General features: G+C 38.7%; 43 protein-coding genes (1 of these 43 cut by a window edge). 33 read left to right on the top strand and 10 right to left on the bottom strand.

The annotated features are described in order from the left end of the window. Positions 1–274 precede the first annotated feature (274 nt). The 16 genes from bsdcttw_RS15270 (at position 275) to bsdcttw_RS15195 (ending at position 22,921) form a co-directional block, all read left to right on the top strand. Positions 275–2,608 (top strand): hypothetical protein, encoded by a 2,334-nt coding sequence (locus bsdcttw_RS15270; RefSeq protein WP_185255706.1) that lies wholly within the window; start codon positions 275–277, stop codon positions 2,606–2,608. 23 nt (positions 2,609–2,631) lie between these two features. Next, positions 2,632–3,690, top strand: a complete 1,059-nt coding sequence (locus bsdcttw_RS15265) for an acyltransferase family protein (protein ID WP_185255705.1) — start codon at positions 2,632–2,634, stop codon at positions 3,688–3,690. Positions 3,691–3,720: 30 nt separating this feature from the next. Beyond that, the gene (locus bsdcttw_RS15260; RefSeq protein ID WP_185255704.1) at positions 3,721–4,707 is read left to right on the top strand and encodes a glycosyltransferase family 8 protein; all 987 of its coding nucleotides are present in this window, start codon (positions 3,721–3,723) and stop codon (positions 4,705–4,707) included. A gap of 515 nt (positions 4,708–5,222) precedes the next feature. Then, complete coding sequence (locus bsdcttw_RS15255; protein ID WP_225903673.1) at positions 5,223–6,947, top strand: GspE/PulE family protein; 1,725 nt, start codon at positions 5,223–5,225, stop codon at positions 6,945–6,947. A 69-nt stretch (positions 6,948–7,016) separates the two neighbouring features. Next, positions 7,017–8,072 (top strand): type IV pilus twitching motility protein PilT, encoded by a 1,056-nt coding sequence (locus bsdcttw_RS15250; protein WP_185255703.1) that lies wholly within the window; start codon positions 7,017–7,019, stop codon positions 8,070–8,072. A 20-nt stretch (positions 8,073–8,092) separates the two neighbouring features. Further along, the gene (locus bsdcttw_RS15245) at positions 8,093–9,307 is read left to right on the top strand and encodes a type II secretion system F family protein (RefSeq protein ID WP_185255702.1); all 1,215 of its coding nucleotides are present in this window, start codon (positions 8,093–8,095) and stop codon (positions 9,305–9,307) included. 68 nt (positions 9,308–9,375) lie between these two features. Further along, positions 9,376–9,888 carry a type II secretion system protein gene (locus tag bsdcttw_RS15240; protein ID WP_225903672.1) on the top strand — a complete coding sequence of 171 codons (513 nt, stop codon included), beginning with the start codon at positions 9,376–9,378 and terminating at the stop codon, positions 9,886–9,888. Positions 9,889–9,914: 26 nt separating this feature from the next. Then, positions 9,915–10,670, top strand: a complete 756-nt coding sequence (locus bsdcttw_RS15235; protein WP_185255701.1) for a prepilin peptidase — start codon at positions 9,915–9,917, stop codon at positions 10,668–10,670. 105 nt (positions 10,671–10,775) lie between these two features. After that, positions 10,776–12,422 carry a pilus assembly protein PilM gene (gene pilM, locus bsdcttw_RS15230; RefSeq protein ID WP_185255700.1) on the top strand — a complete coding sequence of 549 codons (1,647 nt, stop codon included), beginning with the start codon at positions 10,776–10,778 and terminating at the stop codon, positions 12,420–12,422. A gap of 9 nt (positions 12,423–12,431) precedes the next feature. Then, a complete protein-coding gene (locus bsdcttw_RS15225) occupies positions 12,432–13,202 on the top strand; it encodes a hypothetical protein (RefSeq protein ID WP_185255699.1) in 771 nt (256 codons plus the stop codon). Positions 13,203–13,230: 28 nt separating this feature from the next. Then, the gene (locus bsdcttw_RS15220; RefSeq protein WP_185255698.1) at positions 13,231–14,508 is read left to right on the top strand and encodes a type IV pilus modification PilV family protein; all 1,278 of its coding nucleotides are present in this window, start codon (positions 13,231–13,233) and stop codon (positions 14,506–14,508) included. Between the two features lie 36 nt (positions 14,509–14,544). Beyond that, positions 14,545–16,905, top strand: coding sequence for a hypothetical protein (locus bsdcttw_RS15215; protein WP_185255697.1), 2,361 nt, complete (start codon positions 14,545–14,547; stop codon positions 16,903–16,905). A gap of 36 nt (positions 16,906–16,941) precedes the next feature. Beyond that, positions 16,942–17,460 (top strand): type II secretion system protein, encoded by a 519-nt coding sequence (locus bsdcttw_RS15210; protein WP_185255696.1) that lies wholly within the window; start codon positions 16,942–16,944, stop codon positions 17,458–17,460. Between the two features lie 13 nt (positions 17,461–17,473). Next, positions 17,474–18,070 (top strand): PilW family protein, encoded by a 597-nt coding sequence (locus bsdcttw_RS15205; protein ID WP_185255695.1) that lies wholly within the window; start codon positions 17,474–17,476, stop codon positions 18,068–18,070. 38 nt (positions 18,071–18,108) lie between these two features. Next, the gene (locus bsdcttw_RS15200; protein WP_185255694.1) at positions 18,109–22,146 is read left to right on the top strand and encodes a DUF5057 domain-containing protein; all 4,038 of its coding nucleotides are present in this window, start codon (positions 18,109–18,111) and stop codon (positions 22,144–22,146) included. A 313-nt stretch (positions 22,147–22,459) separates the two neighbouring features. Next, positions 22,460–22,921 (top strand): GtrA family protein, encoded by a 462-nt coding sequence (locus bsdcttw_RS15195; protein WP_185255693.1) that lies wholly within the window; start codon positions 22,460–22,462, stop codon positions 22,919–22,921. A gap of 279 nt (positions 22,922–23,200) precedes the next feature. Here bsdcttw_RS15195 and bsdcttw_RS15190 read toward each other — a convergent pair whose 3' ends face one another. Then, positions 23,201–24,754 (bottom strand): ABC-F family ATP-binding cassette domain-containing protein, encoded by a 1,554-nt coding sequence (locus tag bsdcttw_RS15190; RefSeq protein WP_185255692.1) that lies wholly within the window; start codon positions 24,752–24,754, stop codon positions 23,201–23,203. 331 nt (positions 24,755–25,085) lie between these two features. Between bsdcttw_RS15190 and bsdcttw_RS15185 the strand changes: the two genes are divergently transcribed. Both bsdcttw_RS15185 and bsdcttw_RS15180 read left to right on the top strand, forming a co-directional pair. Then, positions 25,086–25,745 carry an HD domain-containing protein gene (locus bsdcttw_RS15185; protein ID WP_185255691.1) on the top strand — a complete coding sequence of 220 codons (660 nt, stop codon included), beginning with the start codon at positions 25,086–25,088 and terminating at the stop codon, positions 25,743–25,745. An 84-nt stretch (positions 25,746–25,829) separates the two neighbouring features. Continuing rightward, positions 25,830–26,348, top strand: coding sequence for a CYTH domain-containing protein (locus bsdcttw_RS15180; protein ID WP_185255690.1), 519 nt, complete (start codon positions 25,830–25,832; stop codon positions 26,346–26,348). On the opposite strand, the gene bsdcttw_RS15175 is transcribed toward bsdcttw_RS15180, so the two are convergent. Beyond that, a complete protein-coding gene (locus tag bsdcttw_RS15175; protein ID WP_185255689.1) occupies positions 26,345–28,570 on the bottom strand; it encodes a sensor histidine kinase in 2,226 nt (741 codons plus the stop codon). The two genes, bsdcttw_RS15180 and bsdcttw_RS15175, sit on opposite strands and share 4 nt — an antisense overlap. A 125-nt stretch (positions 28,571–28,695) precedes the next feature. Continuing rightward, the gene (locus bsdcttw_RS15170) at positions 28,696–29,391 is read right to left on the bottom strand and encodes a response regulator transcription factor (protein ID WP_185255688.1); all 696 of its coding nucleotides are present in this window, start codon (positions 29,389–29,391) and stop codon (positions 28,696–28,698) included. A 333-nt stretch (positions 29,392–29,724) separates the two neighbouring features. Between bsdcttw_RS15170 and bsdcttw_RS15165 the strand changes: the two genes are divergently transcribed. The 3 genes from bsdcttw_RS15165 to bsdcttw_RS15155 all read left to right on the top strand — a co-directional run bounded on the left by bsdcttw_RS15165 (position 29,725) and on the right by bsdcttw_RS15155 (position 33,910). Then, a complete protein-coding gene (locus bsdcttw_RS15165; RefSeq protein WP_185255687.1) occupies positions 29,725–30,621 on the top strand; it encodes a sulfide/dihydroorotate dehydrogenase-like FAD/NAD-binding protein in 897 nt (298 codons plus the stop codon). 79 nt (positions 30,622–30,700) lie between these two features. Beyond that, positions 30,701–32,089 carry an NADPH-dependent glutamate synthase gene (gene gltA, locus bsdcttw_RS15160; protein ID WP_185255686.1) on the top strand — a complete coding sequence of 463 codons (1,389 nt, stop codon included), beginning with the start codon at positions 30,701–30,703 and terminating at the stop codon, positions 32,087–32,089. Positions 32,090–32,317: 228 nt separating this feature from the next. Further along, positions 32,318–33,910 carry a putative bifunctional diguanylate cyclase/phosphodiesterase gene (locus bsdcttw_RS15155; RefSeq protein WP_207726417.1) on the top strand — a complete coding sequence of 531 codons (1,593 nt, stop codon included), beginning with the start codon at positions 32,318–32,320 and terminating at the stop codon, positions 33,908–33,910. Positions 33,911–34,144: 234 nt separating this feature from the next. On the opposite strand, the gene bsdcttw_RS15150 is transcribed toward bsdcttw_RS15155, so the two are convergent. Further along, positions 34,145–34,624, bottom strand: coding sequence for a DUF3888 domain-containing protein (locus bsdcttw_RS15150; protein ID WP_185255684.1), 480 nt, complete (start codon positions 34,622–34,624; stop codon positions 34,145–34,147). Between the two features lie 498 nt (positions 34,625–35,122). On the opposite strand from bsdcttw_RS15150, the gene bsdcttw_RS15145 reads away from it, so the two are divergent. Together bsdcttw_RS15145 and bsdcttw_RS15140 are read left to right on the top strand one after the other, a co-directional pair. Then, on the top strand, positions 35,123–36,997 hold the full coding sequence (locus bsdcttw_RS15145; RefSeq protein WP_185255683.1) for a glucosidase family protein: 1,875 nt from the start codon (positions 35,123–35,125) through the stop codon (positions 36,995–36,997). Between the two features lie 61 nt (positions 36,998–37,058). Next, on the top strand, positions 37,059–37,859 hold the full coding sequence (locus bsdcttw_RS15140) for a sugar phosphate isomerase/epimerase family protein (RefSeq protein ID WP_185255682.1): 801 nt from the start codon (positions 37,059–37,061) through the stop codon (positions 37,857–37,859). Positions 37,860–37,897: 38 nt separating this feature from the next. Here bsdcttw_RS15140 and bsdcttw_RS15135 read toward each other — a convergent pair whose 3' ends face one another. From bsdcttw_RS15135 to bsdcttw_RS15125, 3 genes are read right to left on the bottom strand one after another with little or no spacing between them, the layout of a single operon-like run. Further along, a complete protein-coding gene (locus bsdcttw_RS15135) occupies positions 37,898–38,473 on the bottom strand; it encodes a hypothetical protein (protein WP_185255681.1) in 576 nt (191 codons plus the stop codon). A gap of 32 nt (positions 38,474–38,505) precedes the next feature. After that, positions 38,506–40,080 carry a putative ABC exporter domain-containing protein gene (locus bsdcttw_RS15130; RefSeq protein WP_185255680.1) on the bottom strand — a complete coding sequence of 525 codons (1,575 nt, stop codon included), beginning with the start codon at positions 40,078–40,080 and terminating at the stop codon, positions 38,506–38,508. 16 nt (positions 40,081–40,096) lie between these two features. Then, positions 40,097–40,813, bottom strand: coding sequence for an ABC transporter ATP-binding protein (locus tag bsdcttw_RS15125; protein WP_185255679.1), 717 nt, complete (start codon positions 40,811–40,813; stop codon positions 40,097–40,099). Between the two features lie 508 nt (positions 40,814–41,321). Between bsdcttw_RS15125 and bsdcttw_RS15120 the strand changes: the two genes are divergently transcribed. The 7 genes from bsdcttw_RS15120 (at position 41,322) to bsdcttw_RS15090 (ending at position 50,236) form a co-directional block, all read left to right on the top strand. Then, positions 41,322–42,296, top strand: a complete 975-nt coding sequence (locus bsdcttw_RS15120; protein WP_185255678.1) for a glycoside hydrolase family 43 protein — start codon at positions 41,322–41,324, stop codon at positions 42,294–42,296. A gap of 129 nt (positions 42,297–42,425) precedes the next feature. Beyond that, positions 42,426–43,463 (top strand): LacI family DNA-binding transcriptional regulator, encoded by a 1,038-nt coding sequence (locus bsdcttw_RS15115; RefSeq protein WP_185255677.1) that lies wholly within the window; start codon positions 42,426–42,428, stop codon positions 43,461–43,463. Positions 43,464–43,808: 345 nt separating this feature from the next. Then, positions 43,809–44,771: an ABC transporter permease gene (locus tag bsdcttw_RS15110; protein ID WP_225903671.1), complete on the top strand. Its 963-nt coding sequence runs from the start codon at positions 43,809–43,811 to the stop codon at positions 44,769–44,771. 15 nt (positions 44,772–44,786) lie between these two features. Continuing rightward, positions 44,787–45,692 carry a carbohydrate ABC transporter permease gene (locus tag bsdcttw_RS15105; RefSeq protein ID WP_185255676.1) on the top strand — a complete coding sequence of 302 codons (906 nt, stop codon included), beginning with the start codon at positions 44,787–44,789 and terminating at the stop codon, positions 45,690–45,692. A gap of 55 nt (positions 45,693–45,747) precedes the next feature. Continuing rightward, positions 45,748–47,370 carry an extracellular solute-binding protein gene (locus bsdcttw_RS15100; RefSeq protein ID WP_185255675.1) on the top strand — a complete coding sequence of 541 codons (1,623 nt, stop codon included), beginning with the start codon at positions 45,748–45,750 and terminating at the stop codon, positions 47,368–47,370. Positions 47,371–47,514: 144 nt separating this feature from the next. Further along, positions 47,515–49,296 carry a glycoside hydrolase family 35 protein gene (locus tag bsdcttw_RS15095; RefSeq protein WP_330602210.1) on the top strand — a complete coding sequence of 594 codons (1,782 nt, stop codon included), beginning with the start codon at positions 47,515–47,517 and terminating at the stop codon, positions 49,294–49,296. 4 nt (positions 49,297–49,300) lie between these two features. Continuing rightward, on the top strand, positions 49,301–50,236 hold the full coding sequence (locus tag bsdcttw_RS15090; RefSeq protein WP_185255674.1) for an AraC family transcriptional regulator: 936 nt from the start codon (positions 49,301–49,303) through the stop codon (positions 50,234–50,236). Between the two features lie 45 nt (positions 50,237–50,281). Here the strand turns inward: bsdcttw_RS15090 and catA are convergent, their stop codons facing one another. Together catA and bsdcttw_RS15080 are read right to left on the bottom strand one after the other, a co-directional pair. After that, positions 50,282–50,944 carry a type A chloramphenicol O-acetyltransferase gene (gene catA, locus bsdcttw_RS15085; protein WP_185255673.1) on the bottom strand — a complete coding sequence of 221 codons (663 nt, stop codon included), beginning with the start codon at positions 50,942–50,944 and terminating at the stop codon, positions 50,282–50,284. A 189-nt stretch (positions 50,945–51,133) separates the two neighbouring features. Then, positions 51,134–51,400, bottom strand: a complete 267-nt coding sequence (locus tag bsdcttw_RS15080) for a CD3324 family protein (protein ID WP_185255672.1) — start codon at positions 51,398–51,400, stop codon at positions 51,134–51,136. A gap of 438 nt (positions 51,401–51,838) precedes the next feature. On the opposite strand from bsdcttw_RS15080, the gene bsdcttw_RS15075 reads away from it, so the two are divergent. Beyond that, a complete protein-coding gene (locus bsdcttw_RS15075; protein WP_185255671.1) occupies positions 51,839–53,848 on the top strand; it encodes a beta-galactosidase in 2,010 nt (669 codons plus the stop codon). Between the two features lie 43 nt (positions 53,849–53,891). Continuing rightward, positions 53,892–55,262 carry a right-handed parallel beta-helix repeat-containing protein gene (locus tag bsdcttw_RS15070; RefSeq protein WP_185255670.1) on the top strand — a complete coding sequence of 457 codons (1,371 nt, stop codon included), beginning with the start codon at positions 53,892–53,894 and terminating at the stop codon, positions 55,260–55,262. Between the two features lie 114 nt (positions 55,263–55,376). Here bsdcttw_RS15070 and bsdcttw_RS15065 read toward each other — a convergent pair whose 3' ends face one another. Continuing rightward, on the bottom strand, positions 55,377–56,747 hold the full coding sequence (locus bsdcttw_RS15065; RefSeq protein ID WP_185255669.1) for an MATE family efflux transporter: 1,371 nt from the start codon (positions 56,745–56,747) through the stop codon (positions 55,377–55,379). 59 nt (positions 56,748–56,806) lie between these two features. Here bsdcttw_RS15065 and bsdcttw_RS15060 point away from each other — a divergent pair, with 59 nt between their 5' ends. Continuing rightward, positions 56,807–57,671: the 5' portion of an AraC family transcriptional regulator gene (locus bsdcttw_RS15060; RefSeq protein WP_185255668.1), read on the top strand. It continues 47 nt past the right edge of the window; the window shows 865 of its 912 coding nt (coding positions 1–865); it begins with the start codon at positions 56,807–56,809; the stop codon falls past the right edge of the window.

The raw sequence follows: 57,671 nt of genomic DNA, 5'->3' as shown, positions 1-57,671 counted from the left end.
GTGCCTGCGTAATCCTCGGCATAAACATGAGGCGCGTTGGGAAGGCATGATTGTAGTGTGAAAATTAAAAGGCAATTTTCACACACATGTTTGTGCCTGCGTAATCCTCGGCGCAAACATGAGGCGCGTTGGGAAGGTATGATTGTAGTGTGAAAATTAAAAGGCAATTTTCACACACATGTTTGTGCCTGTGTAATCCTCAGCGCAAACATGAGGCCCATAGAGACTGGAATGGTTGTTTGTATAAATGAGAGAAGTGAGGTGAGAAAAGAAGATGATAGTTGATACGAATGCATATATAGTGTCTTTGGTTTTAGTACTATTATGCAGTGTGGTACGGGATTTTCTGATTCCGCTGATTGTTTGGAGAAAATATCTTTTAAATAAAAGCTATAGTTATCGTTTTTGGTTTTGCTTGCTTACCCAGGCAGCACTGGAAATTAACCTGGTATACCTCCTTGGGTTTTTCAATATCTTAAATCGTTTCTCAATCATTGGAAGCAATGTACTTATTTATTCCTTTATAATCTGGAATTTCTCTGATAAACAGTTTTTTTATCGCTGTAAGGTTACCATTCTGGAATTATGGGAGGCAAGTAATGAAGAAAGATTAGTCAAATACTTAACGCGTAAGATTAGAGAAAGGTCAAAGACTTTATGGCGGTCATTACTGCAGTGGAAAATATGGAAGTATATTAGAAAGAACTGGCTGGAAACGATTCTCTTAACAAGTCTGGTTCTATACAATATATATTTTCTCACGCACTTTGTTATGAAGTATCATAGCTATCAGTTTCCGGATATACCGGTGCATCAATCCTGGATTTATGGCATGGAAAAGGGCAAAATGTTTTTCGAGGGAGTCTATCCCTATGGAATGCATATTATGATACTTATCCTTCGTGCGTTCTTTCAACTAAACCTGCGTGAGATACTGCTTTATTCGGGGACATATCAAACAGTGCTCCTTATCATTGGAATATTTTTGTTAGCAAAACAGATTTTTTATGGGAAGTATACACCGATAACGGTTGCAGTAGTGGTTAGCCTTATGCTGAATCAAAGCCGTTACGCAGCTGCCCTGCCGCAAGAGGCAGCCATGTATGCTGTTATCGGACTTGCCTATTTTATGTTCCGCTATCTGAAGCAGGACAGAAAAAAATCTGTGGTTGAAAGTGATTCAAGGCTTCGGTCTTTCTTTCGTATGAATTCCTACATCAACCGGAGATATCTGAATTCCGATGCCCTTTTTGTTATGATATGTGTCTCATTGGTCATTGCATATCATTTTTTTACCGCGATTGCAGCGATTTTTATGGTAATAGCAATTGGACTGGCTTACCTTCCAAAGGTCTTAAAGAAACAGTACTTTGTTCCGCTGATGTTTTGCGGAATAATGGGGGCAGTGATAGCAGTTCTTCCAATGGCAGCTTTTCTTGCCAGAGGAGTCCCTTTCAATGGCTCCATGAACTGGGCAACCAGCGTAATCGAGGGTAAGAAATGGCAGGGAGCGGAAACGAAGTATGAAACTAATCTGAATGAAGCATTAGGGGAAAATGTTGCAGGCGAGGGCAACGAGGATACGTCCGCAGAAGATGAAACAAAGGTAAAAATCGACTACTCAAAGATGTCTGCAAAGGAAATTGTAATCTATGTAGGTAATTCCTTATTCAGCTTTGCCAGTACAACGATATATAACGAGGAAGCAATACTGGTACTGTTTGTGTGTATGTTGTTAGGATTTTTATGTTCAATCCTAATGATTTTACGAAAAAAGACCAGAAGTATTGGGCAGGTGTATTTGGCAATAATCATCAATATGTTTATTCTTTGTATATTTGGAGCCGCTAAAAAATTGGGAATTGTCCAGTTGATTGAGGTGGCTAGAATAGCAACTTTTGCGGAGCCAATCAGCGGGTTTATCTATATAATTCCGCTGGATTTTGCATTTCGTATAGCAGGAGGCTGGAAGAATCGCTACTACCAGGCCTTCCTTAGGACGTTTTCACTCTTTCTTGGCGTCGGTATAGCATCTGCCATTATTCTGCTTGGCTGGGTGCACAGCTTCTTCTATTTTGATCAGGCATATTATAACGAATCCGAGTATGTCCTGCGAAATATTAAGAAGACATATCCCAAAGACACTTATACGATTGTTTCTCCTACCGAGGAATACTATGATGTTTTGGACTATGGCTACCATACACAGCTGGCTCAGTTTATGGATATGGTAAACGGGAATCAAAAACTTTTTACTTTTCCGACCAAGTATGTTTTCTTTTTTATAGAAAAGCATGTGTTAAATGATTACATCTATGGCTATGTGGATGTGAATCTGAAATACGCAGCCAAGAATTTTGCTTATCTGGGGGATGTGCAGGACTATTACTATCAACGTGCAGTCATTGAATCCCAGGCATATTATTGGGCACAAGAATTTAAAAAGAGGTATCCGGACAATTTCAAGGTTTATTTTGAGGATGATATCTACGTGGTTTATATGATGAAGCAGAATGTTTATAGTCCTTATGATCCTCAAATTGATTACTTGTCTGATTATGCGGATGAAATCAAAGCAATCGAAAAGAAAGCGGATGGCACACAATAATTGTAGCAAAGGTATGGTATTTTATGTATCGCATAGATGAAAGGTTATCAGCCAGAATTAATATTTTGAAATTTCTATCCATAATTATGGTGGTTTTTATACACAGCAGTCCGGCGGTAACGGCTTATAACAGCTTATCAGGAGGAAGTTTATCAAAACAATGCCTTGATTTTCTGATTTATATCCTATCACAGTCAATTTCAAGAACAGCTGTCCCGTTATTCTTTCTTATTTCAAGTATTTTGCTTTACTCGAAAGAGTTTAGGTGGGTTACGAATATGAAAAAGAAATGCAGGTCTGTTCTGCTGCCATATCTATTTTGGAATAGTTTTTGGATATTGTTTAGTTATTGTGCCCAGACCATTAAAATAATCGCAGCATATTTTCCCAGAGACAGTTATTATGTTAGAGATTATGGTCTTCTGGATTGGCTTAAAGCTTACACCTATCTCAATGGTAACTATCCATATCTGTATACTTTATGGTTTTTAAGAGACTTATTCTTATTGAATATACTGGCAATTGTCATTAAAAAAATAGTTGATAAGGCACCGGTGCTCCTGCTGGCCTTGCTTGCGGGTCTTTGGTTTAGTAATATCACAATCCCTTTTCTGGACAATCAGACGATAGTGTTTTTTACACTGGGGTATTACGTAGTAAAATATCAACTGGATGTGAAAGTAATAGATCGTATAAACTCATTTCTAGCGATGATACTCTTTGCAGGATTTACTGTTATGGATTATGCCTTTTCTTTTTACCTTCCGGCTATTCATAATCTAAGTGTAATCATTGGAATTTTGTTCTTTATAAAATTGTCAGGTCAGCTTACTTTTTATAAAAAATGCGATAGAATTATTTGGTTATCAAAGTATGCTTTTATTATATATGTATTCCATGAAATGAATTTATCAATGCTAAAAGAATTGTCACTCCTTGTATTTCCTCAAACTATTTTAGTTCAGCTATTGGAATATTTGTTGATACCTGTAATTATTATAATCGGGTGTATCTTCTTTGGAGTAATATTGCAAAAAATAAGCCCTAAATTTTATTCTGTCGTAACCGGAAACAGAAGTTAAGGCCGGGAGTTTATGGAAAAGGAGAAATGGATGGATCAGAATCAAAAGTTGTGCGTTGCTTATGCAGCTGATGATAAGTATGCAAAATATCTTGGTATTTCCATGCTGTCATTGTTTCAGTCGAATATAGACTTCACAGAAATCATAGTATTTGTGATGGATTGCGGAATAGGGAATCCTAACAGAGAAAAACTTGAATGGATTGCGAAGGAATATAACAGAGAGATTAATTTTATATCAATGGAAGCGGCAGTTTCAGGGCTTCAATTAAATATGGGAACCAGAAAGATAGCAATTGCTTCTTATGCGAGGCTGTTTTTAGCATCGATTATTCCTAAGATTTATGACAGAATTTTGTATCTGGATTGTGATACCATTATCCGAGATAATCTGAAGGATTTATGGACAGTGGATTTGAAGGGGTATATGGTCGCAGGAGTTCGGGATACCGTAGACAGCTTTTTCTTAAAGAAGATTGGAATGGAGCCTCAGGAATCTTATGTGAATGCGGGGGCGATACTGATCAATCTGTACAGTTGGCGGGAAGAGGAGATGGAGAAGCAGTTTATGGATTTTATCCGAAAACACAATGGTAATGTGCCTCACCATGACCAGGGAACCATCAATGGTGTCTGCAGGAATAAAAAGCGCATTCTTGCTCCCAGGTACAATGCATTTGCTAATATCTATTCATTTTCTGCAAAGACCATCAAGCGTATATACTTTTTGGACAGCTTTTATACACAGGCAGAGTTAGAAGAGGCAAAAAGAAATCCGGCTATTTTACATTTTACCACAGGTTTGGTAGGCAGACCCTGGGAAGAAAACTGTACACATCCTATGCGAAAGGAATATAGAAGGATTGCAAAAGCATCTCCCTGGAAGGAGGAAACACTTCAACAGGATAGCAGGAAGTTTTCTGTGAAGTTATTTTCGAGTTTTTATAGGCATGCACCACTGTTTGTCTCAGAGCTGGTTTATCGTTTTATTAGTTTGCTTAGCCATGTTAGAGATTAAGAAGACATGAATTTCATATGTCAATAGGCAGCTAAAGTTTAGCCGTTGTTTTGCTTTGGTATGTTATTTATGTCCTGATGCAATTAATAAGATATTATTTTTCATATCATAAAATAACAATATTATCTTAAAATAAATATAATTTTTATATGGAAGGGTATTACAGGAATTTTACAATAAATTCATGTTAATACCCTATTTTTTGTCGCATAATTATTTCAGAAGTTATTTCATATTTGCTCTATAAGCAAATTGGCATTTATAAATATAGTAAAAATATGTAAAAACCCTGAACACGTTGAAATATCTATCTTTGCAAACTTGCTCCAGGATAAAATTAAGGAAAAATGAGTAAAATATTTGGTATTTTATGGATTGGAGTATTGACAAAAATTAGGCTAAATAGGTATAATAAGACAGGACTAAAGTCCTATTGACTTTATTAGAACACATGTTTGGTATAAATTGTAAATTGATTATATTTAATAGATTAGGCTGATGAAGGTGGAAGAAATTTGTTGAACAATTTGACTCAGGGAGTTGTTAGGAAGAAGAAACGTTTGGGTGATCTTCTGGTAGATGCCGGGGTGCTTAGTGAACGAGAATTATCTGAGGCACTAATGAAGCAAAAAGAGAAGCAGCAAAAGCTTGGCATGACGCTTATAGATATGGGGATAACAACAGAGGAGCAGATTGCGAATGCACTCCACCACCAAATGAATATCGATATGGTCACCTTATCCGATATCAGTATCCCGGAAGAGATTATTGCTCTGGTGGATGAATCTGTTTTAAGAAGGTATACCCTTATTCCTTTTGCCTTTAATAAAAACAATCCGGGAATATTAAGGGTCGCCATGTCAGACCCGTTGGATATTATTGCGATCGACGATATTTCCATTGTTACCAATTATCAGATTGAACCGGCGGTATCCACTCATAAAGATATAGCAGCTGCTATAGACAGGTATTATGGCAATGCAGAAGCCATGAAGGTAGCTGAACGGTATACCAGAGAACGTCAGGAACAATACGCTTCCAAGGAAAAGGAAGAGAATGCTCAAAATGAAGATGTAAACAATGCACCTATCGTGCAGTTGGTTACTAAAATAATAGAACAGGCAGCAAGACAGAGAGCCAGCGATATACATATTGAAGCCTTGAGCAGGCAGGTAAGAATTCGCTTTCGAGTGGATGGGGTACTAAAAGAGGCCATGCGCTATGATGTGGAACTTTTACCCGCAATTATAGCAAGAATAAAAATAATCGGCGGAATGGATATTTCTGAGAAAAGAAAACCTCAGGATGGCCGTATTACTCATATTGTAGACCGAAGAGAATATGATATCCGTGTTTCTATCCTTCCCACCGTATTCGGTGAAAAAGTAGTTATGCGTCTCACCACGAAGGAAGGTCTTACAAAGGACAAGCGGGAATTGGGATTTTCAGAGGAAGAATTAAAGCGATTTGACAGGATACTGGAGAATCCGCATGGTATGATACTGGTTACCGGTCCGACCGGAAGCGGTAAATCCACTACCTTATATACCGTATTGAGCGAACTTAACACCGAAGGGGTCAATATTGTTACTGTTGAGGATCCCGTTGAAGCGAATATCAACGGGGTAAATCAGGTGCAGGTGAATTCAAAAGCCGAGCTGACCTTTGCATCGGCACTGCGTTCTATCTTAAGGCAAGACCCGGATATCATCATGATTGGTGAGATACGTGACAGTGAAACCGCAGAAATAGCCGTTAAGGCTTCCATCACAGGGCATCTGGTAGTTAGTACCCTGCACACCAATAGTGCCGCCAGTACCATTACCCGTCTGGTTGATATGGGGGTGGAACCATATCTGATAGCAGATTCCACCGTAGGAGTTATAGCTCAGCGTTTGGTGAGGAGACTATGTCCGAAATGTAAAGTATTAAGGGAGACCACTCTGCTTGAGAGAGAGTTACTCGGAATACCGAAAGAGCGGGAACATCAAATTTATGAAGCCAGTTCTTGCGGTTGTAACCATTGTAATAATACCGGATTCTATGGACGTATCGGTGTATATGAAATAATGCCGGTTTCCCCTCAGCTTAAGGAAGCTATCAGTAAGCGTACCGGTGCGGAGGAAATCAAACAGATTGCTCTAAGAGAAGGAATGGACACCATTCGAATGAGTGCCACCAGATATGTTCTGGATGGAATCACTACCATTGATGAAATGAAGAAGATTTCTTTTGAATAATAAAGTACATGTATAAGATTATTAGTTATTTCAATATCTGATAAACAAACTTAGGATAAGGTACATAAAATGATAACAATAAATGAATTATTGACCATAGCAAAACAATGCGGAGCCTCAGATCTTCATGTGACCGTAGGGATAGCACCGAAAGTTAGAATTAATGGAGAACTGACGGACTTAAATTACAATAAAATGCTTCCGGATGATACCATGGCACTAGTTCTGTCAATTACACCGGAACATTTTAAAAAAGTTCTGGAGGAGAAAGGAGAAGCAGACTTCTCTTATTCCATTCCAGGGCTAGGAAGATACCGTGTAAATATATTTAAACAGAGAGGCTCTGTCGCAATGGTAATGAGACTTGTGGGAACAATTATACCTCAGGCCAGCGACTTAGGGGTGCCGGAGTCCGTAATTGAATTAACGAAGAAGAAAAGAGGTCTGGTTCTGGTAACCGGACCTACTGGCAGTGGTAAATCCACCACCTTGGCTTCACTGATTGATATCATAAACAGTACCTATAACACCCATGTAATTACCCTGGAAGATCCTATCGAATACCTGCATAATCATAAAAAAGCAGTCGTGAATCAGAGAGAAATCGGTTTGGATACCTATTCTTACGCCAATGCCTTAAGAGCTGCTCTAAGAGAGGATCCGGATGTTATTCTGGTAGGGGAGATGAGAGATCTGGATACCATAGCTACGGCAATCACAGCTGCGGAAACCGGACATCTGGTATTATCCACCCTGCATACCATAGGAGCTGCCGCCACCATTGATCGTGTTATAGATGTTTTCCCGCCTCATCAACAGCAGCAGATACGAATACAGCTTGCTTCTGTACTTGAATCGGTCATTTCCCAGCAGTTAATTCCCACCGCTGACAGCAAGGGGAGAGTAGCAGCTTATGAAGTCATGCATGCTACAAATGCAATCAGGAATTTAATCCGCGAGGCTAAGACCCACCAGATTCCATCCATCATACAAACCAGCAAAAAAGCAGGGATGCAGACAATGGATGATGCAATCTATGAGCTTTATTTAAGGGGCAGGATTGCAGCTGATAAGGCAATCAACTTTGCTCAGGATCCCGCTGCATTGGACAGAAAATTATTTTGACATAGGAGGGAGGAAGGTTCTTGGCAAGTTTTAGTTATGTAATTATAGACCCCATGGGAAAAGAAAAACATGGTTCCATGGTAGGAGATAGTGCGGATAAAGTAACCTCCGCCCTTAAGGCAGACGGGATGATACCTCTATCTGTGAAGGAACAGTCCCTTTTAACCAAAGATTTAAACTTTGATATCGGAAATGGTGTAAAAGCCAGAGATTTAAGCATATTTTGCAGACAGTTTGCCAGTATATTGTCTGCCGGTGTTACGATTATCAGCGCTTTACAAATGTTAGGCGACCAGACAGAAAAGAAGCGCATGAAGAATGCAATCCGGGAGATACAGGCTTCCGTAGAAAAAGGTGAGACACTGGCTCAGTCTATGGGTTTACAGCCAAAAGTCTTTCCCCCTATACTCGTGAATATGGTAGAAGCTGGAGAAGCTACAGGAAGTCTTGAGGTTACCTTTGAGCGAATGGCACTGCACTTTGAAAAGGATTCCAAATTAAAAGGGCTGATTAAGCAGGCAATGATTTACCCCATGGTAATCTGTATTGTAGCTGTTGGCGCAATTAGTATTATGATGACTGTTGTGGTTCCAAACTTTATAGCCATGTTTGACAGCATCGGAACCAAATTACCTGCCATCACACAGTTCGTAGTAAATATCAGTAATTTTATGGTAAGTAAATGGTGGCTGCTCTTACTCATAATCGCCATCGTTGTCGGGGGATTTATCGCTTTGAGGAAAAATCCAGCCAGTGCTGAAGTGTTAGGAAGGATTGCTCTTAAGGTCCCTCTGTTTGGTAGCTTGATTATTAAGTCCTCCTCTGCAAGACTTACAAGAACCCTTAGCACCATGATAACGGCAGGAATCCCTTTAATTGAAGCACTTCAGATTACCGCAAGAACCATGGACAATATTATTGTGAAGAAATGTCTTATAAATGCCAGTGAAGAGGTAGCAAGAGGAGTTCCCTTATCAAAACCTTTGGAGTATTCAGGCATCTTTCCTCCCATGGTTTATCACATGATAAACATCGGAGAAGAAACCGGTAACATGGAAAGTATGCTGGATCGTGTGGCAGATTACTATGATGAGGAAGTAGAAGCTGCGACAAAAGCTCTGACCACAGTTTTAGAACCTCTTATTATTGTCATATTAGCATTGGTAGTAGGAACCATCATAATGGCAATTATGTCGCCAATGATGAGTCTGTATAGCAGTATCGAGAAGGCTTAAGTTTAAACATGGCTGCTGCCAGGATAGCCATTTTTAATAAATAAATTACAATGAAGGAGAAGTTTATAATGGAAAAAGTAATTGAGATGATTCCGGTTCAGGGAACAAAAGAGAAGAAGAAAAACAAAGGGTTTTCATTAGTGGAGTTGATTATCGTAATTGCTATTATGGCAATTCTGGTTGGTGTTGTTGGTACACAGGTGTTGCCATATATTGAGAAATCCAGACAGGCAAAAGATTTTCAAGTAATTAGTGGTTTTTGCACTGCAGCAACAACTGCTTATGCATCAAATGCTGCTGATATTTCTGCAACTACAGGAACTATAAGTTTCACATTAAATGCTACAACTGATACAACAGCACCTACAGGCGATGCTCTTATAATATATAATGAGGTAAAGACTTTAACTGGTTATACAAATATTACAACATTTAAAACAAGCTTGAGTTCCAAAGCAGGTAAAGATATAAATGGAATAACAATAACAGTAGATTTGACAAATAAAAAAATTACTGTAACAACATCACAAGCAACATCATCATATGATGATGTATTTAAAGATGTAGTAGGAACTCTCTAATAATCCTGAAAGGACCCAATCATACCATGCTCCTATTCTTATACATAATCATTTTCCTATATGGTCTCCTTATCGGCAGCTTTCTAAATGTCTGCATTTATCGGATACCCCGGAATGAGAATATTGTAACGACCCGCTCTCATTGTATGCACTGCAAAACGCAGATAAAGTGGTATGATTTGGTTCCTTTCTTTAGCTTTATAATATTAGGCGGAAAATGCAGAAAATGTAAAACCCGTCTGTCCCTGCAGTACCCCTTGGTAGAGTTATTCAATGCACTGTTGTATTGTAGCATTTTCCTGGTAAATGGCTTCAATTTCGTCAGTATTATTTATTGTCTGATGACCTCTGCTTTGCTGGTGCTTAGTATCATTGATTTTCGTACTTATGAGATTCCTTTTGGAATTAATGTTTTCATCGGAATATTGGGACTAATCCGTATGGGATTGGATTGGACAGACTGGGTTAATTACGTTTTGGGCTTTTGTACCGTCAGTCTTTTTTTGCTGTTGTTATATTTCCTGACAAAGGGAAGAGGAATCGGCGGAGGAGATATTAAATTAATGGCGGCGGCAGGTCTGGTTTTAGGATGGAAGCTGATCTTGCTAGCTTTTATTTTTGGATGCCTGCTTGGCTCTGTTCTGCATGTTATTCGCATGAAGGTTAGTAAGGCTGATAGGGTATTGGCATTCGGCCCCTATCTGGCAATGGGCATCTTTGTAAATATGCTGTATGGCGAAGTCTTTATAAACTGGTATCTTCATATATGCGGCGTGAGGTAAAGGTTAGAGGTATTTTTTTGTTGCAGTGTATAGAAAGTTAGTTGACTTAGTTCTATGTTCTGCCATGGAAAAATAAGAGAGATGCAACAATAAGGAGACTATTAGATGGCCAAGAGAGTATTAAGTATTGATATTGGAGTTACCAATACAAGGGTCTGTGAGATTGATTACGGCAAAAAGACTCCTCATGTATACAAGTGTATTAGTTTTTCCACCCCGGAGAATGTTATTGAGGATGGATACATCAGAAATAAACAAGTACTGGCTACCATACTGCGTATGAAGCTAGATGAAGCAGATATGAAGCTGACCGATGTGGTATTTACGATTTCCTCCAGTAAAATTGCCAATCGTGAAGTTACCATACCAATGGTCAAGGATAGATTAATTCAGCCTGTTATTGATGCCGGAGCACAGGATTATTTTCCCGTGGATATTTCGGAGTATATTATATCCTACAGCATTCTGGAGAGGATAATTACGAAAGAAACCAGAAAGTTAAAGCTAATGTTACTTGCTGCTCCTAATAATCTAATTAAGAATTATTACAGTTTTGCCGAGATTATGAAATTTACCATACATGCCATCGATTATATTGGCAACAGCAGTTATCAGTTACTTAAAAGACAAGCAAATGAAGGTGTAAGGTTCATTATTCAGCTCAACGAACAGAATACGCTGATACATGTTATCGATCAGGAAGCTTTAATTTTGCAAAGAACCATACCCTATGGAGTAAATCCGGTTATGGAAACCGAATCCGATAATAGACCGGTTATAAGAGAAAAAGAAGAGGAGTTTGATAATTATTCTGATGCTTTTGAAGAGGAAGCAGCAGTTGCTTTGGCAGCAGCGGAAGTTGACAACCTTATTACCGACAATCCATATGGTCATATGGAAGAGCTTGCTGATTCCCTGAAATATCTCATAAATAATGTTATCAGAGTATTGGATTATTACAATTCGAAGTTCGCGGAGAAGAAGATTGACCAGATATATATAACCGGACCAGGTGGCAGGGGAAAAGGTATCACGGAACTGTTTCAAAATGAAATCGGTTATGGTGTAAAGAAGCTGGATCGGTTTTCTTCTGTAATCTTTCAAAAGTATATTAACCGGGATGAAATCGATGAAACGGCTTATATGTCCGTTATTGGTGCTGTGCTTCAGCCTATAGGCTTTTTATCAAAGGATATCATTGAGAAAGAAGCAAAAAAAAGCGGCCGCAGTGTTCTAATGCTGACATTGGCTGCTTCCCTTGTAATATCTGTTGTATTAATCTCCGTATCCGTCTTAAGTCTTCAGGGTGCAAAGGCTGAACAAAAGAAATTGCAGGCACAGATAGCTGACTTATCTTCAGTAGAAAGTGTTTACAATGATTATAACAGTGTTTTAGGTGATTATCAGAGTATAACAAAGCTATATTCTGATACAACATCTCAAAACGAGAAGCTGAACCAATTAATTACCGGACTGGAAGAACGATTACCGTCCACTGCGGTGGTTTCAGCGTTAACGGTAAATGAGACCGGCTTTAGTATGAATATTACCACAAACAGTAAACTTAGTGCTGCTAAACTTTACCTGCAGTTAGGAAATCTAGAGGGGTTGAGTATTGTATCCATTGATTCGATTGCAGAATCTGAAGATGAGAATGGAATCAAGATGGTTACCTTTGCTGTGAACTGCCAATATCGTAATGAGGGGAAGGTGGCAGAAACAACAGTTGAAAATACAGAGAATACGAAGTAGGAGACACATATGAAATTAGAGACAAAACTAACCCAACGAGATAAAAAACTCTTGCTAATAGCAGCAGCAATATGTTTATTAGTAGTATCGTATTTTCTTATTTTTCTAAAGAATATGAATGCAGCGGAGGCAATAAGGACCTCCAATGAAACCTTAAATGCAAAGGTTCAGGAATTAACACAAATGCAGGCCCAGGCTGAGGATAAGAAGACGGAAACTTTAAAGATGAAGCAGGAAATAGAGGATATCAAGGCTGAATTTCCGGTGGATTTAAGCACTGCAGATATAATATTGATACTGGATGGATTAGAGCATGAAGCAGATATGAAGATATCCTCTGCTGGTTTTACGGAACATCAGATTTTTTATCCTAATGGAGGATCGGCTGATGGAAATGCATCGTCTCAAACTACTGATACGACTGAGGAAAGCAATGCAGCAGCTCCACAAGGCTCGGATACAACAGGAGCAGATGATTCGAGCCTATCGGCGGCTATTCAATCCAATAAGTATATCGGCATGAAATCAGCCGTAAATATTTCCTTTAAAACAACCTATGCTGGATTAAAAAAGGCTATCGATTATATTAATAAAAACCATGACAGAATGACCATAGGAGAATTGAATGCTACCTATGATACTGACACCGGCAACCTATCAGGCAGTATGGTAATCAATATGTACATCTTAAGCGGCTTGGGAATACAAAAGGCCTATGAACCTCCGAATCTGGAGGATATTGTGACAGGAAAAGATAATATATTCGGAACTTTAAAGTAAGTAATGAAAGTGTAAAAGGAGGAACATTATGAGAAGGCCCGGCAGGAAGGAGAAAAACAAGGGATTTACCTTGGTAGAGCTTATTGTTAGTATCGTAATGCTGGCTATTATAACCGTGCCTTTGCTTAGTTATTTCCTATCTGCTGCCGCTTACAATGCCAGGGCAAAAACGACTCAGGAAGCAGTGGCTTTATCCCAAAGCATTATAGAGAAATGCAAGGACAAATCCATTGAGGAAATAGCCAGGAGCTTTCACGCAGAGAATATAGAATTCTTAAGTAACTTTAACTTAGTGCCTCTTGCAAGTATTAATAATGACAGAAGCCGTGCTTTCGAGGTGGATTCCGCAGGTACTGCCTTATCAGGCGTTGGGAGCTATGATATCCTTAATGGTGTCTTTCATAATTCTGTAAATGGATTGCTGTACTATGCAATCACAAATATTCAGGGTGATGGCAATGATTATGATGCCTTACTGACCGTTGATACCAACATAACCCACGGTACTACTTATTATGATACGAATGTGAACAATACTTTATATCAGATAAAAGCAATTCAATCACCGCAGAATGTTACCGCTGTGGAAACTACCCAGAATGCACGTGCGGTAATCTCTATGAGTGATTTAAACAGAAACTTTTGTGACCAGCAAAATGCAGCTCATGCAGGTGATAGTACCTGGACTTATAAGGTTCCGGTTAATGAAACAGCGATTCAAGCAGTACTTTACAGGGATATCTATATCAAACTGGAACCAATTGAGACTGCACCGGCGGTCATTAGCACCACTAAGGCAAAGGTTAAGGTATATTATAAGTATTACTGTCCGGGTATCAATGGATGCCCACAGACTAGCAGCAATGGGGTAGAAGTAGACCCCCCATTATATCAGGAAACAGTTTCTTTAACTGACCTGAAGAATATCTATGTTTTTTTTCAACGAAATCATGGAGTGGAGCAGATTAATCTGGATATTGATGCAGGGCTCTCTTCTTATATTGTAAATAAAATTAACTTTTACCTGTTATGCCAGGCGATAGATGCATCAGGTAATACGATTCCTGCTTTTGATGCCAGTATAAACCCGGTAGGAAATTCCTTATTGTATGCAGACAAAGTCTTATCCAATGCTCAAAAGTTTTCTAAAAACAACGACGGCAGCAATATGATGGTGGGAAGCGGTTATATACCAAGGGAAACGAAGCTTCGTATAATGAATATAAGAGTAGATATCTACAGAGCTGGCAAGCTTTTAAATTCGAACTTTTTATATGCTTCAATTACTTCTGCAAAAGGAGAATAAAGAGTATCAACTGGATTCGGAAAGGAGCAGAGAAGAATGCTAAGAAAAAATAATAAAGGGTCTGCATTATTACTTGTAATTATTGCAATCTGTTTTATTGCTATTTTGGGTTCTCTTATTCTGTCTCTGACAATGACAAATATCCAGATGAAACAGATTGATTACCGGTCAAAAGAAAATTTCTATGAGACAGAAGCAGTTCTGGAGGAGCTCCATGCCGGACTGGAGGGAGTTTCTTCTGACAGTATGTATCAGGCATATAATTATATTCTTCTGCATTATTCTGAGATTACCCAGAATACCTCCAGTTCCGTCAAAGGTGAATTCGACAGCATCTATATCAACGGGTTGGTACAGGCCTTGTGCGGATGTGCCTATAACCCTCCGGTAAGCACAGTATATTATTACAAACCAAGAGTTTTAAAGAATTTCTTAAACGCCTCCAGAACTCCGGATGACAATATTTTATATGGAGATACGGACACTTCTACCAACGTCTTACAAATCAATCTGGATACCGTTGATCCGGATAAGGTGAATTCCGTTGTTCTGCAAAAGGTAAAAGTAAGATTTCAGGACAGTAAGGGTTACGATACCCAGATTACAACGGATATTCGGCTGGAAGCGCCGAATCTGAATTTTGATTCGGCTAATATCTATCCGGAGTTTACAAAGTATGCCTTAATTGCGGATAAACAATTAGCGGCGGAAAGCGGAACCGGTATCAGTATTGATGGTAATCTCTACGCTGGTGCTGACGGCTTGCGGGTCAAGGCGACTACGGTAACCCTTCCGAATCAGAATGACCCGACCGGTTATAATCTGAAAATTGCTGGCGATACCCTGATTACCAGAGGAGATATCCTGGTAGAGAATTATGCGAAACTATTTATCGGAGATCAGGCTGCCGGAAGAAAAATGAATGTATGGGCAGAAAACATCAGAACCTCCGGTAACGATAATGGCATCCAGACAGCCTATCTAAATATCTATGGCAATTGCAAGGTGGCGGATGATCTAAGCCTTGACGCTGACAGAAGTTTTGTAACAATAGGCGGCAGTTACTATGGATATAATTATAATAAAACCAATCAGAAGGTAGAAGACAGTGAAGTACATAGTATTGTTAATTCGAATTACAGCAGCTCTATCTTGATTAACGGGCAGAATTCTGCTTTGGACATGTCAGGACTTACAAGCCTGACGGTAGCGGGAAGAGCATTTATATCTAGGAAGAATCAAGCAGGTGCTACAGTGGCGGATGATATTATGACCGGTGAGTCTATCTCCGTTAAGAGTAATCAGCTGGCATATCTGGTACCGGACGAATATATTTACTGGAAGCATAATCCGATAATGAAATCTGAGCTTGATGCACTTCCGACAGGACAAAAGGCAGTTACCATACCCCCTGGAGCATTGGCAAATTTATTGACTGCACAGCAGTTTGAAGCATATCACTATCTTATTGGCGGCACGATTCCCATGACCTATTATTATCTGGATTTTAAGGACCAGACCTGCGCCAACCAATACTTTAAGGATTACTATAATAACTCATCGAATAAAGCAACTTTAAATAAGAATGCCAAAAGTTATCTCTATGGAAACGGTATCCGATTAAGCGGAGCCCTTCTTTTAGCAGCGAATGGACTTATGACTGCCGGTGATGGTAATCTCTCCTTAACCGGCGGAGTTTTAGCGAATCCGGATTCACCGGATAATTCTCTGTTAAGTGATGCTATCAGAACTGCGAGAGAATACAAATCCAGGCAGTTATGTCTGGTAGCTGCCTCTGCCGGGGGCAACAGCGGAGATTTCAGACTGGATAAAACTCAAAGTCCGCTGTTTAAAACAATCATCAGTCAGGATGGAAGCCAGTCGGTTATTGAGAAAGAGACCAGAGATGATAGTACCGCTTTAGCAAATGGATTTGTAAAGTATAATGGGAACTTTTATAAAAGAGTACCCATTGATTTAGACGGAGATGGAACAGCAGAGTATTCGGTTTACATTATCCGCAATGACAGTACAATTACGACAAATGATATCAGGAATGCTACGGGTGGAAATCTAAAGGATGGAATACTGATTACGACCGGCAGTTTGACGGTAGGATGGAATTATTCAGGATTGATAATATCCGGTGCTACAATTCTTATAACGGATAATGGAACCCAAATCAACTCTGACCCGGATATGGTTCAAGCTATTCTTTCCTATGCCTTGAACCAGGAACAGAAAAAAACTTCCGAGGGAGGCTGGCTGGAGAATAAGTCCATGCAGTTTACCCATTATTTTACCGCTTATGCTGGTAAGAGCAATGCAAATGCAGAAAATATCGATCAGATAAAAATATCAAACTATATCAATTATGAAAATTTTAAGAAAAATTAAGACAGATTAATCATTGGCCAAGAAAGGAGAGCGGGAATGAAAAACAACAAGGGTGTTTCTCTGGTTGAAATCATTATAGTAATAGCAATTCTTTCCGTTCTTGGTGTGTCAACCTTTGGCGGTATACATTATCTCAGATATGGAAATGCAAAAAGGTGCGCATATGAAATAGATGCAGCCTTAAATAAGATCCGGCTTGAGAATATGAGCAAAGCCGAAAAGGCCAATCTATATATCTACCAATATGGTGGCCACTATTATATGAGAGTCAGCCCTTCTAGTCCTACAGCTGCTCTTCTGAATGGTAACGGTACCGAATTGGGAAACAATCAATTTGTAATATCCTATGAGGCCAGTACTCACCCAGGTACGAATGTAGCGGTAGGAGATTATGCATCCGGTAATTATATGACTCTTGGCTTTGATAAGAGTACCGGAGAATTAAGCAGCAATGGTACCGGTTATTATGAAAGAATAGTTATTACAGACAGAGACGGTACGCTTCTCTATACAATCCGGTTGATTCAGGCATCCGGTAAACATTTTATAGAATAAGGAACATGGGCTTATGAGACTGGTTAATAATAAATATATGGGAATCAAAAGTAATCAAGGTATAACCTTAATCGAGCTGATAATTGGCATGGCAATCTCCTCTATTGTTATCGGAGCTATCGTTATGTTTATGGCAGCAGGAAGCCGTGGATATCAGACTGCCCAAAGTGAGATATCTTTACAGACGGAAGCCCAGACGATTATGAATCAGATAAGAGAACATGTTCTGGAAGGAAATAACACCCAGTTTGATGTGACTGATAAGGTTCTTACAATTTACCACAGTGATGGGAATCCCGGGACCACAACAGACCCGGTGGAACTTATATGGTTTAACAGTGCTGATCACCATTTGTATCTTTACAACACCACTATGAGCCAGAAAAATACAGTGTTAACGGATATCCGAAACGGTTTGACAGATATTGATAATCTTATGGGAGAGTATGTAAAGGATTTTACTGTGACCCCGGGGAATTTATTCACATATGACAGTACCGGAACTACAGGAACAACCATTACGGTGGAATTGCAATTGAGTTACAATAACAGAGATTTTTCATTAACTGAGGATATGAAACTGCGAAACAGAATTGTTACTATACCATAGAAATGCAAACAGGTTAGAGAATATAAAGGAGGGGCAATTTGAAAGAAAAGTTTGGAAGGAAGAATAAACCAAGATGGATTGCTGTTTTTGTATTCCTGGTAATTGGCTGCCTGTTTGTCGGAATCTATGGATTGGTGTCCGCCGAAACCTCCAATGCCGGTAGAACCATTACTCCGCCTATGAAAGATGGTGTCAGTGAACTTGGTACAGCAGCCAATCCGTTATTTATTTTAGAGATTGTTCCGAATAAAAGTTTTTCAGAAATCGGGTATTTGATTCCGGGCTGCGAGCCGGTAGACATGGAAAAGCTTACCCTTGATGACTTGGCATATACCTATAATTCAAGAGGGTTATCAGTTTGTACATTTCCTACGGAACAGAAGTATGATTTTGAAATTGACAAAGCAGAGTTAGACTCCGGGTCTGGTAAATGGAAAGATCCTAACAATATAAGAGGATACTTTCAAAAGGTAACAGATGGGAGCGGCAATATCAAACAGGTAAGGAATGGGACAGAGTATACTTATACCTATGTAGGAGCAGGGTTAGGACAGTATAAATGGGTACCGGATAATAGTGATTACAATACGATAACAGACGACACAGCTGACAAAGTATGGACTACGCGTAAGCTATATTCCAGAATAAAAATGGTTTATACTCATAAAAATACATTTTTAAAAGAAGCGATTAAGGTTCCAACGAACAGATTAAGTGATTACCATTCGGTAGTAATAACAGTAGATCCCTCTGATCTGGCGAATTCCGCTAATCTGGAACTGATCAATAGAGCAGATATTATTTATATCAACGGTAAATCCCATGATTCCGGCTTGGTCAGTATATGGAATAAGTTCAACAAGGATGGATTGACACTATCAAATCCTCCATCTAATTTTCAGGGAGCGAATGACTTAACCTGGGAGGCGGTTATGGCAATCTTCAACCGTATGGTATCCAAAAACAGGGCAGCTCTTATAATGGACTTAACTTCCGTTTACCTTGGTGGAGATTCTGATAATAATGCCCATAAGCTCTGTATTATGCTGCTTCAGATGGGTCCGGCCAATTTTAACCGCTTATTTGTCTCAACCAATAAGATAAAGACAACTACTTTTAACGGAAGAGTGACAGGTTATTATGTTGGTAAGAGCGGGAATGAAAGCATTGTGTGGGGACAGAAAACTTTTCCAGATAATGGTGAAGGTACTAAGTATGGTGACCTAGTATTTAAGAATCCCCATATTACATCCAGCAATATTACAGCTGGTGAAGGAGTCTATACTTATAACGGAGATATGAGTCTACTGGAGAACTTGGAGCAGCAGAACATCTATGAAACAGATTCAACAAGGACTGTTGTAAAGGATGCCTTTGATTTTTATGAATATTATGACAGATATGAGAAGGCGGGGGCTAACCCAAATGCTCCCAGGAGGACCTCCCTTTCACCGGTAGATGCAATCTATTTTATTCTGCACCAAAAGTTCGACTGGGCGGATAAGACGGTATTAAATATTCTGGAGATAGAACCTTATGACAGCTTTATCTATGGTTCCACCGGCTGGGAGGCTAGATACCGGAAGTTCTTCCCGTATTTTATGGGGACGGCATCTGATATTCATGTCACTACGATGACTACCTATGATTATATCGGAAAGATTGAGGACATCAATGCAAAATATGATATGGTACTCATCGGTCTGAATACCGCTTACAAGGATATAACAAAATATAATGATGATAACCTGAAAGGGAAAATATATCTCTCTATCGGAGACAGAGTAACGACGGATAATTCGGTACGCTATTCCGGCAATGACCTGACGAACCGAAAATTAACACAGCTTAAAAACTTTATGCTCTCAGGCAGACCGGTTGTATTGGCCAGCGGTTTTTATACGGATACAACTAGGGCGAAAGTAGCACCAACGGTGGATAAGGCCACTTATATGTATGATCTTGCAGATGTGATAAAACAACCCAATGTTACGGTGAACACAGAACCGGAACAGGCAGACTATCGTGCCAAGTTCATAGATAAGATCTTTTATGAGGATAATTTTAACAGTTATGTTCTGGAGAGAAAAATATCGGATTCTTCATGCAGTTTAGAATTCGCAGATAAAAGTGATAACAATATGTATCCGGTAACCTATAGTTATACCACGAATTCGAGCGGCTCCATCTCCTCTGTGAAATACAATGGAAGCAGTACCTTAAAATATCGATTTCGAATAAAAGGTACAGCGGATGCTTACGCAGTAAAGCTGTTTATAGATAACAACGGTGATGGACAGTATAATGGTTCCCTGGACACACCAACAAGTGCCAAATCGGAGGTAATCAGCGGGCTGACGGTAAAGGATGATACCAATACCAGTATTAACGTCAATTCCTTAAAACCGAATACCTGGTACACCCTGACCAGACATCTGGATGCTACATATCAGGGGATTATTCCCTGGAAGCTGGAAGTGAATTCCATTGCCAATCCATCAATCAGAACCAGTGAGATTAATTATACGGTTATTAAGCAAATCAGTGAAGCCAGTAAAGTTCAAATCAATGTGTTGCAAGTGGTAATTGATGCAGGAACAGGTTCTCCCAGTTCCAATTTCAACATGCAGACTAATACAACCTTTCAGAAATTCTTAAGCTCGGTTCCAGAATATAAGGTAAGTATTACTTATATGGATAATGCGACGTTCTTGAGTAAGTACAATAAATACAAAGGTCAGAGCGTGGTTTCCGGTAAATATGATGTCCTGGATAATTATGATATGCTGATATTGGGATTTCGGGATACCTGTAGTTATACAAATAACCCATATGCCAATCAGGATATCCTGGATTTCATTAATCAGGGGAAGAGTGTTATATTCAGTCACGATGTTATATGGGATAAAGACGCCGGACAGGAGCGCTTATATAATGATGTACTTCGAAAAGTAATGTCTCAGGATCGTTACCATTTTACCACCGGAGTAAGTGATAATTTGCAGCCTATTTATTATGATGATACAAACAATCAGTTAAAAAAGAATTTAATTAAAATGTATGATAGTGCGAATCTGACCAGCGGAAATGATAAGTACTGGAAGTTTTTTACGGATAATAGCAACAAACTATACTGGAGATATGGTTCCGGTTATAATTATGACAGAAAGGACGATACTTCCAACAAGAAATGGAATGAACTTTCCTTTATGGAAACTACCAGAGTATCCGTTGCCAACAGGGGGCAGATAACTCAATATCCTTTTACCATCGGTGATACGATAAGAATATCCACAACACATACCCAGTATTATCAATTGGATTTGGAACAAAGTGATATGGTTGTGTGGTATAACCTTTCGGATAACAGCAGCCGGTTAAATGGCGGCAGTAATAACGGGTTCTATTCTTCCAGAGAAAATGATTCCAGAAATAGCTACTATATTTATAATAAAGGGAATATCACCTATACCGGTTTGGGACATACGGTCAATCTGACAGATGATGAAATGAAATTATTCATAAATACAATGATAAGCTCATACCGTGCAGGTACGGCAAAAGCTAAGATTATCATCACAAATCAGGATGTCTATACAGGCGATTCCAACCAACAGTATTTATTTATCAATGCGGATTCCGATACCATTACAACAACGGATCCCACACAGGTAAAGACCATAACCTTTAAATTAGAGGATGAAAGTGTTGTCAGTACCAGTGACAGAGACTATTATGCTTCTTACTATGCGGTAGTACCGGATCCGGCGGATAGTTCAAAAACAATCCGGGTTCAACTAAATCCCCAGGGAAATTCAACTTCCACGGAGGTACTTCCTACAAAAAATATAGATACCGGTGGGGCCTGCACTATTGTACCCGGAAAAGGAACCAAATTAAACTCTGACAATGAATTTTCTATTGATGTACCTCTAAAGTATTTTAATGGAGCAGGAAAGCTCCTGATAGAAATGGAACTAACCTCCGTTGGCATTAATGAAGATGGTAATACGATTGAACAGAAGAGTACGACCCAAGTGAATCTGATAACAAAGCCGTTTTTTGATTTAGATTAGTTTAGAGATATAAAGCACCTGCTACCAACCGGCAGGTGTTTTGTATTGCTCAACTTTTAATATAATGTTGCAATTAGAACAAAATCATATATTATGATAAATGAATTTATTATAATTGGAAAATGTGGTATTATAAGAAAGGTACGGATAACAGTATACTTAAGAAACTAGAATAAGAAGTTCTTATGGGAACATATTATAGGAAATTATTATAGGAACTTCTTATGAGAAGTTTAAAAATGTTCTTCCAAGAGCAGCAATCGAGTTAATATGAATTAAAATGTATCATAGGATTTATATAAAGGAGACAGGTATGTCAATGATAATGAAATTAAAGAATCTGATGGACAAGTTCATAAATCGTGAAACCATCGTTTATGTCATAGCCGGTGTTATGACAACAGCTGTGAATATGGTGACTTATTACATCCTATGTTACTGGGTCAGGATGGACCACCTTATTGCAAATATCATAGCGTGGATTCTGGCTGTAACCTTTGCCTATTTTGTAAATGCAGGCTGGGTATTCAGAGATAAGCGGACAACCATCAAGGAAGAACTGTCCAAGATGGTAAAATTCTTCCTGGCAAGGCTTTTTTCTCTTGGAGTGGAAGAGGGAGGACTATTCCTTTTTGTCAATCTGCTGCATTTTAATAACATGGCAGTAAAAGCCGGATTGGCTGTTATTGTAATTGTTATTAATTATATATGGAGTAAGTTTTATGTTTTCAATAACGCCCAAAAAGTATGCAGTGAAGAAGTGAAGGAAAGATAATATAATATAAGATAAAGGAGGGGCTGTTGCAAAATAGCTAAATTACTCTTTTGACAGGACTGGGTGTATAATAATACATTTGGCTGCTTTTCCCTCGCTCGTTCAAAGCGCTCCGCTTCACAAGATGAGCTCGGCCAGTCTACGCGAAATGTATTATTATACACCCAGTCCTGTTTTTGAGTTTATTATGGCTATTTGCAACAGCCCCTTGTTTCTTCTTATTATAATCAAGGTTATAAGAATCAGTCCGAAAATAATTGAATTAAATATATAACCTGCTTAAACTCTGGTTGACCAATTGGAGCAATCCCAAACCTTTGTTGCAAAATCTTCATAAAACTCAGGTTCGTGACAGATAAGGAGAATACTTCCGCCATACTCTTTCAATGCTCTCTTTAATTCATCCTTCGCGTCTACGTCCAAATGGTTTGTAGGCTCGTCTAAGAGCAGTATATTGGTTTCTTTATTAATCAACTTACATAAGCGCACTTTAGCCTGCTCACCACCGCTTAGAACCCTTACCTGACTTTCGATATGCTTAGTGGTAAGGCCGCATTTTGCTAAGGCAGAACGCACTTCATATTGGGAATAGGAAGGAAATTCACACCAAAGCTCCTCAATGCAGGTATTGTTCTTTGCACCGGTCATTTCCTGCTCAAAATACCCCTTATACAAATAATCTCCCAAGGTTACCTTTCCCTCAATAGGAGGAATGAGACCGATAATACTCTTTAGCAGAGTGGTTTTACCAATACCGTTAGCACCTTTTAATACAACTTTATCGCCGCGTTCCATAGAAAGGGTTAATGGCTTAGACAGGGGCTCATCATAGCCGATAACAAGGTGCTCTGTCTGGAAAATATATCTTCCGGCAGCTCTTGCTTCCTTGAAATTAAATTCCGGCTTTGGTTTTTCCTTAGCAAGTTCTATAACGTCCATTTTGTCTAATTTCTTTTGTCTGGACATTGCCATATTTCTGGTGGAAACTCTTGCTTTATTTCTGGCTACAAAATCCTGAAGTTCGTTTATTTCCTGCTGTTGTTTCTTATATGCGCTTTCCAATTGTGCTTTCTTTACTTCATAAACTTCGGTAAATTTATTATAGTCTCCCACGTAGCGTGTCAGTTCACTGTTTTCTACGTGATAAATAATATTAACTACGCTGTTAAGAAAAGGGATATCATGAGAGATTAGGATAAAAGCATTATCGTAATCAAGGAGATATCGTTTCAGCCATTCAATATGAACGGTATCCAGATAGTTCGTGGGCTCATCCAATAACAGAATATCTGGCTTTTCAAGCAGAAGTTTGCCCAAAAGCACCTTGGTACGCTGACCGCCGCTGAGCTCTGTGACATCCATATCTATACCGATGGCGTCAAGACCCAATGCACGGCCGATTTCTTCTACTTTTGAATCTATGATATAGAAATTGTTATTATCAAGGGTTTCCTGTATAGTACCAAACTCCTCCATAATTGTCATAAGGGTATCAGGGTCGGCATCAGCCATCTGATTGCATAGATCATTCATTTTTTTCTCCAGTTCAAAGAGATAGGAGAAAGCAGATTTTAATACCTCTCGGATGGTCATTCCCTTTTCCAGGACGGAATGCTGATCAAGATAGCCCACTCTGACGTTCTTGGCCCATTGTATTGTTCCTTCATCGGGCATCAGCTTACCGGTAACGATGTTCATAAAGGTAGATTTTCCTTCTCCATTGGCACCGATTAGTCCGATATGTTCCCCCTTTAGAAGACGGAAGGATACATTATTAAAAATAGCTCTGTCACCAAAGCCATGAGTGAGATTTTCAACATTTAAAATACTCATAGGTACTCCTTGCAATTTAATTCTTTCTGGTTTCTTAAAAGTCACTTAATAAATTATACATATTTTTTTAATATTTTCAAGAGTAATGTATGTGATTCTATTAGAAAAAATAGGCTGATTTATGCTAATATGAACGATTGTTATCATTTTTAGAAAGCAGCTGAATGTCTAATATTGAATTTCTTTTCATTTTTGTGAATATCTGCTACAATAATACCGTTGTGGAGAAAAAATTACATAGAATTTACATGAAGGTTGCATGCTATTGCTATAATGAGTTTACCTTGTCGTTCATGATGAGTTAATATAAACTATTCCGGGAGGTAATAAGTTGATTACGTATAGCGAGATTAAAAAGATTCCACAGATTAAAACATATATCCAGAAGGCAGATGAGGCCCTTGGTGCCTTGGGTTATACCGAGCACAGTTTTGCTCATGTAGGGCTGGTAGCTGAAAAGGCGAAGTATATTCTTACAACAATGGGATATCCTCAGAGGACCGTTGAGCTTGCTCAGATAGCTGCCTATATGCATGACATCGGTAATGTGATTAACCGCGTTGACCACGCTCAGAGCGGTGCCGTTATGGCCTTTCGTATTCTGGACAGACAGGGGGTGGAGGCAGAAGATATTGCAGTGATTATTTCTGCGATCGGAAACCATGATGAAAGTACTGCCTACCCAGTAAATGAGGTCGCAGCAGCCTTGATTCTGGCAGATAAAACAGACGTACGCTACACAAGAGTCAGAAACAGGGATTTTGCAAGCTTTGATATCCATGACCGGGTAAATTACGCTGTGAAAGAAGCAGAAACAACGATAAATGAAGAAAAGAGTAAGATAACCTTAAGCCTTACCATAGATACAGAATTCTCTTCTGTAATGGATTATTTTGAAATATTTTTAGATCGTATGGTTTTATGTAAGAAAGCAGCTGCAAAACTAAATTTAAGATTTCAGCTTGTAATAAACGGACAGAAGGTTTTATAATTAATATTGAATAACACGAAGCTTTAAGGCAAATATGCAGGATGCCCTAATTCGCGGTATACAAGAGTGTGGAGGATGAGTACTATGGAAACAGAAAGAAAATTCTTACTGAAAAAACTGCCGGAAGATCTTACAGTTTATAAAAAGAAGGAGATAGAGCAGGGTTATCTTTGCACCAATCCGGTTGTCCGTATCCGAAAAAGCAATGAAGACTATTATATGACCTATAAGTCCAGGTTAAACAAGACAGTTGACAGTTCTGTTGCTTTAGTATGTGAGGAAGTTGAGCTTCCGTTAACAAAAGAGGCTTATTATCATCTGAGGGAAAAGGTGGATTTGAGGCTTATTACAAAATGCCGCTACCTGATACCTCTTGATAATGGATTAACTGCAGAGCTTGATATCTTTGAAGGAGAGCTTGAAGGTCTAGTTTTTGCAGAGGTTGAATTTAAGTCGGAGGAAGAAGCAGCAGACTTTACACCGCCGGATTGGTTTTCTAAGGAAGTTACCTTTGATGATCATTATAAGAACAATGTACTTGCTACTACAGCTGATTTAACAGTTTTTAATATGGGACTAAAGAAGAAGGAAAGTGACTCTTAAGGCAAGAAGTCACTTTCCTTTGCTATTCTGGTTTCACTGGTATACCCATTTAATTTATTGAATTTTAGAACCGCTTTAAAGAGATCGCCATCCAGTTCAATATCAAAAGTTCCTTCCTGGATAGCCGCAAGGCTCTTGGCAATTGATAAGCCCAGACCACTTCCCTCAGTATTTCTGGAGAGATCACCTCTTACAAATCGTTCCATCAACTCATCAGTGCTGATATTTAATTTTGCTGTTGAGATATTTTTAACCGAAACAACTGCCATGTCCTCTTCGGCACCGATATTGATATATGCTCTGGTACCGCTTAAGGCATATTTTACAACGTTAGAGAAGATGTTCTCGATTATACGGTAGGTGCTTCTTCCATCAGCCATAATATACAGTGGCTCCTGGGATACTGTTAATACCGGCTCAATCTTATGGTCAAGGAATTTATCTTCAAATTCACCAAGGGACTGTCTTACCAATTCAACCAGGTTCAGACACTCAAGATTAAGGACCAGAGCGCCGGAAGAAGCTTTTGAGGCTTCTACTAGGTCTTCGATCAATGTCTTCAGACGCCAGGTCTTTCCGGAGAGAATATCCAGATAACCTTGTGCGGTTTCGTTGTTCAGATTTTCTTTTTTTAATAAATCCACATAATTAATTATGGAGGTTAGCGGCGTCTTAATATCGTGGGAGACATTGGCGATTAGTTCTGTTTTTAAGCGCTCACTCTTTACTTTTTCATCTACGGCAGCGGAGAAGCCTTCACTGATGTTATTGATATCAAGAGCCAGGGATAGGGCCGGCTCACGCATGGATTCTATTGGTATCTTATGGCTTAGGTCACCATCAGCCAGCTTCTTGGTTTCGTGACTGATAATCTTAAAATCAATTACCTGCTTGATGGTTAGGTAGAATAGAAACAGATAACCAAAGATACAGGTAGTAATGGCAATGGGTATACGGTAATGGAAGGAAAAAGCATACCGATATATCAAAAAGCCTGCAGTTTCTATTATTGTGAATAAGATAATGATACCAGCAAAATGAAAGGTTATACTTCTCCCGGTGAAAAACTCTCTGATAAATACCTTAAGCTTTAATCCAAAGCTGTGGAGATAGGAATTCGAGATAAGGATATTTTTTTTCACTCTTCGTACCAAGCTTAAAAGTGCAAACATGCAAAAAGGATACAGGATAGCATAGCCTATTCCTAACAATATGGAATAATCAAAACTATAGTCCTCATGAAGGTACTTGCATAACCGTATGGCAGTGGTATACAGCAGAGCAGCACCGCCGGCAGTAAGGATAAGGCTTGATTCTGTTTTAAGTCTGTCAAAGCCTAAGAGAATAATCTCGTCGGAATTTTTAGAATGACCGGTAAAGAATACGGTCAAGATTAAGAACAGAAGAAGCATAATAAAGGAGATAGGTACCGGATGCAGAGAGTTGGAATAATTAAAGTACAGCGAATTGAAATGATGGTACATGGTTCCGAATTCATCTGCTTTATTCGGAAAATTATTTACAATCGTGGTGCAGATAAGATAATCCCCGCGATCTTTTTCTTTGTCTCCCTCTCCGTTAATTACATTACCTTTAATATAATCTATTACCCAACTAAGATTTTCATCATTCAGATACTGATAATTGCGGTTAACATTAGTGGCATATTTTTCAGTCTCTGTGTTTATAATGAGGTAGGCATTGTTGGTTAACTTCACATGTTCAAGATATTCCTTCAGGGTCATCTTGTTCTTGCCGTCATCATTGGCCTTATTGACCTTATTCTCAAGGGCAGCGGAAGCGTAGACGGCGCCGGTCTTAATATTTTTAACATAGTACAGGAAATTACTATTGGTCTGATTAAGAATAGCATTGTAATAATCGAACTTTTGCTGCTCGGTACTGGCATCGTTGTCTTTCTTCTTAGTTTTGGTATCTACCTCTTTTTCAAAGAGAGAGGAGATGTCAGAGGAGGATGGGTCGAATCCAATACTGCCGGAATAACCTTTTTCTCTGTAGTCAACATATACGGCAACTCTTTCCACGTATTTTAAATATTTATTCTGGAATTCCGAGGTCTCTTTAAAATCCGAAGTATTTGTAGTATAAGAATCAAGATAATTAAAAATATGATAAGTTCCGATTGCCAGAGTAAGACCTGACAAAAACAGAGCTATATGTATCAATATTTTTATATATACGGAGCCTTTGATTCTATTCATTATAACTCCTTTCGTAAATATATGGCCTAAAACTGTTATAATTTTTAGTCAAATTTGTTTGTAAATATCAAATATGGTATTTGATGTTCCCAATTACGTAGTTGAAAAATTGCATTTAAAAAGAATTAATATTTCTCAACCTTATAACCGATACCCCAGGCAACCTTAAGGTACTTTGGATCTTTGGGATTTATCTCAATCTTCTCTCTAATATGTCTGATGTGGACAGCAACAATGTTATCTGCACCGTAGGAAGGTTCATTCCAGATCAGCTCATAGATTTCATTTATGGAGAATACTCTTCCTTTATTTTTTACCAAAAGTTTCAGAAGGTTGTATTCTATAGGGGTAAGCTTAATCAGCTCACCATCCACATAGACCTCTTTTCTGTCATCATTTACAACAAGGCCTCCGGAGGAATAGATATTCTGCTCCTCTGAAACAATACTGCCAAGCTTTGTATATCGTCTCAGAGCAGATTTTACCCTTGCAATCAGTTCCAGGGGATTGAATGGCTTTGTAATATAGTCATCAGCACCGACATTTAAACCAAGAACTTTATCACTGTCCTCTGATTTGGCTGTAAGCAGTATGATTGGCAGGGTGCTGTTATTTTCTCTTAATTTCATTGTTACATGGATGCCATCCATTTCCGGCATCATAATATCCATAAGTACCAGATGGACCTCTGTAGATTCAATGGCCTCCAGTGCTTCTTTTCCGTTATAAGCTTTTATAATGTTATAACCTTCTGCTCTTAAATATATCTGAATTGCATCAACAATTTCTTTATCGTCATCACAAACTAAAATAGTATTCATTGCATCTCCTTTCGTGAATATCACATCTTAGAGTGATATTCCTGAATCCGTGGCTGATCAAATAATCTCTAAAAGTCATTATATCTTATTTTGTGTAAAACATCCAGTATTTATAGCTGGAATGAGAAAGGTTCTTTCTTATTTTTATTCTGATTATGATAATTCTAAGGTAATCAATCGCATTCATAGCTTTCTGTGTAGGAAAGTGTAGATTTTTTGTGACAGATATCTTATAATGTAAACCATTAGCTGCAATGACAGCATTGCAGCTTAATAAATATGCATACAGGTGTCATTAGACTTATGCCGCAAGCCGGCAGAATAGAGGTAAATATGTACAGAATATTAAAAAAAGAAAACCTGGCACCCAATATTTATCTGATGGATATTGAGGCAAAAAGAGTAGCAAAATCCTGCTATCCTGGACAATTTGTCATAGTCAGGATGGATGAAAAGGGAGAGCGTATCCCACTTACCATATGTGATTATGACAGGGAAAAGGGAAGCGTAACCATCGTATTTCAAGCACTTGGTTCCTCCACAAAGCGTATGGCAGGATATGAGGTGGGAGAGGAGTTCAAGGATTTTGCAGGGCCCTTAGGTAATAAATCGGAACTAATAGATGAAACATATGAGGAACTTCATGAGAAAAGTATCCTGTTCGTGGCAGGAGGAGTAGGAACTGCACCGGTATATCCTCAGGTCAAATGGATGAAAGAACAGGGACATGAGGTGGATTGCATCATTGGTGCAAGAAATAAAGAACTGATTATTCTGGAAGAAGAAATGAGCAAGGTTGCAAAGAATGTCTATGTGGCAACAGATGATGGCTCTTATGGTTTTAAAGGAAATGTAAATGACTGTATCAAAGACCTGGTAAATAATCAGGGAAAGCATTATGATCTGGTGATAGCTATAGGCCCGGTAATTATGATGAAATTTGTCTGTCTATTAACAAAAGAGCTTGGTATAGCTACAATTGTAAGTATGAACCCCATTATGGTAGATGGTACCGGAATGTGCGGAGCTTGCAGACTTACCGTAGGAGGTAAGGTGAAATTTGCTTGTGTAGACGGACCTGAGTTTGATGGACATCTGGTGGATTTTGATGAATCCATGAAGAGACAGCAAATGTATAAAACAGCAGAAGGAAGAGCTGTTTTAAAGGAAAAAGAAGGGGAAACCCATAAAGGCGGTGGCTGCGGCTGCAGTGACCCCATAGAGAAATAGTAACCATTTAGGACAAGGGAGAGGAGACATCTCCGCTTAAGAGAGTAATGCCGTAATAGGCAGCAGAATTGAGGTAATTATGGATGTGTTAAAGAAAGTACCTGTCAGAGAACAAGATCCGCAGGTAAGAGCGCATAATTTCGAAGAAGTTTGTTTGGGATATGATGAAAAGGAAGCGAAGTTGGAGGCCAGCCGTTGCTTAAAATGTATGAATGCCAGATGTATTGCAGGATGTCCTGTCAATATTGATATCCCCGGATTTATCCGAGAAATAGAAAAAGGCAATCCGGAAGGTGCTTATAAAGTACTGAGTAATTATACAGCACTTCCTGCTGTCTGCGGAAGAGTATGTCCGCAGGAGACCCAGTGCGAGGAAAGGTGTATCAGAGGCATAAAGGGTGAACCGGTATCTATCGGTAAATTAGAGCGTTTTGCTGCGGATTGGGCAAGAGAGAATAACATTAAACCGGACTTGCCAACGGAGAAAAAGAATATGAAAGTAGCAGTTATCGGCTCCGGCCCAGCCAGCCTTACCTGTGCGGGAGACCTTGCTAAGCTGGGGTATGAGGTCACCATCTTTGAAGCTCTTCATGAACCTGGCGGCGTACTGGTGTATGGTATACCTGAATTCCGTTTACCAAAGGAAACCGTGGTAAAGACTGAGATTGAGAATGTGAAAGCTCTTGGAGTTAAAATAGAAACCAATGTAGTAATCGGTAAATCCATTACCATCGACGAGCTGATGGAGGAAGAAGGCTATAGGGCTGTATTCATTGGTTCCGGTGCAGGGCTACCGAAATTTATGGGAATACCCGGTGAAAATGCAAATGGTGTATTCTCTGCCAATGAGTACCTTACCAGAAATAATCTGATGAAAGCTTTTGACGCCAGCTATGATACCCCAATTGCAGCAGGACAGACAGTGGCTGTTGTAGGAGGCGGTAATGTGGCTATGGATGCAGCCAGGACAGCTCTCAGGCTTGGAGCAAAAGTATATATCGTGTATAGAAGAAGTGAAGAGGAACTGCCTGCCAGAGTGGAAGAAGTGCACCATGCCAAGGAAGAAGGAATTATATTCAAATTCCTGACAAACCCAACAGAAATTCTTGTAGATGACAACGGATGGGTAAAGGGCATGAAATGTGAAGAAATGGAACTTCTCGAACCGGATGCCTCTGGCAGAAGAAGGCCGGTTCCAAGGAAAGATTCCGAATTTGAACTTCCGGTAGATACGGTGATTATGTCTCTTGGAACAAGTCCAAATCCGATGATTTCATCAACCACAAAAGGTCTCGATCTTAATAAATATAATTGTATTATTGCCGATGAAGAAACCGGACAGACTACAAAAGAAGGAGTTTTCGCAGGCGGGGATGCGGTTATTGGAGCAGCTACGGTTATCCTTGCTATGGGTGCCGGTAAAAAGGCAGCCATCGCTATTGATAAATACTTAACGGATAGACAGTAATATAGTAAGAACCCTTTTGAAGTACATCGTATATAGGATATATTTATTGGATATAATCCCGTACAGTAATGATTACATGGAACCTATAATTAACGTGAACCTATTGTATTATTCACCGTTAAGGAAGCGGTTATTATGCAAAAAGTAAAAAATGATTGCTTTGTCAACGATTTATTGGTATAATATGTAGTAAAACAGGCTCTATGTAAAAGGAGAGACAGGAAAAATTTGGGTACGATAATACTAAATACTATGATAACTATTGAGTCACTGGGAGGAGATAAGAAGTATATTATACCTTATAGTACAGGGAATATATTTTTTATTGTGGCTGGCATAGGAATACTCCTCCTAATCGTATTGTTTATTCTCCATAGCAGGAAGACTAGGGCTTTAAAAGCGTTATCAGGACAAAAGGAACAGTTGGATGAGGAATATCATTTACTGGAGTTCTCCTATGAAGAAGCTGTAAATACTAGAAATCAATACCAAACAAAGAATGAAGAACTGAAAAAGAACAATGATAAACTGAAAAAGATAGCTTTTACAGATTTACTGACCCAATTACCCAACCACTATGCTTTGACTGAGCTCGTAGATAATGTCATGCTGACTCTTCGGAATGAAGAAATTGTAGCACTGATGTATATCGATGTGGATGATTTTAAGCAGATTACGGATAATTTAGGACATTCCTATGGAGATGAATTGCTAATTGACATCACCCATAGATTGAAGCAATCTATTGATGAGAATGACTATCTGGCAAGACTGGGCAGTGACGAGTTTGTCATTCTGACACAGAACTTTACAGATGTCGGTGAATATGAAAGTAAGTTAAAGAAGATTCTTAAGGTTTTTGAATATCCCTTTGTTTTATCTTTAAAGGAATATTTTGTAACAGTCAGTATTGGTGTAGCTATGGCACCAAAGGATGGTAAGACGACTCAAGTTCTTCTTAAAAATGCAGACACCGCCATGTACTCTGCTAAAATGACCGGGAAAAATACCTTTGCCTACTTTAAGGCAGCTATGAATGACAGAATCATGGAGAAGATACAAAACCAGTCGGAACTAAGGCGTGCCATTGAGAAAAAGGAATTCGTTGTTTATTACCAACCTCAGATTGATTTAAAGACCGACAAGGTTATAGGCTTTGAAGCTCTAGTCAGATGGGAGCACGCAGAAAGAGGTGTTTTAAAACCGGCTCAGTTTATAAAGCTGTCGGAGGAAACAGGGTTAATAGTGCCTATAGGTCTGATTGTAATGGAAGAAGCCTTAAAGCAATTAAAGATATGGCAGGATAAAGGTTATAGAGACCTAACCATGAGCATTAATATATCTGTCAGACAGTTAAAGGATAATGATTTTTACCAAAAAGTAAAGGAAATCATAGAACTTACAGGGGTGAACACTTCTAATGTAGAGTTAGAGATTACAGAGTCAGCTGCTTTACAGGAAAGCGAAAGTGCCAGACATATGATTGAAGCCTTAAGTGAACTTGGAATTTCCTTTGCATTGGATGATTTCGGAACAGGTTACTCATCCATGAATTACTTAAAATTATATCCTATCAGTAATATTAAGATGGATAAGAGCTTTTTAGATACCTTATTTACCGATGAGTTTAATAAGAGTATTATTGAATCCACTATTGCTTTGGTACAGAGCATGAATCTTACCGTAACAGCCGAAGGGATAGAAAGCAGTGAGCAGGAGATCTTCCTAAAGAGTGCAAGGTGCAATAAAGCACAGGGATATCTTTATAGTGAAGCATTACCGGCAGATCAGGCAGAATCCTATCTGCTAAGTAATTTGTAAAATATTAAGCAAAAACGCCATGATATAATAATGTTTAATCTTAATTTTATTAACAAAGGGCAGAGTATATGAAATTATACTCTGCCCTCAGACTGTAGACAAATTAATTTTGAATTTTGGATTATGCAAAAACAGAATATTTATACATATTAGAGGCACGGGGATTTCCGTGCCTTTAGTAAATCTATGTTATTAAATTGGAATTAATTATTGATTCACATTAATAATGATATATTAATTCTTTTTTTCGGGATAAGGCTTAATCATGTTTGGTCGTAATCTTTCAGGAATTTCGTACGATTTTATATGATTAAAACCAACAAGTGTTTTATTACCGGATGGATCTACTTTATAAGTGATTTCATCATCGCCAACTGAAATATGTGGACCTATAACTGGTGTTGTGTCAAATGTAATGTAAATATTTAATGGTTCGCCTTCTTTATGAATATCTTTAATTTTAAATTCATAATTAAAGTATTCTAGTGGATACGAATCCGGAAAATAATTATTATAAAATTTACTGCTATCGGCAATGATATTGTTCATAAATAAAGAAATAATTAATTCATCTTTTGTTTCCGATTCGGTAGTTTGAGAGTAATTAAATACCGGTAAGGTGTGATTTTTCTGTAAATAAAAGACCATTTCAAAGAGTAATATATCCGACAAAATTAGTATAACGATAAATCTCCAACTTTTATTATATTTCACGACATCACCTATGGTATTAATTCATTACAATATATTAAAGTCCATAATAAATATTCGCTTTTGTTACCAACTGCGAATTGACTACTCCCCTGACAAATTTTGATTTATTAATGAATACGATAAGCAAGGATAAAATATAGTATTGATTATTTATACACATATATTTATATGATTCTTTAATAATTAGCTTTGTCTACAGTCTGAGGGCATAGTATAAGAAATTATACTCTGCCCTTTTGATATGTTATCTTGTAAACCGGGGAGTTAAACAAAAGTAATTGTATCGAAAAGTATTATCAAAGTTTTCGTAAAGGTATCGCTTTTTTTATTATCTTTTGATATAATGTTTGAAACGGGTTTCAAACATGGAGAAACTATATTTTTAGAAATTTTCTTTTCTTATATCAGCAAGTGCTTCATAATTTACTTGCTGAATCCCGGGGTAAAATCTATATAATGGCGGTATATATACTAACCGCACGACTTAGGAGGTTAGCAATGGAACAAAGCAATATGCAGTTACAAGACCTGCCTTTTCAAATAAAGGACGGCAAATTGCAGAAAGAGAGAGAAAGTCAGTTTACATTGACAGTCGGTAAGCAAACAAGTCCGCTTACCTTCAAAGTATCACGTGTAGCAGGTGTAGTGCAAATTGAAAAAAGTATATATCACCTGTGTCTCTCTGAGAAGACTACAAAGATAAGCTGCAATGGGAACCTTTGGATTCTACCGATTTCAAATTCACAGGGTCTAACGGTGCTTATAAGCGGAACCGGAGAAAAAAATGCTAAGCTGTTAGGCTCAGGAGTTGAAGTCATGCTGGAACAAGGTGACTACACTCTGAAGCTATATACAGGATGGCCGGCTTGTGATGTGTTTGGTAAACATTTATCTTTAGGGATAGAAGGGGGCAAAAAATTAGAGGATACTTTCGTCCGATTTTACTGGGATACGTTACTTCCATCTGTTATTGAGAAAACAGACGCTCTGGACTTTGCTGTAAGTGAAGGCTATGTACTCAGTACCTTAGATACCGGTACATATGCAGGAACCTATCCGGATGTAGATCATGAGTTCCAGAGTAAAGGTCGTATAGCGTTACGAGGAGCTTGTGAGTTATCTGTTGTAGAAAGAATGATGAATCTGCAATTTAAAATGATGAGAGAAGACCCGATTGGCCTATTTCGAAACCCTTGTGCCGTTCAGCCAAAAGGCGAGAGGGAGTATCATGTACGCAGAGACAGCCTGGACCGGTCTGCCAATGCGGAGATGTTTTTAGTAACAGGAAATGTAGAAATTCTGGAGACAGCCTGGTTGTATTACGCAACTACTAAAAATAGTGTATGGTTACATTCACACATAGAGGATTTGGAAGGTGCTGCATCACTTTTGGAACATCTGACGGACCGTAATGGAAAGCTTTGGTCCGATGTATTTTATGAAGATCAGGTAATTAAAGACGGAATGGAATGTATGTCAGCTGCCTTGGCAGCCCATGGACTGGGATTATTGGCTGAATTAGAAAACCATATAGGACGTTCTGAGGCGGCTGCTCGTTTTAAAATGCTGGCAGATAAACTTTCTTCCGCCATGGTGAAACCAATTCCTCAAGGATTTTGGAATGAAAAAGAGAGCCATTTTGTAGATTGGATTGATAGAAGCGGACAGGTGCATGATCACATTCATTTATTGGCCAACTGTCTTCCCGTGCTCTTTGGTTATAGTGATGACGGACAGACCAAAGCAGTGAAAAATATCATAGAGAAGTATTTTGAGGAATTCCAGCGTTTCCCCACCTTTTTATCCCCCTGTATTGCCGATTACACGCCGGATGAGATAGGGAGCGGCGGACCTTACGACTTATGTGCTGCAGGACGTTATTGGTGCTGGGATGCAGCTTATTGGGCTTCTCTTGGCAGAGGAGATGTTTTGTATAATCAGCTCCTACAAGTTGCAGCTCAGGCAGAGCTGGATGAATTCCATATGGGTGAACGTTATGATATGAATCATGTATATTATCAGGATGATAAGAATTGGCATGGTGCGGCTTATTATTACGAATATCCTTGTGTTTATACCTGGGTATTAATGCAGGAATTCTTAGGACTGCGTCCGGGGTTGGATGTGGATTTGGATATTCGTCCGACACTTAATCAGTATGGAAAAATAACAGCAGAAAACTACGGTGTCGAGTATGAATATAAAGCTAATGAGTTTATCATTAAAAATACTGGGACACATAGCCAGAACATGAGATTTAACTTGCAAACAATCTACCCGGATAAAGACTTGTATGTAAAAGAAGAAGTTCTTATGAAAGAGAAGATTTACACATTAAAATCCGGTGAAGCTTTGAGAATCCATGTAGAATGATAGAAAATATGATAGGAGGTAAGAAATTCAGACTGTTATCAGTTTGAATATTCGCTAAATTATGAAGCTTGGAATAATAGCTAATTTTGAGGATGATAAGTTTACGGAAGAGCCTTTCCGTTCAGCCAAGGAGAAAGGGCTGGAATTTTTAGAATTTTGCATTAACGTGGGTAAAGATGTTGATTCCTATATCGCAGAAACCCCTAAGTTAAAAGAATACTTAGAAAAATATAATCTCTTTGTTGGCAGTGTAGGAAGATGGGGAAGCACCAGAATATTAGAGGATGGTTCAAAGAATATTACTGAGCTGGAAAATGAAAAAGCACTCATAAAGTGGTGCGGTGAAATAGGCTGCGGTGTATATGTTACAGGCTGCAATTATATCGAAACACTTTCACTTTATGATAACTGTACTGCTGCCATCAAGTATTTTGAAGAGTTAATTGCTTATGGAAAAGAATATGGTGTAAAGATAGCCGTTTATAATTGCAGATGGAATAGTTTTGTACATTCTGATCCAGCTTGGAGCATTATTTTAGGACATCTTAAAGATCTTTATATTAAATATGATACTTCCCATTGCGTATACCACGATGGAGATTACCTGTTGGAGACAAAGACATGGGGACATCGTTTTGCTCATGTACATATCAAAGGCAGCCTAATTATCGGCGGTCAGCGTTATGATGATCCCCCGGCAGGAATGGATCAGATAAACTGGGGAGCATTTATGTCTACCTTATATGCCTGTGGATATAACGGTACCTTAAGTATAGAGCCTCATTCGGAAACCTGGCAAGGTGAAATCGGTGAAAAAGGTCTTGATTTTACCATCCAACATATGAAAAAATTTATATTCTAAACAAAACGGCTCCTGAAAAAGGAGCCGTTTTAGTAACATTATAAGCTATTTAAAACTCTCGTTAAAGCAGTATCCCAAGGTCTTGATTCAATCATTTTAAAGCCCTTCTGATTACATATAGTAGTTATCCATTTTCCATAGGCGATACTTATTTCTGCTCTGTAACGCTGTAAATCGCCGCCTTCTCTGGATAAATAATTCTGCATAATCTGATTTATGTCCGGCTCATGCACAAAAATTGATTTTACCTCTGGATGCTCGAAAGAAGCTGCGAATTCGGGATAGATAAAATCTCCCTCAATGATGACTGGCAACTTATCTTCAATATGCCTGTTTACAAGAGCTTTTAATACCGGAATCATCTCTTTGCTTACATCAATCAACCAGTTTACATTGGCATCAACTCCGATATCTTTCCAATTTACACCGGTGTTCCAATAATGTATTGCAGGAAAATGTTCTTTTGTTGTTACTGCTTCCACAGATAAGTGAATATCATCTGCTTCCAGGACATTCACGCCATAAAATCGTGCAATCTCATAAGCTATGCTAGATTTCCCTACTCCCGAAGCCCCGCCGATAAATAAAACAGTCCAGTTTCTATCTTTATTCATTTATAAACCTCCTTTACAAGGTCATTACGAAGTTATTTATTTTTTTGAAAGGTTGGCATATCACAATCATGGAGTACTCCTCTGCTAAGATAGAAGAACAGCAGGGAAAGAAAAGACTCCCATAAACTTAAGATAATAAGACCTGTATATAAGTGCCCTGCCACATATAAGATAAAAGCAGCAGCAATACCCGGTGCCATTGTAAACAGGATGAAAAGTAAGTACATTATAATTAAGAAGCCCTGGCTGATTACATCCTTAAAGATTCTTTGAGAGAGTAAATTACCTGCGACTAAAAATACAGAGAACAGGCTTCGTATCAAGGCGCAAAGTATTAGTGTTATAAAACTCCAATTCGTAAATAACAAGGAGGGCAAAAACATAAAAATGCTTTCTAATATATGCTTTGCTATGACTTCGCCATTACTCCAGAGGATTTTCTGAAAAGATGACTCCGGTATCATATAGATATAATGACTGTAAAGTTCCTTTAATCCTCTGCCCGTACCGATAAAAAAGCTCTGAAGATACATGGAGATAGCCAGAATCAGAATAGGGCTAACCGTATCTTTTGCAAAGAATGCAACTAGATTGGCACCTGCTATCACTAACAGAGAGCCGCCGTCCAGTATAAAAAATCGATTATTTCGGGAGGACTCTAAGAGATGCTTATAAAAGAAGGCCTGAGAGCCCAAACCTTTCATAGCCCGATTTACCCTTGATACCTTTTTGGTGGTTTTAGCCAAAGCATTAAAATCCCCTTCTTTCATAGCCCGTTTCTTTTCAAAGGCAGCCTGAGTTGCTACCAGAACATCTTCGTAATAGTCTGAATGGTACAAAATAATAATGGCTAACAAGAAAATACCTGTAAGCAGTGTAAGCAATAAGTTGGTATACATTCCTGCCATATCTCCCGTATGGTAATTTCTCAGACTTTCCGTAATCCAGCCGCCAATAGGGATGAACTTTAGTGCCCCTTTTTCAACAGAAGATAACAGTGCTATTTTAATATCTCCGCTTTGTTGATAATTCTTTATAAAATATAATAGAAAGATTACAAATGGGATAACTGAAATAACTTTTATTAATTTTTTCCGGTTCTCACGCTGGCTGGATAAAGTATAAATTGCCAGTGACATGAACTCAAACAGAAGAAGTGCAATAACAAAGCCTGCAAAGAATAAGAGTAAATCAAAGGAGGTTAGCCCCATAGAGGTAAAAGTTGCCCCCTGCATCAACAGAAAAACACCGCCTAATAAGCTTTTACCAGCTTGAGAACAGATTCCGTATGCCAGTATGTGTTTGGGATTGGTTGGTGAACAAAACAGAAGGTTCACATCGCTCATATCGAAGAAACTGCTTCCGGAAGAGAGGCCCTTTGAGACTGCTGTAAAATAAAACAAAATCAGATATAATGAAAAAAATATAAAAACCCAGATTGCATTATCGGAGGAGGGCTGATTATTCGGGATTATAGTAGAAGATAGCAGCGAATAAATAAGGACAATAAATGCAAATAAATATAGTACTAGTATGCCAGGCTTGTGAAGAAGCAGTTTGAATTTATTCTTAATAATCCTGGATATTAAAAAAATAATACTGTTCATAAGTTCCTCCCGCTTCTTAAATGGTACTACCGGATACCGAGGTGCCTTCCGTAATAGCAAAATAGATGGATTCCAGACTATTTCTGCTGTCAATATCCTTACGATTTCTGGTTTCCATGATACTGCCGTTCTTCATAATGTACACGGTGTCCCAGGCTTCCTCCATGCTGTCAATCATATGGGTGCTTATCAGTACGGAATTGCCCTCATCACGGAGACTGGTAATTAACAATTTCAATTCCCGGATAGCATGAGGGTCCAACCCTACAAAAGGTTCATCAAAGATGACCGCCTTGGGCCGTGGCAGCAGTGCACAGCAGATACTAACCTTTTGCTGCATACCCTTTGACAGTTCCTGGCCAAGCTTTGACTTCTTATCAATTAATTCAAAACGTGTCATAAGTTCATTCCCGTAGGGCTCCCAGTCTTTCAGACGGTATGCCCTGGCAATAAACTGTAAATGTTCCTCTACCGTTAACATCGGATACATGGCAGGAAATTCAGGAACATACCCCAATAACCGCTTAGCTTCCAGACTATGATTATCAAAACCGTTGACTTTTATGGAACCTTCAAACCGCAGTAAGCCGCAGATACATTTAATCAGAGTGGATTTTCCTGCTCCGTTGGCACCAAGCAATACACTTAAGCCTCCGTCCACGGACTCTAAATTGACATCATTATTTGCAAGCATATTGCCGTACTTCTTTGTAACATGTTGAACTTGTATCATGATAACTCCTTTCGCATTGAAAGCTTAATCGTTGTTAATATCCAATTATGTAATTGAGATTATAAGAACGAATAGCCTGACTGTTTTATTGGATTAACCGGATTACATTAAGCCAAGTTATCGCATATGGTAATATTATACTTTATATTTCTAGATAAGTATAGCAGAAACCTCGGAAACATAATGTATAATAAGATTTGCAGAAGAAAAGCTAGAATATATAGTGTTTCTTTTAAAAGGTAATAAAATATTTAATGTTGGTCGGAATAGGTAACTTATTTTAAAAAAAGTAGGATTGCGCAATAGTATTTAGCCTTCTCTTTATATTATGATAATAGAAAATATTCAGTTTCTCTTAATGGAACAGTATTTAGATAATGACAGAAGGGCTTGTTTAGAATATGTCTGCCTATTCTGTGATATTTTTCTTGTTGAAACCGATATCGCGCAGGAAGGTGTATACTTAAGTTCGAGTAGTAGGAGAGTAAAATGAAGAAAGAGTGTAAAAATGTTAAATGACTTTTCCGCTTATTTATTTGTCTATTTTACCGGCAATAATCCTGAGGAAGAGCGCCTGTTCTATGGAGTAAGCAGAAATGGATATGACTTTAATTCGTTGAATAACGGTTATCCGGTCCATACTTCCTCCCTGGGAACCGGCTGTATCCGTGATCCGTATGTATTTAAAGGTGAAGATGACTTTTATTATATTCTGGCAACCGACATGAAATCATCCCTTGGCTGGAACAGTAATCATGCTATTATCATTTTTAAAACAAAGGATTTTGTATCAATGATAGATACTGTCAGAATTGATTACCGGACATTTAAGACAACTTCAGATTGTAACCGTGCCTGGGCACCGCAGGCCATTTGGAATCCAGAGAAGAAGGCATATATGGTATACCTGACTATCCAGAAGCAGGATGATTCGTTAGGAACCGTTATGTGGAGGCATTATGCAAAAGATTTAATGGATGCGGATACTTATACGGAACCGGAATTAATGATGAAAGCTCCAGCTGGTACAGATGGGGCAATTGATGGGGATATTATATATGACCATATCAATGGCAGATATATCATGTATTATAATGGCAAAAGGATAGCCGTCTCATCATCCCTAAGTGGTGACTTCAACTGTATCGATCCCAATACCGGATTGGAATATGAAACCATTCCCATGTATACAGCAGATGGGGTGGAGATGGATGTGGAGGGTTCTAATATTTATAAGATTATCGGAAAGGAGCGCTGGATTATTGCAGCTGACGGGACACCTTTTAACGGAGGACGTTATGCACTGGCTGAGACTTCAGATTTTATCCATTACCGCCAGCTTTCCGAAAAAGAATACTCCTTCGACTTTACACCAAGACACGGGTATGTCATACCAATTACAGAAAGTCAGTTAAGAAGACTCTCTGATGCGTATAAAGGGCCAGGACAAGAACGGGAAGTGAATTGGAAGCAGGAAATGTAGAGAATCGAATTTAATAAGAAAGATACAGTGAAAATTTTATTAGAGAAATTCTGAAAAAATCTTGTAGAAAACGGTTTCATATATTATACTAATGTATAGATAGGAAGTCGATAATTCACAGGAGAACTTATGGGAAAAGAAAGAGTCAGTATCTATCGTATAGCCAAAGAAGCAGGTGTTTCTCCGGCAACTGTATCGCGTGTATTAACGCATAGCGCAAATGTCAGTGATGAAAAAAGAATAAAGGTAGAAGAATTAATTCAAAAATATGATTTTAGTCCTAATGCAATGGCTCGTGGATTGAGCAGTACTCAGTCGAAAATCATCGGATTGCTGGCTCCGGATATCCGTAATCCCTTCTATGCAACTCTTGCAGTTGAATGCGAGCGTGCAGCCAGTGAAAGAGGATATATCCTTTTACTCAGTAATTCCATGAACAATATGGATATGGAAGAATATCATCTGCAGAAAATGTTTGAACAGCGTGTGGATGCGCTGATATTGATGGGCGGTAAAGTAGATGAATTTGTTTCGGATGAAGAGTATGTGGAAAAGATGAACCAGATTGCTGATTCGACTCCCGTTGTAATAACCGGTAAATTAGATGGCAGCGACTGTTATCAGGTTAATATTGATGAAGCTCAGGCTATGGATATTCTGATGGAATATCTGATTAGTAACGGGCACCAGAATATTTGTATAATGGGCGGCAGAAAGAATGTAAATTCAACCTACGTGAAACGTATCCGTTACCGCAGTAGTTTAAGAAAATACGGAATTCCTTTTCGGCCGGAATATGTGGTTGAAACCCAGGGGTATAGTGTAGAAAGTGGCTTAGAGGCAATGAATGAGATGTTTGATAGCAAGATAGAATTGCCGAGTGCAATCATTGCGATAAACGATTTTACCGCTCTTGGTATTGTGCAATCGATCCGTCAGCACTCTTATCGAATCCCGGAGGATATCTCTGTAGCAAGCTTTGATAATACGTTTATCGCAGACGCTTGTACACCGCGTTTGACCAGCATGGGGTATAATTATGATAAGTTCGGTGATGCCTTAGTGGAAACTGCTATAGCAGCCCTTGAAGGAAAAAGCCCTCTTAAACTGCAATTCATTCCGCCCGAATTAGTAATAAGAGAATCCTGCAGGAATATAGAGCAGTAGATATATAATATAGCCATAGGATTTAGGATGATTTGTTAAATATATGTAGATAAGAACCTATTAGAGTGCAAAATGCACAATAATTGGTTCTTTATTTTTGATTTTCGTTCGTGTTTATGTCTAAATATTTAAAAAAAGTCAATAATATTTGTTGACAAATTACAAAGGATGAAATATAATATTCATATGAAATGGGTTTCAAAACTCAGAAACATACATAGAATATTACTAATAAGATAAACGATTATTAATGATATTACGTAAAATTTGTTGTTTAAAGTTGAAGAAATTCTTTTTTTAATAAATTAATGAAACCGATTTCAAAACAATCAAAAGGAGAATGATGTGAAAGTGAAGAAGAGCAGAGTAGGGGAGGCAGTGTATAAGACTCCTAAAAAACCCTTATGGAATATATTGAAAGATAGCAGGACATTGCTGTTGATGTGTTTGCCGGCTATTGTATTCTTTGTAGTCTTCAGCTACTGCCCGTTGCCGGGTGTTTATATTGCGTTTACAAATTATAACTTCAGAGATGGCATTTTTGGCAGCCCTTTTGTAGGATTTAAGAATTTTGAATTTTTGGTAAAATCCGGGGAACTTTGGCATTTAACTAAAAATACTATTTTGTATAATTTAGCATTCATTATAATCGGAAATATTTTTCAGATTACATTGGCGGTTATGCTGAATGAAATCCGCAGCAAATGGTTTAAAAAGGTATCCCAGACGATTATGTTCCTGCCTTATTTTATTTCCGCTGTTTTAATCGGAGCCATTGCTTTTAATATCCTTAATTATGATACCGGTGCATTGAATACGGCTGTGAAGGCATTTGGAGGAAATCCTCTTAAAATCTACAGCAGTGCAGGAATTTGGCCTTTTATTATTGTTTTTTGCCAGTTATGGCAGTCGACGGGATATGGTTCCGTTGTATATTTTGCCTCAATTTGCGGTATTGATTCAAGTATGGTGGAAGCTGCTGAGGTTGACGGTGCCAGCAGTTGGCAGCGAATCCGTTATATCATTCTTCCGAGTCTTAAGCCTACCTTTGTTATTCTGTTACTGTTTTCATTGGGAGGAATTATGAGAGGTAACTTCGGATTGTTCTGGAATCTGGTTGGCAATAATTCGCAGTTATTTTCAAGCACGGATATTATTGAAACCTCTGTTTACCGTATGATGATGTCACAGAATAATTTCTCCACATCATCCGCAGTCGGTCTGTATCAGTCTATATTTGGTTTTGCGCTGGTTATGGTAAGCAACTGGCTGGTAAAACGGATTGATCCGGATTACGCATTATTTTAGGAGGTTGATGAAAAAATGGAAAAAAAGAATACAAAAATAAAACAGAGTGCCAATACAGTCTCAATAAAATTGATCTCATATGTAGTTATTGTACTGTTTACAATAATGTGTCTTTTACCGTTTATTTTGATTATATCAGCTTCGTTTAGTACGGAGACGATTATCAATAAGGAAGGCTTCGGACTGTTGCCCAGAGGATTCACCCTTTCCTCATATGAATGGGTATTCCGTTATCCGAAGATGATAATCGGATCTTATGCTGTAACAATCATTATGGCTGTTTGCGGTACTGCTTTGGGTCTCTTCCTGATAGCAATGACCGGTTATGCGCTGCAGAGAAAAGATTTCTATTTTCGAAATATGCTTTCATTTTTTATATACTTTACCACCCTGTTTTCAGCGGGTATGGCACCTACCTTTATCTGGGTATCCAGATACCTTCATCTGAAAGGAAGCTATATGGCTGTATTCTTACAGCTTCTGATGACACCATGGCTGATAATTCTGATGAAGAATTTTACCAAATCAGTGCCTTTTGAGATAACAGAGTCCGGTAAGATAGACGGAGCCGGTGATTTTAAGATTTTCATTTCTTTGATTTTTCCTATGTTAAAGCCGGCACTTGCAACGGTAGGACTTTTCCTGGCTTTGGGCTATTGGAATGAATGGTATCAGTCCTCTTTGTATCTTGGGTCAGCAGTAACCTATAAACCGTTGCAGTATTATCTGTACAACATAATTAACCAAGCCAATGCATTAAAAAGCTCCTTGGCAGGCGCTAATATCTCTATCACCAAGCTGCCTTCCAATACGCTTAAGATGGCTACGGCTGTTGTAGCAACCGGTCCTATTGTATTTTTATATCCTTTTGTTCAAAAGTATTTTATTTCAGGTATTACAGTTGGGGCAGTGAAAGGCTGATGTGGATTCCATTGTATGGATTCATATAAATAATTTTATCAGAGGAGGATTTTTAATGAGAAAGAAAGGCATGACAAAACGTATTATGGCGTTGATTCTTTCAGTAATCATGTTACTGAGCCTTGCTGGGTGTAGCGGAGGCGGCAATAAAAACAACACCGATAACTCAACCACTACAAATCAGGGAAACAGCGATACAGGAAGTAAAGATACAGGAATCGATACTTCCAAACATGAAGTAATTAATTTTTTGGTGCTTGGTAACAAGCCTACAAACGGAAGACTGGAAGCTATGTTAAAAGAGCTTAACAAGATTCTTACCGAAAAGGTTAATGCGGAACTTCAATTAACATATGTAGAGTGGGCTGACTGGCAGACACAGTATAATGTACAGCTGTTAAGCGGAGATACTTCCCTTGATATCATAACAACTGCTACTGATTGGCTTTATGCATGGGAGAACACCCAAAAAGGAGCTTTCCTCCCTCTGTCCGATGACATGCTTAAAACATATGCACCTAAAACATACGCACAGGTTAGTGCTGATAATGACTGGGATATCTGCAAATATAAAGGAGAAGTTTATTTTATTCCCGAAGATCACTATACACAGTATACCAATCATGGTATGTTCTACCGTGGAGACTGGGCGAAAGAAGCTGGTTTAACCGACGGAACAGTAAGCAAGTTTGAAGACCTTACAACTTATTTCAAATATATTAAAGAGAATAAGGAAGGCGTAGTTCCCTGGGATGCTAATAAAGGATCAGGCGAAATACTCAGTGCTTACATTCAATCTCATACAGATTACCGTACTTTAATTGGTGTAAATGCAGGTAATTATGCATTTTGGGCTACAAAACCCGGTGATGCTACCGTATCAGCTCCTATGATGGAAGACGATACAATCTATGCAGCAGCAGATTTAATGAAGCAATGGAACGATATGGGCGTATGGCGTGAAGATGTTCTGAACTATGATGGTGATACCAGAGAAGAATTATATGCCGGTACTTCAGGCGCTGACCAGCACCACAGCCAGACTTTCTATTCACAGGTTAAACCTAATATGGATATCAAGCAGCCCGGTTCTGACGCTAAGATGTATGCTTGGGGATCTGAAAATAATAATATTGCCAAGGACTTAAAAACTCACGGTGCAGCTGCTATCAGTGCTAATTCCAAGCATCCGGAACGTGCATTAATGGTATATGACCTGCTTCGTAATGATGAGCAATGCTATCGTTTAATTAATTATGGTATCGAAGGTACTGATTATATTGTAACTGATGATGGTAAACTTGGTTATCCGGAAGGATATGACCAAAGTACAGATGCTCTTGGTTCTGATTATTGGTGCGGACGTAATGATGATCTGGAATTGGTTAACAGCTTCAATTGGTCCGGTCAGACAGATATGATTGCAAATCTTAATAAGATTGCTTATGACTACGAATATGAAAACCTGATTATTAACAAAGATAAAATCGACACAGCACAGGCTGCTATTGCAAGCGTACTTTCAGAGTATATACCGCAGCTGGCATGGGGTAAGTTTGATGATCCTAAGGCAAAGATTGATGAGATGAGAGATAAAATTAAAGCTGCCGGCTATGATGATGTAAAAGCATCCATTCAAGCTGACCTTGATGCTTTTAAGCAGTCTCAGGGAAAATAATATAACTTACTCAAAGCATATTTTATAATTGGTGGTTACCAGAAGATGGGATACCAAAGTCTGCAACGACAGAATGTGCAGGATTGGTATCCCTTTTTTAAATAAAAGAATACAAAATTCTTTCCGAAAATGGCAGTATTAAATATGTGGGCAGTTATAGAGCCCGGACAGGAGGAAATGATGCACCAATTTGAAATTCGGGATGAGTTTTATCTTGACGGAAATAAAATAAAGATAATCTCCGGTGGCATGCATTATTTTCGGGTAGTACCGGAATATTGGCGTGATCGCCTTGAAAAATTGAAAAAACTGGGATGTAATACGGTAGAAACCTATATTCCATGGAATCTTCATGAGAAGGAAAAGGGGCGATTTGACTTTACAGGAATTCTGGATATTGTACGTTATGTAAAAACTGCCCAGGAACTGGGACTGATGGTGATACTCAGACCTTCACCTTATATTTGCGCTGAGTGGGAATTCGGAGGACTTCCCTACTGGCTGCTAAAAGAAGAAGGTATGAGACTGCGCTGTATGTACGCGCCTTATTTGAAACATGTAAAAGAATATTACGAGAGACTGTTTGAGGTAATTGCCCCACTGCAGATAACCCATGGCGGTCCGGTAATTATGATGCAGGTTGAAAATGAATACGGCTATTATGGTGACGACAGGTCATATATGGAATATATAAAGCAGCTGATGATTGACAATGGCTGTGAGGTACCTCTAGTGACTTCCGACGGTCCCTGGGGCGATGCCTTTGAATGCGGCAAGATAGAAGGTGTTCTGCAAACCGGCAACTTCGGCTCCAAAGGAAAAGAACAATTTGCTCTTATGCGGAAAATGATCGGAAATAAACCCTTGATGTGTATGGAATTCTGGGTTGGCTGGTTTGATAATTGGGGAGTAGAGTGCCATCAGACCGGTGATATTAAGGAGCATGCAAAAGACCTTGATGATATCTTATCAGAAGGTCATGTTAATATCTATATGTTTGAGGGGGGAACCAATTTTGGCTTCACAAGCGGTGCCAATTATTATGATGTATTGACGCCGGATGTTACATCTTACGATTATGATGCCTTACTTACGGAGGATGGAAGGATTACTCCCAAGTATGAAGCATTTCAAAAGGTTATCAGTAAATACACAGAAGTTCCGGATATGGAACTGACAACAGAGATAAAGAGGAAAGCTTATGGAACCCTGGAGGTTACCAGAAAAACAGGACTTTTTGAGAATCTTCCAAACCTGGCGCTGCCGATAGAAAATGTGGTAACCCAATCCATGGAAACATTGGACCAGGGCTATGGTTACATTTTATATGAAAGTACTTTAAAGCATGAAGGAAATATTGAAAAAATCCGTCTTTGGGGAGCAAATGACAGGGCTAATATATTTATAGATGAAAAACCGGTTCTTACTTTGTATGACAGGGAACTGTTGTCAGAGCATGAATTTGAAAATCCCTTGGAAAAAGGTAATAAGCTGGATATTCTGGTGGAAAATATGGGACGTGTTAATTTCGGACCGGCATTGGAGCACCAGCGCAAGGGAATAGACGGAGGGGTTCAGATTAATGGGCACCTGCATTATCATTGGAAACAATACTGTCTCCCTATGGAAGATTTATCTGTACTTGACTTTGAACTTCAGGCAAAAGAGGGAACTCCCGGATTCTATGAGTTTACATTTGAAACGGATGAAACAGCGGACACTTTTCTGGATTTTTCGGGATGGGGAAAAGGCTGTGTAATGGTAAATGGTTTCAACATCGGGCGCTTTTGGGAAATCGGACCTCAGAAAAGGTTATATATACCGGCACCACTATTAAGAACAGGTAAAAATACTATTCTGATTTTTGAAACGGAAGGGAAACATACAAATACCATCACTCTCTGGGATGAACCGGATTTAGGTTAAAATTATGTATTATGAGATAAATGGAAATGTTCTGCCGCAGGTTCGTCTGGTAGATCTGGCAGTTCTGGAGCCGCCTTATGTACATCGAAAAAGACAGGCAGATGAATATATTTTGTACATCATGAAAAAAGGAACATTATATCTTCAGGAGAATGGAATACATTATGAATTAAAAGCCGGAGATGTTCTGCTGTTAGATAAGGACTTCATACATGAGGGACTGAAAGCATCTAATTGTGAATATTACTATATCCATTTCCGGCATCCGGAGGTTATTCGCAGAGAGGAAGATTCGGTTTTTATGGAGCTATGTCTGCGAAATAGAAGCGAATCTCTTCAGGAGGACAGCGGCTCCTATAAGATCTATCGGGATTCCTGGCTGCAGTTTCCAAAGCTTATAAGTCTGCAGAATGGAAATACCTATATTCAAGTTATAAAACTGATTCAGGAGGCGGTAGATCAGAACCGGAATCAAATGGAGAATTATAAGATGTCCTGCTCCTGTAGATTCATGGAAGCACTCGTAGAAATTGCCAGGGAAGCGGTATCATCAAAAATTTTAAAGCAAATGCCCGGAATTTCAAGGTCCTACAAAAATATTCATGAGCTTCTGAATTATCTGAATACGAATTACAGCAAAGAAATATCAAGCAGTTTAATTGAAGAAACTCTTTCTTGTAATTTCGATTACCTGAACAGGGTATTTAAGAAGAATATCGGAAAAACAATTTTTGTATATTTGAATGAAATACGGATTCATCATGCGAAAGAACTAATTGCCACAACTTCCATGAAGATTATGGCGATTGGTTATCGGGTGGGGTTTCAGGATGAATGTTACTTCAGTAAAGTTTTTAAGAAATACACCGGGATGTCTCCTGGCCAGTATGAAAAGTTGACGTCCCATATTGAAGTGGAAAAAGCCGTTGTAATACAATAATTATGTATTGCAGCGGCTTTTTTGCTATAAACAAAGCATAGTTTTCTAAGCGTTGTACCTCTGCCAATCAAGATAGCTATTCGCCAATTTTTTCAAAGAGTCTATGAATATTCCTACGTGGAACCCATCACAAACTGCATGATGTACTTGTATAGCTATCGGCATCAGTATTTTTTCTTTCTCATATATAAATTTACCAATCGTAAATATAGGTGGTAAGTAATATCCTTCGTTATGAACATTTAAATTAAATGAAGTAAAATCAATCCATGGAATACTTGAAATAGTAAATACATTTTTAGGCATATCAGGCTTTGGTGTCATAAGTGTTGAGTTAGCGTAATTATCAATATCATGAACACAATTGTCGTAAAAAGTTGTGAAACATGAATCATATTCAGTCCAAATACTTGAAAATGTTTGGCTTTTTTCATTAAAGACTGTAAAACTAGGATTTACTTCACTCCAATATCCTAAACGACCATCACTGTCATAATCCATCCTAAATTCTTTATGATAGTTTACAGCAGTTGCTATCATGTATATCAATGCTGGATATATTTTTTTGTTTTCTCTTTTCAGCTCCTTTTTTAAAAGGGTAATATCAATATTGGTAGTCAAGCTGTACGTACAGCGTACATTTTGAATATAGTGTAAATAATGTTCTTTTCTATTCCATTTTTCTATATCAATTATATTAAAATCCATTTTATTCTCTCCTTACTTAATGCTAATGTAAATGATAGTTTATTTAGAGATTATCAACTATAATTTTATCTACAATTCAATTTATATTCAATATACTAATTGTTCTGTATTATTTTGTACTAATAAAATGACCATTGGTAATATAGATTACCAATGGCCATCAAGTATTTATCTAATCTTGAAATAAGGTTAGACCTTTTTGTATATAATTTTCCTTATAGCATGAACAGATAAATAAAATTCATCGGCAAGAGCTTCTATAGGAATTCCTTTTCGAAATTTCTGAATAATATTTGAGTTTCTTTCTTCCAATTCATCTTTGTATCCAGATAACTCACCCCATGACTTACGCACATCCTCATTAATAGGCACATAAATATATCCACCTTGAAAATACTTTTGTAATTCTTTAACCAAACTATCAGGCAAAACTAAATTTGCGTTTTTGTATTTCATGCAAGTTCACTCCTTGTCCTTTTCATTACAAGTTGCAGAGCTAGCATGATATATATGCGACTGTTTTACTCCATACAAGTGTCGCTATCATTTACTAGCTTTGTATGGAGTGAAATATCTGTTTTAACTCCCATGACTTTATTTCCACCACCTTATAAGGTACAAACATTGATTGTTTTGACATCATATTACAATTATTATAATATGACAAGCTACTCAAATCAATCTTAACCTTTAAGATAATGCTTTTTATACTATTATTAATCTCAAAAATCCCTGTATTTCTTAGCAAAAATCTACTAAGATTTCATAAGCAAAAAGTCGCTGAAATACAACCAAAACAGGGGATTTACATTGTATTCCGTCAGGAATGGATTATCATAATAATTAGTTACTGTCATAATAAATTCATTGAATGAAAGGATTGGGGGAAGGGAAATGAAGCTGAATTTTGAGACTTCAATTATGAGAGATGCAAGTTTTATCTCATTGAATACGGATAGTTGTACAGTAGTGTTTGGTAAGCTAGGAGGAGGGATAACACTGCCTCAAATCAAAGGTTGTGGTAAACGTTATGTTGTAGGCGACATTGAGGTACTGGAAGAGCATTCCGTGGCAATGATGTTCCGGTGTTTTGTTCCTGGAAGTGAAAAGGAAAGAATCTTCATGCGCTTTGGCTTATTGCCAAATTTTAAGACAAGAATATGCCTTGATTTGAATCTCTTGGATAACAGTACGATATTCACTAACCGCACCGCCGGTACACTGAAACTTGTGGTTCATGGCAAGCGAACGGATATTAATGAGGTGGATAGATTTGAGCTGGGTATTGAAGACACCTTTCAGGATGTGAGAGTAAGGCTTTCGAACTTTATTTTAACCGATGAAAAACCGGGAGAATTCCCGCTTCCTGATAAGAAAATGGTAGATGAGTTCGGTCAATGGAAAGAAAAGGAATGGACAGGGAAAATTCATTCACTGGAGGAATTAAAGGCGAAATTAAAAGCTCTTGAAGGAGAAGCAGAATATTCTTTTCCAGAATGGAACCGATGGGGCGGTGACACCAGCCGGAAATTAAAGACGGGGACAGGATACTTTTCGACCTTTAAATCAGAGGACGGACGCTGGCATCTTGTAGATCCGGACGGCTGTGATTATTTTTCTCTTGGTCCCTGCGGGACGAATCCAGGTGACCAATGCCGTGTTGATAATTTTGAGCAGGTGTGTGAATGGCTCCCCGAAACAGATGACCCGGAATACAAAGAGCTGTATCAAATTGGCACCAGGCGCCGTGCGGCATATATGCCCCTGGACAGCTATAAAATGATCAGCTTTACTGCTCTTAATCTGAAGAGGGTATATGGAAAAGAGTGGAGAGAAAAATGGGAGGAGATTTCCCATCATATACTGATGAAGAACGGAATCAATTCTCAGGGAAACTTTCCGGGGCTTAGTGTAAATAATGGCAGAAGCAAGTTACCATATGTACGTGAGCTGCCGGGCTTTCCAACAACCGATACCTTAATATTCCGGGATTTTCCGGATGTACTTTCCCCTGAGTATCAGGAACGGTCGGAAAAATATGCAGCAAAGCTTTCCGAGTGGAAGGATGATGTATGGCTGATTGGTTATTTCCTAAGGAATGAGCCTGAATTCAATTTTGTGGAAGGGCTTGCCATTGCCGATGAAGTGCTGCATAATCCGGCTCAAACCTACTGCAGGTTTGGATTGATACAGTATCTTAAAGAAACCTATGACTCCATTGAAGCTTTAAATAAAGCCTGGGATTCTAGTTTTGAAGATTTTGAGGATTTCAGGAAGCCAATTGAGTGTTGTTCTGTGTCCTATTCGAAATCACAGAAGGACATACGGGAATTCTCAAAATATCTGATACGGGAATATATCAGAGTACCGGCTTTAGCTTGCAGAGCGGTAGATAAAAACCACCTGAATTTAGGGCTTCGCTGGTCAAAGGCTTATAATCTTGATATGATGACAGGCTGGGAGTATTTCGATGTTTTCTCAATTAATTGTTACGACTTTGACCCTACAAGAGATATGGATTTTGTTATAAAGGCAGGTGTGGATCTGCCCATATTGCTGGGAGAATATCATTGCGGAGCCTTGGATAGAGGATTGCCTGCCACAGGTCTTAAAGGGGTTAAGAATCAGGAGGAGAGAGGGGTTATGTGGCGGTACTTTGTGGAAAAGGTTGCCGCACATCCTTACGGAGTAGGAGCCCACTGGTTTCAGTACAACGACCAGTTCTGCCTTGGAAGGTACGACGGTGAAAACTACCAGATTGGTATGGTGGACATCTGCATGCAGCCTTATAAGGAATTGATGGAGGCTGTATACGAGACCTCAAAGGTACTTTACGAAGTTAAGAACGGAGAGAGAATACCGTATTCCAGACTTCCGGAATCCATACCCATGATCGGCTATTAATAGTTTCAAATAAATTACAGCCACCTTATAGGAGGTAAAGAAAATGACAGCAGAGGTGAATGGAAAAAGAATATTTTATGTAGATAACAATAATGGAGATGATTCCTTTTCAGGACTTTCAGAAGATGAACCATGGAAAAGTCTGGAACGGGTAAATGGGCAGATCTTTCTTCCCGGAGACACCATTTGCCTGAAAAAAGGAGGTCAGTGGCATGGAATGCTGACGCCAAAGGGCAGCGGAGCTCCCTTTTTGCCCATAATTCTAAAAAGCTACGGAGAAGGTGCAATGCCGGTAATCCACGGGGATGGCAGATATGCGGCTATCCTTTTGGAGGATGTCAGCTTTTGGACGGTGCAGGATATCAAGGTGACAAACCAGGCAGAAACGAGGAAGGTGCGTCAGGGTATTTGCATCAGCGGAAAACCACAGGGTATCACCAGGGATATTGTGATTGAAAAGTGTGAAATCAGCCAGGTGGCAGGTGAGAACCGGAGAAACCGTGAAGTTTATGAGAGTATGTATTGGAATTCAGGAATTTATGTTACAATGCCCGGACGTTCTTCGGAGGAAGATCATCTCCATAACATTATTATCAGCAACAACTATATCCATGATGTACTGACCAGCGGAATTCGGGTAAATCAACAGGAAGACTTCATAAATGACATTCATCATACTCATGTGGTGGTACGGGGGAACCGTATTGAAAGAACCGGCAGCGACGGTATTATTGTAGCAAATTGCATTTCTCCCCTGATTGACGGAAATACCTGTATCGATGCAGGGGCACTGGGCAGTTTGGAAGACACCAGACTGATTGCAGGTATCTGGGTATGTGCCACTTCCAATGCCCTGATTCAAAGAAATGAGGTGGCAGGAACCAGGCTTTTTGAAAACGATGGTACTGCTTTTGATACGGATTGGGGAACGGCTGGAGATACAATTTTTCAGTACAACTATACCCACGGCAATCAAGGCGGTTTCTGGTTGGACTGCATGAGAATTAACAGAAATCGTGATTGCGGAAGGACCATCCTGCGTTATAACATAAGTATCGATGATGAACGTTGTTTGATTCAGGATGACTATGGCCTGCCTGCTGATATTTATGGGAATCTGTTTTTGAATACCAAAGAGGGCCCTCAGATATGCTGCCATAAAGAGGGAGAATCCCACAGGTTTTATGAAAATATTTTTCACTTTTCAAATAGCCCGTTAAATGGATGGCAGAAGTCCTCCTTTTTTAGAAACTGGTATTACGGTATGGGGGATTTGCCGGAAGGAGATAAGAAAGCTTCGATAGAGCTCCCTTTCCCGCTGCAGGAAATGTTGGAAAAAATGCCTTCATCCAGCAGGGAATGTGAGAAATATTGGGGCCGGCTGGCAGCATTGGTTGAAACAAAGAAAGAATAGTTGAATCAGTCAATTGAGAGTTAGTATATTGAATACAGAAGAAAGTAATAAAAATTCAAATCCCTGCAACATAAAAGGAGTACTGTATGTTGCAGGGTTTTATTGCAGAACGAATCATACCAGAGTTTTTGCCATCCACTTGCCGCTTCGAAAACGCAGGTAATATATAATTCCGCGAAAGAGTTCATCCATGGCAAAGGCAATCCAGCAGCCGAAAAGTCCCAGGCCGAAGACAATACCAAGAAGATAGGAGAACAGGATACTTACGGTCCAACAGGAAGTAAGTGATATCAGCATGGGAAAGAGTACGTCCCCGGAACCTCTTAAGGAATTATTTTCAATATGGTTAAAACCTCTGCCGATTTCTACAAAAACATCGAAGAGCATAATTTTATGACCTATGTCAATAATAGCAGGGTCATGAGTAAAGAGCCCTAATATATGCCTGCCAAAAGAAAAGATAAGCAGGGAAAACAGGATATTGCACAGCAGAGTTACTTTGAGGTTTTGCCTATTCAGATTTCTTGCCTGTTCATATTTACGGGCACCAACCAGACGGCTTATAATAAGAGAGGTGGATTGCCCCAGAGCCAACCCTATCACATAAACATAGAAGAAGATATTATCAAGGTATATCTTGGTGGATACGGCTGCAGTGCCGATGGAGGCAACAATGGAGGTAGATATAACCTGGGAGAGGGAATAGTTTAAGTTGGTAATTCCGCCGGGAACTCCGATATAGAGTATTTTTGTTATAAGTTGATATACCTGACGGAGAGTCCCTTTTCGAAAGTGAGGAGAAAAGGGAGAGCGCTTTAGCAGCAGAAACATAAGGCACATACCAAGAGCCTGACTGCATACGGAGGATATGGCTATTCCCTGAACGCCTTTTAGGGGAATTTCAAAAGGTCTGTATACAATAAGAATATTTAACAAAGCATTGGTGAAATTAACAAGCAGCGAGATTTTAACGGCAGTTTTTGGTTTTCCGTAACTTCTGAAGATACTGGACAACGCAGAATACACTGCCTGAAAGCAGGAAAAGGAGATGCAGATACGAAAATACAGTACGGCTTCATTTAGCAGCTCTCCTTTCAAATGCATGAGGGTAAGGAGAGGCCTTGCAGAAATTGCAAGAATACTGCCAAGTAATATACTTAAAACAGCACTGAAAAAAATGGATACAATACTGGCATTTTCTGCTGTTTCCTTATGTCCGGCGCCTAGGTTCTGACTAATAACGATGGAGGAACCTGCACTTACCACACCATAGAAAGTATATATCATATTCATTACCTGTGCTGCCGCTCCTACTGCTGCTACAGAATCTCCGGAATAGTGGCTTAGAGAGAGGGTATTAACGGTACCCATGCTGTTAATCAGGATCATTTCTATAAAGAACGGGAAAAACAGCGAGGACAAGGTCATTGTTCCGGAAGGAGTTTCGATTTTGTTAAGCTGCTTGTCATAAGTAAATAAGGCCATTTAGGCTCCTTTCATTATGAATCAATTATAATACTTTTATTATGACGGAGGAGTACCCTATGCATTTCGAACTTAATCCAAGACAGATTCCGGAGGTGCGTCTAATGAATACTGCTATCATTCAGCCGCCTTTTGTCCACAATAGAAGAAAAGCTGATGAATACATAATCTACCTCATAAAAAAGGGAGAAATGTATCTAAGAGAAAATGGCAGGGAATATCTATTAACCCCGGGAGATTTTCTGCTTCTTGATACGGCTTATTATCATGAAGGTTACAAGCCTTCTTATTGTGAATATTACTATATCCATTTTAAACAGGAAAGTATAATAAGGGTAGAGGAAGGCGTAAAGGAAGAGGAGTATGTAAAGCTCATTCTTTCAAGACATAACGATTCCCTTAAAAGTGATCCCTTTTCCTACACAACCATTGAGAAGGACTCCCTTTTACTGCCGAAATATTATCATTTTACCAGTACCGGCGATTATATAAAGGTGAGCTGTCTTTTGGATGAAGCAGTCAAACACAATAAGAATCATATGGATAACTATAAAATCATGTGTTCCTTAAAAGTGCTGGAGGCTTTTATTGAAATCTACCGCAGCTATTTATTGTATACCCTTCAAAAAAGTGCTTCCGTTATGCCGAAATCCTATCATAAGGTGCAAAAGCTTCTGGAATATCTGAATTCTGAATATGCGGCTAAGATAACAAGTGAGGATATCGAAGAGATATCCGGCAGTAATTTTGATTATATTAACCGTATATTTAAAAAAATGACCAATCAAACCGTCTTTGCTTATCTGAATACCGTTAGAATCAATCATGCCATGGAACTGATCACTACCACAAACATGAAGATGTCTGAGGTAGGTCAGTCCGTCGGCTTTACTGATCTGTATTATTTTAGTAAGGTGTTTAAAA

It is taken from the genome of Anaerocolumna chitinilytica (genome assembly GCF_014218355.1).
Classification (GTDB): domain Bacteria; phylum Bacillota; class Clostridia; order Lachnospirales; family Lachnospiraceae; genus Anaerocolumna; species Anaerocolumna chitinilytica.
The sequence above is the reverse complement of the archived record's forward strand: the minus strand, read 5'-3'. Positions and strand labels throughout refer to the sequence as shown.

Coding starts and splice junctions, on each gene's coding strand:
- bsdcttw_RS15240 (WP_225903672.1), top strand. CDS start 9,376: ATGGAAAAAGTAATTGAGATGATTCCGGTTCAGGGAACAAAAGAGAAG.
- bsdcttw_RS15180 (WP_185255690.1), top strand. CDS start 25,830: ATGGAAACAGAAAGAAAATTCTTACTGAAAAAACTGCCGGAAGATCTT.
- bsdcttw_RS15170 (WP_185255688.1), bottom strand. CDS start 29,391: ATGAATACTATTTTAGTTTGTGATGACGATAAAGAAATTGTTGATGCA.
- bsdcttw_RS15140 (WP_185255682.1), top strand. CDS start 37,059: ATGAAGCTTGGAATAATAGCTAATTTTGAGGATGATAAGTTTACGGAA.
- bsdcttw_RS15250 (WP_185255703.1), top strand. CDS start 7,017: ATGATAACAATAAATGAATTATTGACCATAGCAAAACAATGCGGAGCC.
- bsdcttw_RS15145 (WP_185255683.1), top strand. CDS start 35,123: ATGGAACAAAGCAATATGCAGTTACAAGACCTGCCTTTTCAAATAAAG.
- bsdcttw_RS15115 (WP_185255677.1), top strand. CDS start 42,426: ATGGGAAAAGAAAGAGTCAGTATCTATCGTATAGCCAAAGAAGCAGGT.
- gltA (WP_185255686.1), top strand. CDS start 30,701: ATGGATGTGTTAAAGAAAGTACCTGTCAGAGAACAAGATCCGCAGGTA.
- bsdcttw_RS15175 (WP_185255689.1), bottom strand. CDS start 28,570: ATGAATAGAATCAAAGGCTCCGTATATATAAAAATATTGATACATATA.
- catA (WP_185255673.1), bottom strand. CDS start 50,944: ATGGATTTTAATATAATTGATATAGAAAAATGGAATAGAAAAGAACAT.
- bsdcttw_RS15135 (WP_185255681.1), bottom strand. CDS start 38,473: ATGAATAAAGATAGAAACTGGACTGTTTTATTTATCGGCGGGGCTTCG.
- bsdcttw_RS15220 (WP_185255698.1), top strand. CDS start 13,231: ATGAGAAGGCCCGGCAGGAAGGAGAAAAACAAGGGATTTACCTTGGTA.
- bsdcttw_RS15070 (WP_185255670.1), top strand. CDS start 53,892: ATGACAGCAGAGGTGAATGGAAAAAGAATATTTTATGTAGATAACAAT.
- bsdcttw_RS15265 (WP_185255705.1), top strand. CDS start 2,632: ATGTATCGCATAGATGAAAGGTTATCAGCCAGAATTAATATTTTGAAA.
- bsdcttw_RS15205 (WP_185255695.1), top strand. CDS start 17,474: ATGAGACTGGTTAATAATAAATATATGGGAATCAAAAGTAATCAAGGT.
- bsdcttw_RS15260 (WP_185255704.1), top strand. CDS start 3,721: ATGGATCAGAATCAAAAGTTGTGCGTTGCTTATGCAGCTGATGATAAG.
- bsdcttw_RS15125 (WP_185255679.1), bottom strand. CDS start 40,813: ATGATACAAGTTCAACATGTTACAAAGAAGTACGGCAATATGCTTGCA.
- bsdcttw_RS15195 (WP_185255693.1), top strand. CDS start 22,460: ATGTCAATGATAATGAAATTAAAGAATCTGATGGACAAGTTCATAAAT.
- bsdcttw_RS15075 (WP_185255671.1), top strand. CDS start 51,839: ATGAAGCTGAATTTTGAGACTTCAATTATGAGAGATGCAAGTTTTATC.
- bsdcttw_RS15190 (WP_185255692.1), bottom strand. CDS start 24,754: ATGAGTATTTTAAATGTTGAAAATCTCACTCATGGCTTTGGTGACAGA.
- pilM (WP_185255700.1), top strand. CDS start 10,776: ATGGCCAAGAGAGTATTAAGTATTGATATTGGAGTTACCAATACAAGG.
- bsdcttw_RS15105 (WP_185255676.1), top strand. CDS start 44,787: ATGGAAAAAAAGAATACAAAAATAAAACAGAGTGCCAATACAGTCTCA.
- bsdcttw_RS15090 (WP_185255674.1), top strand. CDS start 49,301: ATGTATTATGAGATAAATGGAAATGTTCTGCCGCAGGTTCGTCTGGTA.
- bsdcttw_RS15080 (WP_185255672.1), bottom strand. CDS start 51,400: ATGAAATACAAAAACGCAAATTTAGTTTTGCCTGATAGTTTGGTTAAA.
- bsdcttw_RS15215 (WP_185255697.1), top strand. CDS start 14,545: ATGCTAAGAAAAAATAATAAAGGGTCTGCATTATTACTTGTAATTATT.
- bsdcttw_RS15065 (WP_185255669.1), bottom strand. CDS start 56,747: ATGGCCTTATTTACTTATGACAAGCAGCTTAACAAAATCGAAACTCCT.
- bsdcttw_RS15100 (WP_185255675.1), top strand. CDS start 45,748: ATGAGAAAGAAAGGCATGACAAAACGTATTATGGCGTTGATTCTTTCA.
- bsdcttw_RS15225 (WP_185255699.1), top strand. CDS start 12,432: ATGAAATTAGAGACAAAACTAACCCAACGAGATAAAAAACTCTTGCTA.
- bsdcttw_RS15120 (WP_185255678.1), top strand. CDS start 41,322: ATGTTAAATGACTTTTCCGCTTATTTATTTGTCTATTTTACCGGCAAT.
- bsdcttw_RS15095 (WP_330602210.1), top strand. CDS start 47,515: ATGTGGGCAGTTATAGAGCCCGGACAGGAGGAAATGATGCACCAATTT.
- bsdcttw_RS15130 (WP_185255680.1), bottom strand. CDS start 40,080: ATGAACAGTATTATTTTTTTAATATCCAGGATTATTAAGAATAAATTC.
- bsdcttw_RS15165 (WP_185255687.1), top strand. CDS start 29,725: ATGTACAGAATATTAAAAAAAGAAAACCTGGCACCCAATATTTATCTG.
- bsdcttw_RS15235 (WP_185255701.1), top strand. CDS start 9,915: ATGCTCCTATTCTTATACATAATCATTTTCCTATATGGTCTCCTTATC.
- bsdcttw_RS15210 (WP_185255696.1), top strand. CDS start 16,942: ATGAAAAACAACAAGGGTGTTTCTCTGGTTGAAATCATTATAGTAATA.
- bsdcttw_RS15270 (WP_185255706.1), top strand. CDS start 275: ATGATAGTTGATACGAATGCATATATAGTGTCTTTGGTTTTAGTACTA.